27 protein-coding genes (1 of these 27 cut by a window edge) are annotated in these 44,593 nt (G+C 73.6%); 8 read left to right on the plus strand and 19 right to left on the minus strand.

The window, feature by feature from the left end; genetic code table 11:
- Window positions 1–459, minus strand: the 5' portion of a protein-coding gene (locus ACH4D3_RS31195; RefSeq protein ID WP_398329065.1) for a dioxygenase. It extends 303 nt beyond the left edge of the window; 459 of the gene's 762 nt are visible here — the first part of the coding sequence; its start codon is at window positions 457–459; its stop codon lies beyond the left edge, outside the window.
- 119 nt (window positions 460–578) lie between these two features.
- Here ACH4D3_RS31195 and ACH4D3_RS31200 point away from each other — a divergent pair, with 119 nt between their 5' ends.
- The gene (locus tag ACH4D3_RS31200) at window positions 579–1,070 is read left to right on the plus strand and encodes a MarR family winged helix-turn-helix transcriptional regulator (protein WP_109034813.1); all 492 of its coding nucleotides are present in this window, start codon (window positions 579–581) and stop codon (window positions 1,068–1,070) included.
- A gap of 100 nt (window positions 1,071–1,170) precedes the next feature.
- Here ACH4D3_RS31200 and ACH4D3_RS31205 read toward each other — a convergent pair whose 3' ends face one another.
- Together ACH4D3_RS31205 and ACH4D3_RS31210 are read right to left on the minus strand one after the other, a co-directional pair.
- A complete protein-coding gene (locus ACH4D3_RS31205; RefSeq protein WP_398328973.1) occupies window positions 1,171–2,715 on the minus strand; it encodes an MFS transporter in 1,545 nt (514 codons plus the stop codon).
- 150 nt (window positions 2,716–2,865) lie between these two features.
- Window positions 2,866–3,519 carry a TetR/AcrR family transcriptional regulator gene (locus tag ACH4D3_RS31210; protein ID WP_398328976.1) on the minus strand — a complete coding sequence of 218 codons (654 nt, stop codon included), beginning with the start codon at window positions 3,517–3,519 and terminating at the stop codon, window positions 2,866–2,868.
- Window positions 3,520–3,847: 328 nt separating this feature from the next.
- Here ACH4D3_RS31210 and ACH4D3_RS31215 point away from each other — a divergent pair, with 328 nt between their 5' ends.
- A complete protein-coding gene (locus tag ACH4D3_RS31215; protein WP_398328979.1) occupies window positions 3,848–5,146 on the plus strand; it encodes a M6 family metalloprotease domain-containing protein in 1,299 nt (432 codons plus the stop codon).
- Window positions 5,147–5,205: 59 nt separating this feature from the next.
- Window positions 5,206–6,780, plus strand: coding sequence for an IclR family transcriptional regulator C-terminal domain-containing protein (locus tag ACH4D3_RS31220; RefSeq protein WP_398328982.1), 1,575 nt, complete (start codon window positions 5,206–5,208; stop codon window positions 6,778–6,780).
- A 212-nt stretch (window positions 6,781–6,992) separates the two neighbouring features.
- Here ACH4D3_RS31220 and ACH4D3_RS31225 read toward each other — a convergent pair whose 3' ends face one another.
- Genes ACH4D3_RS31225 through ACH4D3_RS31250 form a run of 6 tightly spaced genes read right to left on the minus strand, consistent with a single transcriptional unit; the run spans window position 6,993 to window position 13,391 of the window.
- Window positions 6,993–8,399 carry a class II 3-deoxy-7-phosphoheptulonate synthase gene (locus ACH4D3_RS31225; protein ID WP_398328985.1) on the minus strand — a complete coding sequence of 469 codons (1,407 nt, stop codon included), beginning with the start codon at window positions 8,397–8,399 and terminating at the stop codon, window positions 6,993–6,995.
- Entirely contained in the window at window positions 8,396–9,172 is a 777-nt protein-coding gene (gene trpC / locus ACH4D3_RS31230) for an indole-3-glycerol phosphate synthase TrpC (RefSeq protein ID WP_398328988.1), read from the minus strand. Before trpC ends, ACH4D3_RS31225 begins: the two co-directional genes overlap by 4 nt.
- On the minus strand, window positions 9,169–10,200 hold the full coding sequence (gene trpD, locus ACH4D3_RS31235; protein ID WP_398328990.1) for an anthranilate phosphoribosyltransferase: 1,032 nt from the start codon (window positions 10,198–10,200) through the stop codon (window positions 9,169–9,171). The genes trpC and trpD overlap by 4 nt, the downstream gene beginning before the upstream one ends.
- A complete protein-coding gene (locus tag ACH4D3_RS31240; RefSeq protein WP_398329068.1) occupies window positions 10,193–10,789 on the minus strand; it encodes an anthranilate synthase component II in 597 nt (198 codons plus the stop codon). The genes trpD and ACH4D3_RS31240 overlap by 8 nt, the downstream gene beginning before the upstream one ends.
- A gap of 14 nt (window positions 10,790–10,803) precedes the next feature.
- Entirely contained in the window at window positions 10,804–12,348 is a 1,545-nt protein-coding gene (locus ACH4D3_RS31245; protein WP_398328993.1) for an anthranilate synthase component I family protein, read from the minus strand.
- A complete protein-coding gene (locus ACH4D3_RS31250; protein WP_398328996.1) occupies window positions 12,345–13,391 on the minus strand; it encodes a class I SAM-dependent methyltransferase in 1,047 nt (348 codons plus the stop codon). Before ACH4D3_RS31250 ends, ACH4D3_RS31245 begins: the two co-directional genes overlap by 4 nt.
- 264 nt (window positions 13,392–13,655) lie before the next feature.
- Between ACH4D3_RS31250 and ACH4D3_RS31255 the strand changes: the two genes are divergently transcribed.
- Entirely contained in the window at window positions 13,656–16,046 is a 2,391-nt protein-coding gene (locus ACH4D3_RS31255) for an HAD-IC family P-type ATPase (RefSeq protein WP_398328999.1), read from the plus strand.
- 881 nt (window positions 16,047–16,927) lie between these two features.
- On the plus strand, window positions 16,928–18,706 hold the full coding sequence (locus ACH4D3_RS31260; protein WP_398329002.1) for a BTAD domain-containing putative transcriptional regulator: 1,779 nt from the start codon (window positions 16,928–16,930) through the stop codon (window positions 18,704–18,706).
- A gap of 61 nt (window positions 18,707–18,767) precedes the next feature.
- Here the strand turns inward: ACH4D3_RS31260 and ACH4D3_RS31265 are convergent, their stop codons facing one another.
- The 7 genes from ACH4D3_RS31265 to ACH4D3_RS31295 form a co-directional block, all read right to left on the minus strand.
- Entirely contained in the window at window positions 18,768–18,983 is a 216-nt protein-coding gene (locus ACH4D3_RS31265; protein WP_398329005.1) for an MbtH family protein, read from the minus strand.
- A gap of 122 nt (window positions 18,984–19,105) precedes the next feature.
- Complete coding sequence (locus ACH4D3_RS31270; protein WP_398329008.1) at window positions 19,106–20,281, minus strand: alpha/beta hydrolase family protein; 1,176 nt, start codon at window positions 20,279–20,281, stop codon at window positions 19,106–19,108.
- A 203-nt stretch (window positions 20,282–20,484) separates the two neighbouring features.
- A complete protein-coding gene (locus tag ACH4D3_RS31275; RefSeq protein WP_398329011.1) occupies window positions 20,485–20,922 on the minus strand; it encodes a hypothetical protein in 438 nt (145 codons plus the stop codon).
- Window positions 20,923–21,013: 91 nt separating this feature from the next.
- A complete protein-coding gene (locus tag ACH4D3_RS31280; protein ID WP_398329014.1) occupies window positions 21,014–21,868 on the minus strand; it encodes a prephenate dehydrogenase in 855 nt (284 codons plus the stop codon).
- 59 nt (window positions 21,869–21,927) lie between these two features.
- A complete protein-coding gene (locus ACH4D3_RS31285; protein ID WP_398329017.1) occupies window positions 21,928–22,383 on the minus strand; it encodes a phospholipase in 456 nt (151 codons plus the stop codon).
- Window positions 22,384–22,537: 154 nt separating this feature from the next.
- On the minus strand, window positions 22,538–23,332 hold the full coding sequence (locus tag ACH4D3_RS31290) for an ABC transporter permease subunit (protein WP_398329020.1): 795 nt from the start codon (window positions 23,330–23,332) through the stop codon (window positions 22,538–22,540).
- Between the two features lie 6 nt (window positions 23,333–23,338).
- On the minus strand, window positions 23,339–24,292 hold the full coding sequence (locus tag ACH4D3_RS31295) for an ABC transporter ATP-binding protein (protein ID WP_398329023.1): 954 nt from the start codon (window positions 24,290–24,292) through the stop codon (window positions 23,339–23,341).
- A gap of 136 nt (window positions 24,293–24,428) precedes the next feature.
- Here ACH4D3_RS31295 and ACH4D3_RS31300 point away from each other — a divergent pair, with 136 nt between their 5' ends.
- Both ACH4D3_RS31300 and absA2 read left to right on the plus strand, forming a co-directional pair.
- A complete protein-coding gene (locus ACH4D3_RS31300; protein WP_398329026.1) occupies window positions 24,429–26,171 on the plus strand; it encodes a sensor histidine kinase in 1,743 nt (580 codons plus the stop codon).
- An 18-nt stretch (window positions 26,172–26,189) separates the two neighbouring features.
- Window positions 26,190–26,858: a two component system response regulator gene (gene absA2, locus ACH4D3_RS31305; RefSeq protein ID WP_398329029.1), complete on the plus strand. Its 669-nt coding sequence runs from the start codon at window positions 26,190–26,192 to the stop codon at window positions 26,856–26,858.
- Here the strand turns inward: absA2 and ACH4D3_RS31310 are convergent.
- Genes ACH4D3_RS31310 through hppD form a run of 3 tightly spaced genes read right to left on the minus strand, consistent with a single transcriptional unit; the run spans window position 26,848 to window position 30,454 of the window.
- The gene (locus ACH4D3_RS31310; RefSeq protein WP_398329032.1) at window positions 26,848–28,179 is read right to left on the minus strand and encodes a PLP-dependent aminotransferase family protein; all 1,332 of its coding nucleotides are present in this window, start codon (window positions 28,177–28,179) and stop codon (window positions 26,848–26,850) included. The genes absA2 and ACH4D3_RS31310 overlap by 11 nt on opposite strands.
- The gene (locus tag ACH4D3_RS31315) at window positions 28,176–29,381 is read right to left on the minus strand and encodes an alpha-hydroxy acid oxidase (RefSeq protein ID WP_398329035.1); all 1,206 of its coding nucleotides are present in this window, start codon (window positions 29,379–29,381) and stop codon (window positions 28,176–28,178) included. The genes ACH4D3_RS31310 and ACH4D3_RS31315 overlap by 4 nt, the downstream gene beginning before the upstream one ends.
- Window positions 29,378–30,454, minus strand: a complete 1,077-nt coding sequence (gene hppD, locus ACH4D3_RS31320) for a 4-hydroxyphenylpyruvate dioxygenase (RefSeq protein ID WP_398329038.1) — start codon at window positions 30,452–30,454, stop codon at window positions 29,378–29,380. Before hppD ends, ACH4D3_RS31315 begins: the two co-directional genes overlap by 4 nt.
- Before the next feature lie 310 nt (window positions 30,455–30,764).
- On the opposite strand from hppD, the gene ACH4D3_RS31325 reads away from it, so the two are divergent.
- On the plus strand, window positions 30,765–44,593 hold a 13,829-nt coding region (locus ACH4D3_RS31325), incomplete at its 3' end, for an amino acid adenylation domain-containing protein (protein ID WP_398329041.1).

Consider the following 44,593-nt stretch of genomic DNA (forward strand, 5'->3'; position numbering starts at 1 on the left):
CAGCACGCCCTCGTCGCGCAGCGGCGCGAGCCTGCGGCCGGTCTCCATGAGCCGCGCCGGGTCGAGGGTCGGCATGGAGACCTGGAGGACCGGGATGTCGGCGCCGGGGTACATCTCCACCAGCGGCACGTAGGCGCCGTGGTCGAGGCCGCGGTCGGGGACGTCCTGCACGGGCGTGCCGGGGGCGCGCAGCAGCTTGCGCACGGAGTCGGCGAGCGCGGGCGCGCCGGGCGCTCCGTAGCGCACCTGGTAGTAGTGCTCCGGGAAGCCCCAGAAGTCGTAGACGAGGGGGACGGTCCGGGTGGCGCCGAGGGCCAGCGGGGCCTCCTCCCAGTGGGCCGAGACGACGAGGATCGCCTTCGGGCGCGGCAGGTCCGCGGCCCAGGCGGCCAGCTCGCCGGGCCAGACGGCATCGTCGGCGAGCGGCGGGGCGCCGTGGCTGAGGTAGAGGGCGGGCATGCGCTCCCGGGCGGCGGCGGCCATGATTACTCCAATACTTGAACTCTCAATCTTTATCTGCCGTCAATCTACGCCGATTTTGTTTAATGTTCAAGGAACCGTTCCGTACAGTGGGACACATGAACGACGAACCCCGTTGGCTCACCGCCGAGGAGCAGCTCGTCTGGCGCTCCTACATCGAGGCCGCCACCCTCCTCGAGGACCACCTCGACCGGCAGCTCCAGCGCGACGCGGGCATGCCGCACGTCTACTACGGCCTGCTGGTCAAACTGGCCGAGTCACCGCGCCGGCGGCTGCGGATGACCGAGCTGGCCAAGTACGCGAAGATCACCCGGTCCCGGCTCTCGCACGCGGTGGCGCGCCTGGAGAAGAACGGCTGGGTCCGTCGCGAGGACTGCCCCTCCGACAAGCGCGGCCAGTTCGCCATCCTCACGGACGAGGGGTACGAGGTGCTGCGCCAGACCGCACCGGGCCACGTCGACGCCGTGCGCCAGGCGGTGTTCGACCGGCTCACCCCCGAACAGCAGAAGTCCCTCGGCGAGATCATGCGGATCGTCGCCGAGGGACTTCAGCCGAGCGAAGCGGGTGCGGACCTGCCCTGGCTGCGCTGAGCGCGCGGCCGGGGCAGGTCCGGGGGAACCGTGCGTACGGGGCGTCCCCTCCCCGTACGCACGGGTGGAACAGGGGCCCGAGCGGGTACCGGGGCGGTCGTCAGTGGGCGACGACCGGCACCCGCAGCTCGTCCTCGGCCTCGTCGCCCGCACCGGAACCGGTGACGGCGCCGCTGCCCGGACGCCCGGCGTTGATGAGGGTCAGGGCGATCGCGGCCGCCACGACCAGGATGCCGACGGCGAACCAGATCGCGCTGGTGTAGCCCTGCACCTGGCCCTCCAGCTGCACCAGCTGCTGCTGGGACCGGGAGGCCGCGCCACCCATGTGGTCGGCGATGTACGACGTGGTCGCCGAGGCGGCGATCGTGTTCAGCAGCGCGGTACCGATCGCGCCGCCCACCTGCTGCGAGGTGTTGACCATCGCGGAGGCGACACCGGCGTCCCGGGCCTCCACCCCCATGGTGGCCATGGACATGGCCGGCATGAACGCCGTACCCATGCCGAGGCCGAGCAGCAGCATGCCGGGCAGCAGCACACCGGCGTAGGAGGTGTTGATCTCCAGCTGGGTCAGGAACAGCATGCCGACGGCGGCGACCAGGAAGCCGGGGCCCATCAGCAGCCGCGGCGCGACCCGGGTCATCAGCCGGGCACCGATCTGCGTGGAGCCCGTGATCATGCCCGCGATCATCGGCAGGAAGGCGAAGCCGGTCTTCACCGGCGTGTAGCCCTTCACGATCTGCAGGTAGTAGGTGAGGAAGAGGAACAGGCCGAACATCGCGATGATGGCCAGGCCCAGCGAGAGGTAGATCCCGCCCCGGTTGCGCTCGGTGATCACGCGCAGCGGCAGCAGCGGGGCCTTGACCCGGGACTCGACGATCACGAAGGCCAGCAGCAGCACGGCCGAGCCGACGAACATGCCGATCGTCAGCGCGTCGCTCCAGCCGTTGGACTCGGCGCGGGTGAAGCCGTAGACCAGCGCGACCAGACCCAGGGTGGACAGGATGACGCCGGGGATGTCGAGCGGCGAGCGGTTGCGGCCGCCCTTGGGCTCACGGATCACCAGGTACGCACCGGCCGCGGCGACGATGGCGAACGGGATGTTGACGAAGAACGTCCAGCGCCAGTTCAGGTACTCGGTGAGGAAACCGCCGAGGATCAGACCCACGGCGCCACCGCCACCGGCGATCGCACCGTAGATGCCGAACGCCTTGGCGCGCTCCTTGGCGTCCGTGAACATCACGGCGAGCAGGGAGAGCGCGGCGGGCGCGAGCAGGGCACCGAAGACGCCCTGGAGGGCGCGGGAGCCGAACATCATCGCCTCGTTGGTGGCCGCGCCACCCAGCGCGGAGGCGACGGCGAAGCCGGCCAGACCGAGGACGAAGGTGCGCTTGCGGCCCCACAGGTCGGCTATCCGGCCGCCGAACAGCAGCAGGCCGCCGAAGGCGAGGGCGTAGGCCGTGACGACCCACTGCCGGTTGCCGTCGGAGATGCCGAGGTCCTGCTGTGCGGAGGGAAGGGCGATGTTCACGATGGTGGCGTCGAGGACCACCATCAGCTGGGCGAGCGCGATGAAGACCAGCGCTTTCCAGCGACCGGCGTCCGGGGCGTCGCTGACGCCGGAAGCCTTGACGGCTGTTTGAGACATGGGGATACCCACTTCGGACTTCGTGACGGAAAAAGACGAGAAAAGGGACGAGTGAAACCGCGCCGACGGCCCGCTGTCAGCGGCGGAGCCGAGAACCCGGCGTCGGTGCCGGAACGTGCGGTACGTGAGGTATTGGTGGTACTGGCGGTACTACTGGTCGCAGGGCCTGCGCAGGTCCTCCAGAGTCACGGCCGTACCCGGGAGGGCGGAGCGGGCCGGAGCCCGCAGCCCGTCCAGGAACAGCTGAAGATGGCGATGGACGAACCGGTCGGCACTCACGCACCCCGTACCGGCCGGGGGCCGGCTGAGCTGGGCGGCGGCGATCATCACATCGCCCACGCCCACGTCGCCGCGGAGCTGACCGGCCGCCTTCGCCCGGTCCATGACCTCGGCGACCAGGCGCTCGACCCGTCCGCGGGCCGCCTCCAGGTCGGGGTGGTGCTGGTCGAAGGAGCTGGCCACCATGGGGCACAGGGCGCTGATCCGCTCGTCGACGGAGGCGTGCACGAAGCGCTCCAGCGCCTCGAACGCGTCGCCCGTCTCCGCGAGGGCCAGCTCGGCCGCCCGGGCCGTACGGTCCATGACCGAGCAGACGACCTCGCGGGCGAGGGCGTCACGGTCGGGGAAGTTGCGGTACACCGTGGCGTTGCCGACACCGGCCCGGCGGGCGACGTCGTCGAGCGGCACGTCCGGCCCGTGCTCGACGAACATCTCGCGGGCGGCGGCGACGATCCGCTCCCGATTGCGCAGAGCATCGGCGCGGGGCCGGGTCACCTTGCGCTGATCGGAGATCGCGGTCTGCACGGTGTACTCCTTCGTGTCTGTGGCGTCTGTGGTGTCTGTGAGGGTGTCGGTCACGGGTGTGACGACTGGGTTCACGATCCGGGGAGGGAATCCCCGTTTCGCTCGGACACAGGTCTAAACGGGGAAACGATCCCCGGTTATTTCCCGCATCCGAAGAACTTTCCGGTGACCTGGGTCACAGCACGGTCCCGGCCCGTCCCCCGGTCGGCGGCTACCGGTGAGAAACCCACGATCGGCCTCTCCAGCGCGCGCCCGCCCACCCCTCGGCACAGGGTGAGCGCAAGGGTGCAGCCGGTGTCGGGCGGCTGCCGTGGCCGGGGAGGTCCGCATGCAGCCGCCGCCGCAGGCGCAGCCGCCGAGCCGCCGCATACGCCCGCGCAGAGTGGCCGCCGCCGGGACCGTCGCCGTCCTGACCCTCGCGCTCAGCACCTCGGCCGGCACCGGCCGGCTCGCGCCCGGCACCTCGACCGCGGGCCCCGGCCCCGCCGCCCTCTCCCGCTCCTCCGCGCACGGCCCCTGCATGATCGGCGGCGGCGCCGAGATCCAGATGTCCGAGGGCGTGCCCACCGCCACCGGCTACGCCCGCTCGACCGGCACCGTCCGGGCCCTCAACCTGATGATCGACTTCTCGGACGCGCCCGGCGAGGGCAAGGCGCTCGACCGGTACGCGGAGTTCTTCCCGCAGACCGAGGAGTGGTTCCGCACCAGCAGCTACGGCCGCCTCGACTACCGCCCCGAGACCCCGGTCCGGGACTGGCTGCGGATGCCCGAGTCCTTCGCGGAGTACGGCATAGAGCGCGGCGCCCCCTTCGAACCCGGCTACCGCAAACTGGTCCAGGACCTGGTCGCGGCGGCCGACTCCAAGGTCGACTTCCGCTCGTACGACCTCCTGAACGTCCTGGTCACCCCGAACGCGGGCCCCTCCGCCCTGGACACCGTCCTGTCCGTGACCTTCGCCGGGAACCAGGAGGCCCCGGTCGCCGACGGCGTGCCGGTGGCCAACGCCTCCTTCGTCTACTCCCGCCAGGACGACGGCTCCGGCTCCTACGACGAGACCGGCTACCGCGTGCTCCCGCACGAGAACGGCCACGTCTTCGGCCTCCCGGACCTCTACACCCAGGAGGGCGGAGGTGCCGTCGGCCACTGGGACATCATGAGCGAGGACTGGGGCGCCAACAACGACCTCCTGGGCTGGCACAAGTGGAAGCTGGGCTGGCTCGACCCGTCCCAGGTGCACTGCGCCTCCGCGCCGGGGACCACGGAGTACACGCTGACCCCGCTGGCCCGCAAGGGCGGCGACAAGCTGGTCGTCCTCCCGCTGAGCGGCACCTCCGGCTACGCCGTCGAACTGCGCACCCGCGAGGGCAACGACGAGACGGTGTGCCGGCCCGGCGTACTGATCTACAAGGTCGACGCGGACGTCGACACCGGCATGGGCCCGGTACGGGTGTACGACTCGCGGCGCGACAGCGGCGGCTGCACCCGCAGCCCCAACGTCCACGCCGAACTCTCGGACGCCGCCTTCACCCCGGGCGAGACCTTCGAGGACCCGCGCAAGGGCGTCACGATCAAGGTGTCGGAGAAGGACGGCGAGGGAGACGTCCGGGTGCGGGTGACACGCAGGTGACGGCCGGACGATCGGGGCTACCGTAGGCGACCTGCCGTGATCGCCGTACCGGAGAGCCGATGCCCGCCCACACCACTCACGACGCCGCCCGCGACGAGGCGGTCGCGCCGCTGCTGCGCGGCATCGCCGTACTCGGCCGGCTGACCGGGGCGGACCACGGCACCCTCAGCCTCAGTGCCCTGGAGCGGACCACCGGGCTGGCCCGCTCCACGGTCGACCGCCTCACCGCGACCCTCGCCCGCATGGGATACGTCCGGCTGGACGGCCGCGACGTGACCCTGGCCCCCCGCCTGATGGAGCTCGGCAACGCCTATCTCGCCGCGCTCCGCCTCCCCGCCCTGCTCTCCGCGCGCGCCGACGACCTGGCCGACGCACTGGACGAGTCCGTGTCCCTGGCCGTCGGCGACCGGGACGGCATCCGCTTCATCCACCAGGCCACCCGCCGCCGCGCCATGTCCCTGAGCTTCCGCATCGGCGACCTGCTGCCGGCCGAACGCACCGCCCCGGGGCCGCTGTTCGCCGCGCAATGGACCGCACCGGACTGGCGGCACTGGCGGGAGCGCCGGGCCGCGGACCCGGCAGACCACTCCTTCCCCGCCGTGCCGCCACGCGAACACGACGCCCCCGACGAGGACTTCGCCCGGCGGGCGGCGAGGGCGGCGGCCGACGGCTGGGCGCTGGACGACCAGCTGATCGAACCGGGCCTGGTCGCGGTCTCGGTCCCGGTACGGGACCCCGGCACCGGCCGGGTGGCGTGCGTGGCCAGCGTGGTGAGCCACACCAGCCGCCACACGGCAGCGGACCTGCGGGCCGCCCTGCTCCCCCGGCTGCGCGCGGCGGTCGCGGCGATGGAGGACGACCTGCGCGCCGCACCGGCCCCGCAGCCGGGACCGCCGCGCACCGGCCTGGCCCTGTGGACGGGCGCCTCCAAGCAGGAACTGGGCCGGGAGTTCGTCGAGTCCCTGGCCCGCGGCCTGACCGTACTGACCGCCTTCGGCGAGGGCCGCTCCGCGCTGACCCTGGCCCAGGTCGCCGAGGCGACCGGCCTGGCCCGCGCGACCGCCCGCCGGGCACTGATCACCCACACCCGGGCGGGCCTGGTGGCGCCCGCCGCCGACCACACCTTCACCCTCACTCCCCGGGTGCTGTCCCTCGGCTTCCCGCCGCTGTCCCGCACCTCCCTCCCCGAGATCGCCCAGCCCCACCTGACCGCGCTGGCCGAGCGGGTCCACGAGTCGGCGTCCCTCGCCGTCCTGTCGGACTCGGGCGAGGAGATCCAGTACACGGCCCGCGCGTCCGCGGCCCGCGTGCTGAGCGCCCGGGTCACGGTCGGCACCCGGCTGCCGGCCCGTGCGACGGCGCTGGGCCGGGTCCTGCTGGCCCTGCCCGAGGTCCGGGCGCGGGGCTACGCCCTGGTCGACGAGGAACTGGAGGCCGGGCTGCGCGCCATCGCGGTCCCGGTGCGGGACCGTACGGGGCGGGTGGTGGCGGCCCTGAACATCGCGCTGCACGCGGCCCGCCGGACGGCGGACGACTGCGTGGCGCATCTTCTGCCGGAGCTGCGGCACACGGCGGACCTGGTCGAGGCCGAGCTGCGGGTGGCGGGGCGCTTCTGCCGCGTGTCGGCCGTCTGACCGGGGGCGGGCAGGCAGCGGCCCGGGGGCGGCGGGTCCGGACTCTGCGGACCCGCCGCCCCCGGGCCGGTTGCGCCAGGAGCCTGCGGGGGAATTTCAGGCCCCTGCGCACGAGGGTACGGAGACCGTTCGCGGCGGCGCACCTGGCGTTCGTCAGGTAGGGGTCTTACCTTCGGCAGTACGACGGCCGACCCCCGCCCACGCTCCCGCCCTCACGCCCCGCCGCGCAGTTCGCGCAGGAACCGGGCCACGCGGAAGGCGAGTTCGATCGACTGGGCGGCGTTCAGCCGGGGATCGCAGGCCGTCTCGTACCGGCTGGCCAGGTGGGTGTCCAGCACCTCGTCGAGGTCGCCGCCGAGGCACTCGGTGACGTCGTCGCCGGTGAGTTCGAGATGGATGCCACCCGGGTGCAGGCCCTCCTCGCGGTGCGCCGCGAAGAACTCGGCCACCTCGGTGGTGATGTCCGACAGCCGGCGGGTCTTGTAGCCGCTTTCGGAGACGAAGGTGTTCCCGTGCATGGGGTCGCAGGCCCACACCGGAGCGTGCCCGGCGTCCCGCACCGCCCGCAGCAGCGGCGGCAGCAGCTCCGCGCCCCGCCCGGCACCGAGCCTGCTGATCAGGACCAGCCTGCCCGGCGCCCGGTCCGGGTCCAGCCGCTCGCACAGTTCCCGCAGGTCGGCGGCGCTCATGGTGGGCCCCACCTTGACGCCGACCGGGTTGTCCACCCCGGCGAGCTGTTCCACGTGCGCGCCGTCGGCGCGGCGGGTGCGGTCGCCGATCCACAGCAGGTGCGCACTGGTGTCGAACCAGGCCCGCCGCTTCTCGTCGTACCGGGTCAGCGCCTGCTCGTACTGCGGCAGCAGCGCCTCGTGCGAGGTGTAGAGCTGGACCTGGTGCAGGGCGGCCTGGGAGCGGGTGTCCAGGCCGCAGGCGGACATGAACCTGAGGGCCCAGGTGATGTCGTCGGCGGCCTTCTCGTAACGCTGTCCGGCGGAGCTGCGCCGGACGAACTCCTGGTTCCAGTCGTGGACCTGGCCCAGGTCGGCGTAGCCGCCCAGGGTCAGCGCCCGCAGCACGTTCAGGGCCGCCGAGGCGTGGTGGTAGGCGCTCAGCAGCCGGCCCGGGTCCGGACGGCGGGCCTCGGCGGTGAACTCGGGGCCGTTGACGATGTCCCCGCGGTAGGCGGGCAGTTCGACGCCGTCGACGGTCTCCGTGGGGCGGCTGCGGGGCTTGCCGAACTGACCGGCGATCCGGCCCACCTTCACCACCGGCAGCCCGGAGCCGTAGGTGAGCAGGATGGCCACCTGGAGGATGACCCGCAGCTTGCCGCGCACCCCGGCCTCGGTGCAGGAACCGAACCGCTCCGCGCAGTCGCCCGCCTGGAGCAGGAAGCCCTCCCCCGCGGCGACCTGGGCAAGCGAGCGGCGCAGGTCGAGGATCTCGTCGGGCAGCACCAGGGGCGGCCTGAGCGCGAGGGCGTCCTCCACACCGCGCAGTTCCCCGGGGTCGGGCCACTCCGGCTGCTGCGCGGCCGGCCGGCTCCGCCACGAGCCGGGGCTCCATCCGCCCCGCCCGGCGTCGGCCGGGCGGGGTTGCGTGTACGTGTCGCTCGCCGTCATCCGACCAGTTCCTTGATCGTGGCGCCGGGGTCACCGGCCCGCATGAGCAGTTCTCCGACCAGGACCGCGTCCACCCCGGCCGCTTCCAGCGCGCGGGCGTCGGGTGCGCCGCGGACGCCGCTCTCCCCGACCATGACCCGCCCGGTGCCGACCCGCCCCCGCAGCCGGGCCGAAAGGGTCCGGTCGATCGAGAAGTCCCGCAGGTCGCGGTGGTTGACGCCGATCACGTCGGCGCCCGCGTCGAGGGCCACGTCCACTTCCCGTTCGTCGTGCACCTCGACCAGCGCCTCCATGCCGCAGGCACGGGTGCGGGCCAGGAGCGCGGCGAGCCGTGCGGGACCGAGCGCGGCGACGATCAGCAGCAGGGCGTCGGCGCCGAGCGCCCGGGCCTCCAGGATCTGGTACTCGTCGACGACGAAGTCCTTGCGCAGCACCGGCAGTTCGCAGGCGGCGCGGGCGACGGCCAGGTGGTCCGGGCTGCCGCCGAAGCCCGACTCGTGGGTGAGCACCGACACGGCGTGGGCGCCGCCGTCCTGATAGGCGCGGGCCAGTTCGGCCGGCCGGTAGTCGTCGGTGAGCGGCCCCTTGGAGGGGCTGCGGGGCTTCATCTCGGCGATGACGCCGAGCCCCGGTTCGCGCAGCGCGGCGGCGAAGTCCCGGGCCGGGGGCGCCGCGGCGGCCAGCTCGGTCAGCTTCGCCTCGGTGCGCAGCGCGCGCCGGCGCCCGGTCTGCAGCTCGGCCTCGGCGACGAGGCCGGCGAGGAGGCCGCTCATGCCGGCACCTCCACCAGGTCGGCCCGCTGCCAGGAGGCGTGGGCCCAGCGTTCGAGCAGGTCGGCGGCGGCGCCCCCGTCGACGGCGGACGCGGCCAGCCGCAGCCCGTCGGACCAGGTACCGGCCAGGTCGGCGACCCGCAGCGCCGCGGCGGCGTTGAGCAGGACGACGTCCCGCGCGGGTCCGCGCCCGCCGGCCAGGACACGGCGCAGGACGGCCGCGTTGACGGCGCGGTCGCCGCCGGCCAGGTCGCCGGGGCGGGACCGGTCCAGCCCGTGCTCGGCGGGGTCGAAGCGGTGGGCGGTGCGCCGTCCGTCGCGCAGTTCGACCAGGTGGGCGGGTGCACCGGTGCTCAGTTCGTCCATGCCGTCCGCGCTGTGGAAGACCAGGGCGCGGGTGACGCCGAGCCGTTCGAGGACCTCGGTCATCGGCTCCACCAGCTCGCGGCTCGGCACCCCCAGGGTGCGCAGCCGGGCGCCCGAGGGGTTGCACAGGGGACCCAGCAGGTTGAAGACGGTCCGCGCGCCCACCTCCCGGCGCGGTCCCGCCGTGTGCCGGAAGGCCGGGTGGAAGACCGGGGCGAACAGGAAGGTGATCCCGGTGCGGTCCAGGCAGGCGGCGGCCTCCTCGGCACCGAGGTCGATGCGGACGCCCAGTTCCTCCAGCACGTCGGCGCTGCCGCAGGCGGAGGACGCGCTGCGGTTGCCGTGCTTGGCGACCCGTACCCCGCAGGCGGCGGCGACGATCGCGGCGGCGGTGGAGATGTTGAAGGTGTTCAGCCCGTCGCCGCCGGTCCCGCAGGTGTCGAGCAGATCACCGCCCGCACACCGGACCGGGGTGGCGAACTCCTGGGCGGCGCGGGCCATGCCGACCAGGTCGTCGGCGGAGGCGCCGCGCACCGTGACGGCCAGCGCGAAAGCGGCGATCTGGGCGGCCGTGGCCTCGCCGCGCATGATCACGCGCATCGCGTCGGCCGCCTCGGCCTCGGTGAGGGGCCGCCGTACGAGTGTTCTCAATGACTCAATCATCGGCGCACTCCAGGAAGTTCGCGATCAGCTGCTTGCCCTCGGGGCTGAGCACCGACTCCGGGTGGAACTGCACCCCGTGGACCGGGTGCGTGCGGTGGCGCAGGCCCATGACCGTGCCGTCCGCGGTGCGGGCGGTGACGGTCAGCTCGTCCGGCAGGCCGGCGGGTTCGACGACGAGCGAGTGGTAGCGGGTGGCGGTGAACGGGTCGGGCAGGCCGGCGAAGACTCCGCCGCCGTCGTGGTGCACGGCACTGGCCTTGCCGTGCACCTGCTCGCCGCGCACCACCGAGCCGCCGTAGGCGACGGCGACCGCCTGGTGTCCCAGGCACACGCCGAGGACGGGCAGCCGTGCGCCGAGTTCGCGGACCGCGGCCACGCAGATGCCGGCGCCGTCGGGGGTGCCGGGGCCCGGCGAGAGCAGCAGCAGGTCGAATCCGGCGAGGTCGGCGACGGTGACGGCGTCGTTGCGGAACACCGTGGGGCGGCCGCCCAGTTCGGCGACGTAGTGGACGAGGTTGTAGGTGAACGAGTCGTAGTTGTCGATCACCGCGACGCGCGGGCCCGCGCGGGTGCCGGTGGCGGCGCTCATTCCGGTGGGGGCGCTCATGCCGCCGCCTCCGCCCGCCGTACGGCCGTGAGCATGGCGCGCGACTTGTGCAGGGTCTCGCGGAACTCGGCCGCGGGGTCGGAGTCGGCGACGATCCCGGCGCCCGCCTGCACGTGCACCTGCCCGTCGGCGACGACCATGGTGCGCAGCGCGATCGCGAAGTCGGTCAGCCCGTCCGCGCCGACGAAGCCGAGGGCGCCGCCGTACACCCCGCGCTGCTCGGGCTCCAGCTCGGCGATGATCTCCATGGCCCGGATCTTGGGCGCCCCGGAGAGCGTTCCGGCGGGGAAGGCGGAGCGCAGGGCGTCCAGCGCGTCCCGGCCCTCGGCGAGCCGGCCGCGCACGGTGGACGACAGGTGCATCACGTGGGAGAAGCGCTCGACCCGCATCAGCCGCTCCACCCGGACCGTGCCCGGTTCGGTGACCCGGCCCAGGTCGTTGCGGCCGAGGTCGACCAGCATGACGTGTTCGGCGCGTTCCTTCTCGTCGGCGCGCAACTCCCGTTCCAGCCGCAGGTCCTCGGCGGGGTCGGGGTGGCGGGGCCGGGTGCCCGCGAGGGGCCGGGTGCGCACCGTGCGGCCCTCCGCCTTGACGAGCAGCTCGGGCGAGGCGCCGATCACGTGCCGGCCGCCGCCCAGGCTCAGGTGGTACATGTACGGCGAGGGGTTGGTGGCCCGCAGGTGCCGGTACAGGTCGAGCGGCCGGGCGCGCAGCGGCCTGCTGAGCCGCCGGGAGAGCACGATCTGGAAGGCGTCACCGGCCGCGATGTACTCCCGGGCGCGGGCGACCCGTTCGGTGAAGCCGTCCTCGGTGAGGTTCGCGGTCCAGCCCTGCGTCCCGTCCTCCGCCGGTGTGTCGGCGGTGAGCGGACGCCCGGCGAAGACGGCGGGCGCCGGCGCGCGGCGCAGCGCCCGGTTGAGGCGCACGATGCGGGCGACGGCGTCGTCGTAGGTCTCGCGGGCCGGGCGGTACAGGGTCATCAGCAGGACGCGCCGGGTCGCGTGGTCGAAGACGACGAGGTCGTCGGCGGCGAGGAAGGCGGACTCGGGCAGTCCGGGCGGCGGACCGGCGGCCCGGGGCAGGTCCTCGAAATGGCGGGCCGCCTCGTACCCGAGGTAGCCGACGACCCCGCCGTGGAACGGCGGCAGTCCGGGCACCGGCGCCACGGACCGGGCCAGGCGGGACCGCAGCGCGGTCAGCGGGTCGCCGCCGGGCAGTTCGAGCGGGACCGGGCGGTGGCCGACGTACGAGTACCGTGCCACGCCGCCGGAGACCGGCACGCTCTCCAGCAGGAAGCCCGCCTCGTCCGGTCCGCACAGCTGGGCGAAGGCGGTGACGGGGCTGACCGAGTCGTCCAGGAACTCCTGGTGGAGCGGGACGACGTCGTGCTCGCGGGCGAGTGCCGCGGCGGCGGCGCGGTGCGGGACGGTGGCGCGGGCGGCCTCGTCGGCCTCCGGTGCGCCCTGCCCGTCGCGCGCGTCCTGTGCGTCCTGTGCGTCCGCCGTGGGCGCCGTGGGTGCCTCGGCGGCGTGGGTGGTCATGCCGCCTTCCCGGCGGTGGCCGAGACCCGGCCCACTCCGACGACGGCACGCCGCGGAATGGTGATCCGCCACCCGCCGGTGCCCTCCTCCCGGCGCAGTTCGCTCGAGGCGAGGCCGCCCTCGGCGTCCGGGTAGCGGAAGACGGCCTTGGCGGTCTCGGCCACCCAGCGGTACGCCTCCCGCTCGGTGCGCCCCTCGAAGACCTTGACCAGGCCGTACATGTTCAGCAGGTACCGGCCGATCTCCAGCTCCGCCTCCTCGGGGGTGGCGGCGACCGCGGTGTAGGGGTCGTCGATCTCCACGACCTCGCGGTGGTCGTAGCCGGCCTTCTCCAGGTACCCCTCGATCTCGTCCCGGGTGAAGTGCAGGAACTTGTGGCCGGTCGCCGAGTACACGTCGGTGACCTCCTCGAACCACACGTCCACGGGCGAGCCGACGAGGAAGTCGTGCAGGACGAACGTGCCGCCGGGGCGGAGCATCCGGCGCGCCTCGGTGGCCACCGTCTGCCGGTCCGAGGGCGGCACGTGGTGCGAGCCGTAGGCCAGCAGTACGGCGTCGACGCTGTGGTCGCGCAGCAGCGGCTGCTCGGCCCGCTGGAGCAGGGCGGGCACACCGGCCGCCCACGCCGTGGTCACCATGTGGGGGGACGCGTCGCAGGTGAGGATGGTGAAGTCGCCGATGCCCAGGTCCTCGCAGACCTTGCGCACCAGTCCGTCGCCGCCGAGCAGGTCGACCAGCACCGGCCGGTCCCCGTCCGGGGTGCGCCGGGCGGTCTCGGCGAAGCCGAGGAGCTTCCTGATCCCCGTCTCGCGGGCGCGCCGGTTGAGGGCCTGGGCCTGTACGTACTCCACGCCCCGGCTGCCCTCCCCGTCGGCGCCGAAATCGTCGTGCCGCCCCGGGGCGCTGCCCCTGGCCGCCTCCCAGGCGGCGATCCGCCGCGGGTCGGCGAGGGCGTGCAGCTCGGGGTGGCTCCGCCGCAGTTCCGCCAGCTGCCCCTGCACGTCGTCCCCGGTCACGGTGGGTCCGCTCGTCTGTGCGCGCATGCGTCGGGATCTCCTCGGGTGGGGGTGGACGCGGGCAGGACGCTGCCCGCCGGGCCTGCGGGCACGACGGTAGGAGCGCCAACTTTCTCCTCGATATCGATTGGATTTCGCCCCGCCGGGCCAGGATCCGTCCCTGTCGAAAGTAAGGCCCAAGAGACGTCGTTCGTGCCTGGTGACGTCGGATGACTGGCTCCTACAGTCACTTCGCGGGGGACGCGGCCGAGACGGAACTGAGCGCGGAGTCGAGCCCGGAGGGCGTCAGGGATGAAGAACCAGTTGGACGAGCCGGGGGGCGCGGTCCGCGTCGGCGGGGGTGGCGGCCTGAGCGCGGCGGAGGTCGCCGAACGGGTCGCGGCGGGGCAGGTCAACGACGTACCGGCCCGGTCGAGCCGCACGGTCGGGGAGATCGTCCGCAGCAACCTGTTCACCCGCATCAACGCGATCATCGGGGTGCTGTTCGTCATCGTGATGATCGTCGGGCCGGTGCAGGACGGTCTGTTCGGCGGCGTCATCCTCGCCAACACCGCGATCGGCATCATCCAGGAGGTGCGCGCCAAGCGGACCCTGGACCAGCTGGCGATCGTCGGCGAGAGCCGGCCCCGCGTGTGGCGGGACGGGCAGCGGCTCGAACTCAGCGCCTCCGAGATCGTCATCGACGACTCCATCGACCTCGGTCAGGGCGACAAGATCGTGGTGGACGGCACGGTCACCGCGGGCGACAACCTGGAGGTCGACGAGTCGCTGCTGACCGGCGAGGCCGACCCGGTGGTCAAGCAGCCCGGCGACCCGGTGATGTCCGGCAGCTTCGTGGTGGCCGGCTCGGGGACGTTCACCGCCACCCGGGTGGGCAAGGAGGCGTACGCCTCGCAGCTCGCCGACGAGGCGCGGCGCTTCAGCCTCGTCAACTCGGAGCTGCGCAACGGCATCGACCGGATCCTGAAGTTCGTCACCTACGCGATCGTCCCGGCGGGCATCGCGCTGATCATCACTCAGTTCGTGGTGAACGACGACAACTTCTCGGAGGCGATCCGGCGCATGGTGGGCGGTCTCGTCCCCATGGTGCCCGAGGGCCTGGTGCTGCTGACCTCGCTGGCCTTCGCGGTCGGTGTGGTCCGGCTCGGCAAGAAGCAGTGCCTCGTGCAGGAACTGCCCGCCATCGAGGGGCTGGCGCGGGTGGACACGGTCTGCCTGGACAAGACGGGCACGCTCACCGAGGCGTCGATGGACGTCGACGAGGTCCTTCCGCTGCTGCCGGAGCTGCCGGTCGACGCGGTGCTCGGCGCGCTGGGCGCCGCCGACGAGCGGCCCAACGCCAGCCTCCAGGCGATCATCGAGTCGTACCCCGCTCCCGAGGGCTGGCGGCGCACCGCCACCGCGCCGTTCTCGTCCGCCCGGCGCTGGAGCGGCGCCTCCTTCGTCGAGCCCTCCGGCACCGAGTCGGCGTGGCTGCTGGGGGCGCCGGACACCATGCTGCCGACCGGGCACTCGGTGCTCACCGCCGCCGACTCCTACGGAGCCCGGGGGCTGCGGGTCCTGCTCCTTGCGCGCAGCGACCGGCCGCTGGACGCGCTCATGGACGACCCCGCGGCCGTGCCCGCCGCGGTCACGGCGGCCGCGCTCGTCGTCATCAAGCAGCGGGTGCGGCCCGAGGCGCGGGCCACCCTGGAGTACTTCGCCGACCAGGGCGTCACGGCCAAGGTGATCTCGGGCGACAACGCGGTCTCGGTGGGGGCCGTGGCGTCGAGCCTGTCGCTGCCCGGTGCGGAACGGCCGGTGGACGCCCGGTTCCTGCCGGAGGACCCGGCGGAACTGGCCGACGCGGTCGAGGAGAACACCGTCTTCGGCCGGGTGGGGCCGCAGCAGAAGCGGGACATGGTGGGCGCGCTCCAGTCCCGCGGGCACACCGTGGCGATGACGGGCGACGGCGTCAACGACGTCCTCGCGCTCAAGGACGCGGACATCGGCGTGGGGATGGGCTCGGGCAGTCCGGCCACCCGGGCGGTCGCGCAGATCGTCCTGCTGAACAACAACTTCTCGGCGCTGCCCTCGGTGGTCGCGGAGGGGCGCCGGGTCATCGGCAACATCGAGCGGGTGGCCAACCTCTTCCTCACCAAGACCGTCTACTCGGTGCTGATGGCGCTGGTCGTCGTGATCGCCCAGGTGCCCTACCCGTTCCTGCCGCGCCACATCACCCTGGTCGGGTCGCTGACCATCGGCATCCCCGCGTTCTTCCTCGCCCTCGCGCCCAACAAGGAGCGGGCCCGCTCCAACTTCGTCGGCCGGGTCCTCAGGTTCGCGATCCCGGCCGGCGCGCTGGCGGCCACCGCGACCTCGGTCGCCTATCTGATCGCCCGGTCGGTGTACGACGACAACCTGGACGCCGAGACCTCGGCGGCGACCCTCGCGCTGTTCCTCACCGCCCTGTGGGCGCTGGCCGTCATCGCCCGCCCCTACACCTGGTGGCGCGTGCTGCTGGTGCTGACCATGGCGGTGAGCTTCGCCGTGGTGCTGGTGGTGCCCTACTTCCAGGAGTTCTTCCAGCTGAAGCTGGTCGGGGTCACCGCACCCTGGGCGGCGGTCGCCTGTGCGGCGGTCGCCGGGCTGGCGCTGGAGTTCGTGTGGGCACGGATGCGGCGTCGTCTCGACGCCGAGTGAGCCCACCGGGCGGTCGACCCCCGTACCGCCCGGTGAAGAGGAGGGGACGTCCGGTCCGTGCCGGGCGTCCCCTCCGTCTTTGTGCGCCCGCGCCGACCGGAACGACACGATCCGGCCAAACCTGCGCACCGGCGCGACCGGAGGAGCCGCCTCCGGGCCGCTCGCCGGGCGGCCCGCCGCGGCACCGGAACGAGCCCCGGCATCCGCCGCCACCAGCGGATTTCACATTCCTTACGCAATCACGGCGACAGCAACCGGCAGGTAACCTCGGGGCTGAATCCAGGCCACCGGGGAATAGCAAACCGCGCACTGACGAAAGCCAGGGCAGAGACCTGTCGAAAGTTGAGTGTTGGATTCAAAGAAGATCCGTATTATTCCGACTGCAGGCAGGGGGGAGCCGGCTACGAAGGAAAAATCCGCAGGTCACATTGGACCGGGTCGCAGGCAGCGCCGCACCGGCAACCACGACCGCGACTTTCGCGACGCTCCCCCCCTCGCACGGCCGCCCGGACACCGGTCCGGGCGCACGGACCCGAAGGGAAGTGAGGCTCACGCACAGACCGGCAGCACCTGACGCAGCGACCCGGACCCGGAGGTGAGTGACATGACGACGAGGCCCCGACCAGCGGTGAACCCGGCTGACCCGGCCGTAACGGAGTCTTCATGCCCGTGGCACCCGACGGCTTCGGAGAGTTTCGGCACGCAGACATCAGCACAACTTGACGCGGGGGTATCAAGAGGTCATGGATCTTCGGCTGATAGAACCGATATACCAGAGAATCGGCAATGCGGAAGTCTCCCAAAAGGAAACCCCGGTCACCGGTCTCGAATTCGGAGTGCTCGGGCCACTCGAAGTGCATATGAATGGCCGAGGTCTTACGGTGGGCGGTCCCCGGCAACGGGCCGTGCTCTCCGCACTGCTTCTCTCCGCTAATCAGGTCGTTTCTTTCGACTCCCTGATCGAGGAGGTCTGGAACGGCCGTCCGCCCAGTACCGCGCGCACCCAGGTGGCCATTTGCATTGCCACACTGCGCAAAATCTTCCGTACCGCGGGCTGGGAACAGGAAACCATCATCACGGCCACACCCGGCTACATGCTCAGCCTCGCCGGCCACTCACTCGACTCGCTCCGTTTCGAGCAACTGGTCGCCAGGGCCACCGAGCTGACGGCGGAGGACCGTCCGGCCCCGGCGGCCGAGGCGCTGCGCCGGGCTCTGGCCCTGTGGCGCGGCCCCGCCCTGGGCGGCGTCCACGCGCCCTTCGCCGAGACCGAGGCGGCCCGGCTGGACGAACAGCGCATGCTGGCCGTCGAACAGCACATGGCGCTGCGCCTCCAACTCGGCGAACACCAGTCGGTCCTGGGAGAACTCCAGGCACTGGTGGGTGCCTGCCCGCTGCGCGACCGGCTGCGCTACTACCTGATGCTCGCTCAGTACCGTTCGGGACGGCGGGCGGAGGCGCTCACGACATTCCGCGACGGAATGCGGCATTCCATCGAAGAGATCGGTCTTGAACTGGGCACCGACCTCCAGTCTCTGCACGACTCGATCCTGCGCGACGAATTCCCGCAGCTCGGCGTCCTGGGCATCGCGGCGGCGCGAAAGGACCGGCCGCAGACCGTTCCGACTCAGCTTCCGGAAAGCGACGCCTACTTCATCGGGCGTAGCCGGGAGCAGTGGTTGATGGATGATGTGCTGCTCGACGGATCGGCGCAGAATCCGCCCGCCATCGCCTACCTCACCGGAAGTCCCGGAATCGGAAAGACGAGCCTGGCGATCAACTGGGCGCACCGTGCGGCGCGCAGATTTCCCGACGGGCAGCTCTTCGCCGACCTGCGCGAGGGCGGCCCGCTGGAGGTGCTCCACCGGTTCCTGCGCCAGCTGGGGGACGAGGGTCCGCTGCCCGCCGAGCCCGCGGAGGCGGCGGAGCGGTACCGCGGACTGCTGGAGGGCAGGCGGGTCCTGATCGTGCTCGACCACGCCTCGTCCTACGCCCAGGTACGTCATCTGCTGCCCACGAGCGGCGGATGCTGCGTACTCATCACCGGCCGGGCCAACCTGGACGAGCTGATGCAGAAGTACCGCACCTTCCGGCTGCGGGTCGCGCCCCTGTCGGACGACGAGGCGCGGGAGACGCTGGCCGGCGTGCTGCGGGACTCACGGGCGCAGGACGTCCCCGAGGCGACCAGCAGGCTCGCCGCGCTGTGCGGGCACTCGCCGCTGGCGCTGCGGGCCGCCGCGGCCAGGCTGCTCACCAAGACGCACTGGCGCGTGCTCGACCTGGTCTCCCGGCTGGAACGCTCGGGCGACCGGCTGGCGGCCCTCAGCATCGGGGAGGACTCGCTGCGCGCCCGGCTGGACCGCAGCATGCGGGAGCTGGACCCCAGGGTGGCCTTCGCCTACCGGGAGCTGAGCCGCCTGGGCGACGCGGACTTCGACGCGGAGCAGGCGGCCCAGGTGCTCGGCACGGACCTGCTGGAGGCCGAGGACCTGATCGAGACCCTGGTCGACGCGCAGCTGCTGGAGGCGGTCGGGCGCAGCCGCTGGGGCGGGATGCGCTTCCAGTGGCAGGAGCTGGTGCGGCTGCACGCGTCCCACTGGCTGACGGCCACGGGGTCCCTGGAGACCGCGGCCCCGGTCGCCGTGGCCCTCACCGACTGAGCCCGGAGACGGCGACGGCCCGTACGCCCCCTTGCGGGGACGTACGGGCCGTCGGGTCCGGTCAGTTGCCGGTGCTCATCGCCTCCACGAGGCTCCTGGGCCGCATGTCGGTCCAGTTCTTCTCCACGTACTCCAGGCACGCCTCCCGGTCGGACTCGCCGAGGGCGACCGTCCACCCGGCGGGCACGTCCACGAAGGACGGCCACAGCGAGTGCTGCCCCTCCTCATTGACCAGCACGAGATAGCGGCCGTCTGCGTCTTCGAACGGATTGGTCACGTCGCATTCCTTCCGGGAGCGTCGGGCTGGAGACTCTGCGCGGGTCGCGGACCCTGCCGACCCCGGTCAAGGTACTGAGGCCGTCTTTCCTTCCGATATCGATCCGTTTTCCCGCCGTCCGCTCAGCGTCCGTGGGTGCGGACCTCCGGGTCCTGCCGGGCGGCGGTGCCGAGGCGGGGGCCGTAGCGCCGCAGTCGTTCGTCGAGGAAGGCCACCACCAGTTCCCTGGTGATGCGCGCGGCGTCGGCCGCGCCCAGCGTGACCTCCTCGCCCGCCGTGCCGGTGCGTTCGAGGAGCCGGGCGTAGTCGGTGAAGGACAGGTGCCCGGCGCCCCGGACCGACAGCCAGCGGCGCGGTCCCGACAGGTCCCGCCAGGCCCGCCGCCAGCTGGGGTCGGCGCCGGGCCGGCCGTGCTCACCCGCGCCGAGCAGCAGGAACGGCCGGTCCACCCGGCTCCGGCCGCCGGTGTGGACGGTGCCGTCGAGGTTGGCCGCGGCGGCGAAGCCGGCGTCGGTGCGCAGTGCCTCGAAGGCGGCGGCGCCGCCCATCGAGTGGCCCACCACCGCGACCCTCGACGGGTCGAGCCGCGGCAGCCCCACAGCGCCCGGCGCCCGCAGCAGCCGCTCGCGTACGAAGCGGAGGTCCGCGGCGCGGGTGGCCGCGACCCGGGCGCCCTGCGGGTGCCGCCGGCAGGCCAGGCAGCCGGTCACCCGGCCGTCGGGGTGGCTGACGGCCGGGGCCTCGTAGGCGTGGTCGACCGCGGCGACGGCGTACCCGCGGCTCGCCAGTTCCTCGGCGAGCCCGGTCAGCGAGGAGCGGGGCAGCGCGAAGCCCGGTGAGAGCAGCACGAGGGGCAGCCCGCGGGCGGGCGCGGGCAGCGGCGGCGGGGCCGTGCGCGCGTGGACGCGGATACGGGCGAGCAGGTCGGCGGGCACGCCCTCGACCCGGTGGAAGCGCAGGATCAGCGCCGACTCCCGGGCCGTGACGTACGAGGCGCGCGGCGCCCGCGAGGGCAGCGCCGGATACCAGAGCGAGAGGGCCAGCTCGCGGTACCGGCCGGGGTTCCAGGGGTCGCGCCGGGAGGTGTCGCGCAGGTGCGCGGTGCGCACGCCGACCGGCAGGGCGCCGGTCGGCTCGGGCAGGGCGGACGCGGTCCAGGCGGTGTCGGCGGCCGGCACGGCCCGCGCGGCGGCCGTGCCGGGGGCGCCCGCGCCGAAGGGCACGAGGGCCAGCAGCAGGGCCGCCACCAGGGCGGCACACAGGCGGGCCGGACGACCGGCTCCCCTCGGGTTCGGCATCAGCGCTCACTTCGTCGGAAGCAGGAACACCGATCACGCTAGGAGCGCGAAACACGAGGTGGAAGCGGCAACGGCGGTTTCATCACCTTGGTCGTCACAAGTGGATGCGATCGCCGTGGGCCGGCCGGTGAAGCGCCTGGACCTCCGTCGTCCGCCGGGCACGCCGACCCGGTCCTTTCGACAGGGCCGGGCGTGCGGGACCGTCACATGAAGACCATCGTGAGGTGGGTGTCCGCGACGCCGGTGACGTCCTTGGGGCCGTACTCCGAGTCGGTCGGGTCGTAGTCGAACTCGACGTAGGGCTCGTCGGTGAAGTGCGGGCAGGCCAGGGTGCTGGTGCTGGAGTCGGGTCCGGACGCCGTCTCCCAGTCGATCCACCAGCCCACGCAGCCGGAGTCCCCTCCGTTGAAGGGGCCGCCGGGCTTGAGGTCCTCGACATGGCCGGTCACCCGTACCTCGCCGTCCTCGACGCAGACGGTGATCTCGCCGCGGCCGAAGTCCTCGGTCTCGCTGTCCGTGACACAGCCGGAGGCCGCGGGCCCGGCGGCCCCGGCGGGCGCGGCGGAGGCGGCCGTCGTCGGGAGCAGGGCGAGCGCGCCGATCGCGGCGGTGAGCGCCGTGGCGCGCAGGATTCCACGCATGGTCGTGTCCTTTCCATAGGTGGGGCGGGATGACGGTGGGGCGGGACGGTGGTGCCGGATGACGCTGGTGGCGCGGGTCCTGTGGGGCGGCTCAGGACGAGGGCGGGTGCGGCTCCCGGATGCGGGCGCGTCCGGCCACGCCGAAGCGCAGGGTCTCCCGCAGCCGGACCGGGCCGTCGGTGTCCCCGGACCGGGCGGCGTCCCTCAGTTCGCGGGCCATCGCCTGTGCCTCGGCCGCCCAGCCGTCCAACTGGTCGGCGACCGGACCGGCGTTGGCGGTCAGGATGCGGGCCCAGCGTTCCGGGTTGGCGTCCGCGGTCCTGGTGACGTCCCGCAGGTCCTGGCCGGCGAGCCGTACGGCCGACTCGTCGCCGCCGAGCAGCCGCGCGGCGACCAGGCTCGCGACCAGGTGCGGGGCGTGCGAGACGAGGGCCACGGCGCGGTCGTGGGTCTCGGGGTCCAGCAGCACCGAGACCGCCCCGCACAGCGCGACCAGTTCCAGCGCGCAGTTCAGGGCGAGGTTCCCGGTGGCCTCGGTGGGCGTGAGGGCCCAGGGCCGGCCGTCGAAGAGGTCGGCGCGGGCCTGGACCGGGCCGCTGCCGGCGACCACCGGGGCGCCGCCGACCAGGGAGGTCAGGTCGCAGCCGTGCGCCCTGACCTCCCGGTGCAGACGCACCTTGACGCCGGAGACGTCGGTGTAGCAGCGGGCCGTGCCGAGCTTCTGGTGCTCGGCGAGCACCGGCGCGACCCGGTCGGGCGGCACCGCGAGCACCGCGAGGTCGGCCTGCCGCGGCGGCGCCGCCGCGAAACCGGCCCCGCAGCGCTCGCCCGCCAGCGCCGCCTCGGGGTCGGCGTCGGTCAGGTACGTGGTCACGCCGTGGCGCCGCAGCGCGAGCCCGACGGAGCGGCCGATCACACCGGCGCCCACGATGACGACGCTGCGCATGCGTCTTCCCCTCCTCGGCCCGGGGCCCGCGCTGCTCTGCCCGGCTCGGCAGGCTCGGCTCAGCCGAAGATCTTGACGGCCTGGTAGTAGGTCCAGGCGGTGCTGTTGCAGGCCGTGTTCTTCTCGCCGGTGTAGGCGGTGCAGACGCGCTTCATGTCCTCGTAGAAGGCGCTGTCGATGCGGCTCTTGTTGGCGTCGAAGCTGCCCGCCGCCTTGTAGTTGCGGTAGCCGAAGTCGTGGCGCGCGCAGGCCGTGTCGAACGGGAAGCCGAACGGGTTGTCGGGCGCCTGGGTGCACAGGTCCGTGGACCAGTCGAACTCGTAGGCGGCCCAGGCGGACTGGTTCCGGTTGGCCGCGAGCCAGGCGTTCTGGCTGGTCGCGCTGGTCTGGGTGAAGGAGGCGAGTACCTCGGGCTTGTCCGCGGGGGCCGCCTGGGCGGGAGCGGCGGCCACGCCGAAGGCGAGCGCCGCACCGACGGCGGCGAGCGTGGTCCGGTTCCTGGTCGTGGTGCGCACGAGCGTCCTCCAAGGTGGGGGGCGGATATGGCTCCACCACCTTGGCGGGACCCGCTATGGGCCCCTTATCGCACCGGTATCGACGAAGGGGCCGCGCTCCGGCAGCCGGAGCACGGCCCCTTGCTCCCCCTGGGGAGCGCGGACGAGTGGTGGGTCAGGCGTCGCGGCGGCGCAGCACCGCGGTGCCGGCGGCATAGGCGGCCAGCGCCCACAGCAGCAGGACCAGCAGTGCGGTGCCGGCGCCGTAGGGGTCGCTGTCCTGGGTCATCAGGACGCTGCCGGCGACGCTCGGCATGTAGTCCGCGGCGGTCTCCAGCCACTTGGCGCCGACGACGCCCATCAGCTGGGGCAGTGCGAGCAGGATCATGATGAGGGTCGTGATGGTGCCCGCGGCGCTGCGCAGGACGGTGCCGAGCCCGATGGCCATGACGGCGAGGAGGGCGAGGTAGGCCCCGGCGCCGAGCGCGGTGCCGAGCAGCTGGCCGCTGCTGTAGTCGCCGTAGTCGCCCATCAGGGGCGCGGCCACCAGGGTGCCCAGCAGGCTGAAGACGAAGCCCGCGGCGACCACGACGGCGGCGACGACCAGGGTCTTGGAGCGCAGCATCCGGCCGCGCCTGGGCACGCTCTGCAGCGTGGTGCGGATCGAGCCGCTGGAGTACTCGCTGGTGAGGACGAGGGTGGCGAGCACCACGATGGTCAGCTGGGAGATGAGGAAGGCCTGCGAGGCGTGGTGCGGGGCGGGCATCGTGACGTCGACGCCCTTCTTCGCGCTGGCGTCGGCGGAGGCGCCGACCATGGCGGCGAAGCCAACGGTGAGCAGCAGGCCGACGGCCAGGTTCCACCAGGTGGCCCGCACACTCCAGAACTTGGTCCACTCGAACGCGACGGCGCCCTTGAAGCCGCCGCCCTTCGCGGGACCCACGAGCTTGGGGACGGTTGTAGTAGTCATATCCAGTTACGCCTTCTGGTGGTCCGGGACTTCGGTGACCTGGGAGAGCGCGGGAGAGCCGTACTCCACGCTGGCGGCGGTGAGTTCCATGTACGCCTGTTCCAGGCTGGCCTTGCGCATGCTGAGTTCGTGGATCGGAACGCGGTGGTGGAAGGCGAGGTCGCCGATCTCCTCCAGGGTTCCGCCGACGACGAGGAGTTCGTCGGGCGCGGAGTCCACGTTCGGCTCGATGCGCAGCCCGAACTCCAGCAGCTCCCGCCTGAGCACGTCGGGCTGCGGGGTCCGCACCCGTACCGCGGTCAGCGAGCTGCCCGCGATGACCTCCTCGATCGGCGCGTCGGCGATGATCTTTCCGCGGCCGATGACCAGGAGGTGGTCGGCGGTCTCCTGCATCTCGCTCATCAGGTGACTGGAGACGAAGATCGTCCTGCCCTCCGCCGCGAGGGAACGCATCAGCTCGCGGACCCAGCGCACACCGTCCGGGTCCAGTCCGTTGACCGGCTCGTCGAAGAGCAGCACCTTGGGGTCGCCCAGCAGGGCGGCGGCGATCCCCAGCCGCTGGCCCATGCCGAGGGAGAAGGAGCCGATGCGCTTGTTCGCCACCTCGGACAGGCCCACGGTCTGAAGGACCTCGCCGACCCGGGACGCCGGGATTCCGTTGCTGCGGGCCAGGCCGAGCAGGTGGTGGCGGGCCGAACGGCCGGGGTGGCCCGCGCGGGCGTCGAGCAGCGCACCGACCTCCCGCAACGGGTGCCGCAGCTCCTCGTAACGCTTGCCGCCCACCAGGGCCCGCCCCGAGGTGGGCGCGTCCAGACCGACGATCATGCGCATCGTCGTCGACTTTCCCGCGCCGTTCGGGCCCAGGAATCCGGTGACCTTTCCCGGATTGATCTCGAACGAGAGGTCCGAGACGGCCGTCTTGTCGCCGTACCGCTTGGTCAGTCGGTCCAAAGTGATCATCGCCTGGTGGCTCCTTCCAAAGTCACGTCCTCAACGCTAGGGAGGGGCAGGGGCCCGAAACATCTGGCGATCGGCAACGACCACAGTCGACTTTCGGCAGATCCGGCGGCCGGGGCCGCTCTTGTAGCGTGCTGGAATGCACCGATGGCAGGCCGTGCGCCGACGAATCGAATCGCTTGTCCGGGTCCTCGGCTCCGAGCGCCCGTTCACCCGGCGCGCCGATCTCGTGCTGCTGCTCGCGCTGCTCGTGCCCTCCGCGTTCGCCACCGGGACGCTCGGGACCGCGCCGGTCGCCTGGCTGACCGCCTGTCTGCTCATCGCGGCCGCGGTCGTGGTGCAGCGCACCGCGCCGCTGCTGTCCCTGCTGCTCGCGGCGCTGCTCACGCTGTTCTATCCGTGGTTCGGGGCGAACCTGTGGCCGGCGATGGCGACGGTGGTGCTGAGCTGCCTGGCGGGCCGCAGACTGACCCGGCTGTGGCCCGCGCACCTGGTGTTCCTCTGTGTCGCCGTGGCCGGGCTCCTGCTGGTGGGCACCGTCGGCCAGGGCAAGGACTGGCTGAGCCTGCTGATGACCGAGTTCGTCGCCTGTGTGCTGCCCTGGTGGGCGGGCAACTGGTGGAGCCAGCGCACCGCGCTGACCCACGCCGGCTGGGAGCACGCCGAGCAACTGGAGTGGCGCCAGCGCTACGTCGCCGACCAGGCCAGGATGAAGGAGCGGGCCAGGATCGCGCAGGACATCCACGACTCCCTGGGCCACGAGCTGAGCGTGATGGCCCTGCTCGCCGGCGGCCTGGAGCTGGCCCCCGGGCTGTCGGAGCAGCACCGGGAGTCGGTGGGCCAGTTGCGGGAGCGGTGCACGATGGCCACCGAGCGGCTGCACGAGGTGATCGGGCTGCTGCGGGAGGACCCCGATCCGTCGCTGGTCCCCGCCGACGAGTCCGTCGCCCAGCTCGTGCGCCGTTTCCAGCGCTCCGGCACGCCGGTCCAGTTCCAGGAGGACGGGGCCCGGGACCGGCCCGGCACGCCGCTGCTGTCCGACCTCGCGGCCTACCGGGTGGTGCAGGAGGCGCTGACGAACGCGGCCAAGCACGCGCCGGGCGCGCCCATCGACGTACGGGTGACGCACACCGCGGACGAGACGGTGGTGTCGGTCGTCAACGAGCGGCCGGAGCACGGCGGAAGCGTTCCGGCGGCCGGGAGCGGGTCGGGGCTGATCGGCCTCGACGAGCGCGTCCGGCTCGCGGGCGGCACGCTGCGCACGGGCCCGCGGGCGGGCGGTTTCGAGGTGTACGCGCGACTGCCGCGCGGCGCCTCCTCGCCGTCGCGGTCCACCGAACCGCCGGGGCCGGGCGCTCCGGGGGCGGCCGGCGGGGGCGGCGCGGCCGGTGGCCCCGGCGACGGCACGGACGACGGCACGGTGCCCGGGGCCGCGACGGCCGGGCAGGAGGGGCGGGCCGTGGCCGACGCGGCGGACCTGCCCGCCCCCTCCGGGCCGTGGCGCAGCGCCTCCCGGGCCGCGCTGCTGCGCACCCGGGCCCGGATCAGGCGGGACGCCCGGCGGGCCGCGCTGATCCCGGCGGTGCTCGGCGCCGCCATCGTGGCGTTCCTCGGCGGGCTCTACGTCTTCACCTCGGCGACCACGTCCCTCGCCCCCGAGGACTACGCCCGGATCCGGGTGGGCGAGACCCGCGCCGATCTGGCGCCCGCGCTGCCGGAGCGCCGGATCAAGAAGCCGCCGCCGGTCACCTCCGAGCCGTCCGTCCCGGCCGGCACGACCTGCGAGTACTACCGGGCGAGCAGCGGCCTGCTCGACTTCGGCGGCGCCATGTACCGGCTGTGCTTCAAGGATGATGTCCTCATGGCCAAGGACACGCTCTGACCACCAGGGAAGGATCGGATGATTCGCGTACTGCTCGCCGACGACGAGACCATCATCAGGGCCGGGGTTCGCTCCATCCTGACGACCGAACCGGGCATCGAGGTGGTCGCCGAGGCGTCCGACGGGCGGGAGGCGGTCGAACTGGCCCGCAGGCACCGGCCCGACGTGGCCCTGCTCGACATCCGGATGCCGGAGATGGACGGCCTGACGGCCGCGGGTGAGATGCGCACCACCAACCCCGACACCGCGGTCGTCGTCCTCACCACCTTCGGCGAGGACCGGTACATCGAACGGGCCCTGGACCAGGGCGTGGCCGGGTTCCTGCTCAAGGCGTCCGACCCGCGGGACCTGATCTCCGGCGTACGGGCCGTGGCGTCCGGCGGCTCCTGCCTCTCCCCGCTGGTGGCGCGGCGGCTGATGACCGAGCTGCGCCGGGCCCCCTCCCCGCGCTCGGAGGTGTCGGGGGAGCGCACGACGCTGCTGACCAAGCGGGAGCAGGAGGTCCTCGGCATGCTGGGGGCCGGGCTGTCGAACGCGGAGATCGCGCAGCGGCTGCATCTGGTCGAGGGCACGATCAAGACGTATGTCAGCGCCATCTTCACCCAGTTGGAGGTCCGCAACCGGGTGCAGGCGGCGATCATCGCGTACGAGGCGGGACTGGTGAAGGACAGCGACCTCAACCGTTAGACAGCGCCCGGTCCTTGACGAAGCGGGCCAGCCGCGTCGCCCCCTCGGCGGCGCGGTCGGTGGTGAGGTAGCTGCACGAGAGGCGGATCTGCCGGTCGCCCGCGTCGTCCAGGTGGAAGTGGCGCATCGGCGTCCAGATGACGCCGTACTTCTCGGCGGAGACGTCCAGCGCGGCCTCGTCCGCCTCGAAGGGCACGTCGAGGGTCAGGAAGAACCCGCCGTCCGGGTCGTTCCACCGCACACCGTCCGACTCCGGGGAGCCGGGCGGCAGTTCGGCGGCGAGGGTCTCGCGCAGGCACCGCATCGTGGACTGGTAGTGGCGGGCGGAGGCCTCGTTGGCCGCCCGCAGTCCCCCGCCGTTCCGCAGCAGCAGTCCGGCGACCGCGGCCTGGCTCAGGGTGGGGGTGTTGACGGTGACCATGCTCTTGACCTTGGCCAGTTCGTGGGCGAGCAGGCCGGGCGGCCGCCCGTCCGCCCCGGCCACGAGCTGGTCGGCGACGACGAAGCCGACGCGGGCGCCCGGGAAGGCGGTCTTGGCGAAGGAACCGAGGTAGACGACGCGCCGTTCGGTGTCGAGGGACTTGAGGGTGGGGCGGCGCACCCGGCTGAACACCCCGTAAGGGTTGTCCTCCAGGAGGAGCAGGTCCAGCCGCGCGGCGGCGTCGAGCAGGGCGGTGCGGGCCTCGCGGCGCATGCTGACGCCGGTCGGGTTGGAGCAGTCGGGCACGACGTACAGGCACCTGGCGCGCCGGCCGCTCGCCTCGATCTCCCGGACGGTGCGTTCCAGCCCTTCCAGGCTCGGCCCGTCGGGGGTGCCGGGCACCGGCACGACGGGGATGTCCAGCAGGCCGGCCGCTCCGGTGATGCCGACGTAGGCGGGGCTGTCGACGAGGAGCACATCGTCCGGTCCGGTGAACAGGGCGCGCAGGGTGAGCAGGACGGCCTCCTGGCAGCCGACGGTCACCACCACGGAGGCGGGGTCGACCGTCACGTCCTCGTCCACCTCCAGCATGCGGGCGACGATGTCCCTGATCTGGCCGGCGGTCTCGCCGTACTGGTAGAGCGCGGTGCGCACGCGTTCCTCGGAGTGGCCGCGCTCGCGCAGGTGGTCGAGGTAGGTCTCGATGTACCCGGGGACGCGTGCGACGTCGAAGTCTCCCTCGTAGGGGCGTCCCGGGGCGAAGGAGATCGCCTGCGGGTAGCGGAGGGTCACCTCGTTGAGGAAGTTCATCGTGTCCAGCAGCGGGGCGGACAGGCTGGGGTGCAGGGCGGACCGCGCCAGGACGCCGTCCCGGTCCGTGCGCGCTGGGGTGGTGGTCATCCGTGGCTCCTGTCTCGGTGCGGCGCCGGGCGGGGCGCGGTGGGCGGGCCGTGGTGCGGCGGGGCCAGGGTGTCCGGACCGATCGTGCCGGTCGCGGCGTGGCCGGTGAGCACCATCGTGTCGGCGAAGTCCTCGGTCAGCAGGCCGAGCATCCGGCGCACGCCCGCGGCGCCGCCGACCGCCAGCGCGTACAGCGCGGGGCGCCCGACCAGGACGGCACGGGCGCCGAGGGCCAGGGCGGCCAGGACGTCGGCGCCGGTGCGGACGCCGCCGTCGAGGAGGACCGGGCAGCGGCCGCGCACGGCGGACACCACCTCGGGCAGCGCCTCCAGGGTGGCCGGTGCGCCGTCGAGTTGGCGGCCCCCGTGGTTGGAGACGACGACGCCCGCGACGCCCGCCGCGACCGCGGCCTCCGCGTCCGCCCCGGTCAGCACGCCCTTGGCCAGCACCGGGAGGCCGCTGGCCGCGCCCAGGCGGGCCACGAAGGACCAGTCCAGGCGGCGGTCGAAGGCGAGCCTGCTGTGCGCGCCGGGGCTCGCGCTGCCGGCCGCCGCCGTGCCGGTCAGGTTGGCCGGGGCGATGTGGGCGGGGACCGCGAAGCCGTTGCGCAGGTCGCGCAGCCGGCGGCCGGTGAACGGGGTGTCGACGGTGAGCACCAGCGCCTGGTAGCCGCTGTCGCGGGCCCTGCGGGCCAGGCCCAGGGTGGTCTCGTGGTCGCGGAAGCAGTACAGCTGGAGCCACAGCGGCGCGCTCGCGGCGCGGGCCACCTCTTCGAGGCTCCGGCTCGCGAAGGTGCTGACGACGAGCGGCAGTCCGAGCGCGCCCGCCGCCGCGGCGGTCGCCGGTTCGCCGTCGGGGTGGGCGAGTTCGTGGTAGGCCACCGGCGCGATGCCCACGGGCGCGGGCCACCGGGCGCCGAGCACCTCCACGGAGGTGTCCGGCTCCTCGATGCCGGGCAGTGCCCTGGGCCGCAGCCGTACGGCCCCGAAGACGGCCTCGTTGGCGGCCAGGGTCCGCTCCCGCCCCGCGCCGCCCGCGATGAAGTCCCAGGTCGCGGTCGGCAGTCGCCCCCGCGCGAGCCGCGCGAAGTCGTCGAGCGCGAGCGGCTCCCGCACCCGGCCGCCGTCGCCGCCCGCCGGGCTCCCGGCCGCCACCGGTGCCGGGCCTTCGGGGTCCGCCGGATGCCGGACGGCGGAGGTCATCGGCCGGCCACTTCCCGCTCCCGCTCGACGGCCTCGTACAGCGCCTTGATGTTGGAACTGCCGAAGCCGCGGGCGCCGTTGCGCTGGATGTACTCGTAGAAGAGGGTGCCGCGCGGGTAGGGCGAGCGGGTGAAGATCTGCAGCAGGTAGCCCCACTCGTCGCGGTCCGCGAGGACGTTGGTCTCGCGCAGGTCCTCGATGGCGTCGGCCATCGCGCCGACCCGCTCGGTGAGCAGGTCGTAGTAGGCGCCCGGGGTGCGCAGGAAGGCCACGCCGCGGTCGCCGAGCGAGCGGACCGAGCCGACGATGTCGTCCACCAGGAAGGCCAGGTGCTGGACGCCCGGCCCGTCGTGGGCGCTCAGGAACTGGTCGATCTGGCCCGGCACCCGGGTGTCGTCCGGCTCGATGAGCGTGAAGGTGATGCCGCCGCCGGCGTTGCGCACCACGATGGAGTCCATCGCCTGCTCGCCCACCTCGATGTACTCGGAGGAGTAGTAGGGCATGTCGAAGGCCGCCTCGTAGAACTCGGCGGTGCTCCGCAGCGTGCCGGACTCCAGGCAGACGGCCACGTGGTCGAGGAGGGGCCGCGGCCCCGTACGGCCCGTGGCGGCCGGGAGCAGCGCCCAGTCCCGGTCGGGCGGCAGCGGTCCCGCGCCGTTCCCGCCCGCCGCCGGGACCAGGGTGTGCCGGATGTCCCCGAAGCCGGAGACGGTGGCGAACCACGCGTCCTGGCCCGCCCGGTGGGAGGGCGTCGGGGCCTGCAGCGCCTCGGCACCGGCGAGGACCGCGCGGTCGAAGCAGGAGCGCACGTCCTCGCAGCCGAAGGCGAGGTCGGCGATGGAGTCGCCGTGCCGCTCCACGTACCGGGCGACCCGGGTGTCCGGCGCCAGCGCCTGGGTGACCACGAGCGTGACCTCACCGCTGCGCAGCACCGTGGACCGGCGGTCGTGGGTACCGGTGGCGGGGCCCGCCACCGCCAGGGGGACGAAGCCGAGGCTGTCGACGAGGAAGCCGGATGCCTCCCGGTCGTCCGCGACGTACAGCTCGGCGTACGCGATGTCACTGGGCGGCATGGCGGCTCTCCAATGAAGGAAGGGGAAATGAAGGGAGCACTGAGGGAGCGCCCGCCGGGAAGAGGAAAGGGGACCCCTCTCCTTCTCCGGCAGCGATTAGAAATGCGCGTTGCCACACTCTACAAATGACCCGTATAACCTCGCTATCGAGTGGTTATCAAGGCTCCTACCTGCGGTTATCTACTCGAATAAGCATATTGACCAGCTCGTCGCAGCCTTGCTAGCGTCCCAGTTCGCTCTCAATTGAATGCCGTCCGGTAAACAGCCGTACGGGCACACATCTTGTTTGTTTTGCATGGTGAGGAGACAGGTGTCTGAGAACTCTTCGGTTCGGCACGGTCTGACGAGCGCGCAGCACGAGGTGTGGCTCGCCCAGCAGCTGGATCCGCGCGGCGCGCACTACCGGACGGGATCCTGCCTGGAGATCGACGGACCACTGGACCACGCGGTGCTGAGCGCGGCCCTGCGGCACACCGTGGCCGATACGGAGACGCTCTGCTCGCGCTTCCTCACCGACGGGGAGGGCCGGCCGTACCGCGCGTACTGCCCGCCCGCGCCGGAGGGTTCGGCCGCCGTCGAGGACCCGGACGGGGTGCCCTACACACCCGTGCTGCTGCGCCACATCGACCTCTCCGGTCATGAGGACCCCGAGGGCGAGGCCCAGCGGTGGATGGAGCGGGACCGCGCGACGCCGCTGCCCCTGGACCGGCCCGGCCTGAGCAGCCACGCGCTGTTCACGCTCGGCGGGGGCCGCCACCTGTACTACCTGGGCGTCCACCACATCGTGATCGACGGCACCAGCATGGCCCTGTTCTACGAGCGGCTGGCCGAGGTGTACCGCGCGCTGCGGGACGGGCGTGCGGTACCCGCGGCCGCCTTCGGGGACACGGACCGGATGGTCGCGGGCGAGGAGGCCTACCGCGCGTCGGCGCGGTACGAGCGTGACCGGGCCTACTGGACCGGCCTGTTCGCCGACCGTCCCGAGCCCGTCTCGCTCACCGGGCGCGGCGGCGGCCGGGTCCTCGCGCCGACCGTGACGAGCCTGGGCCTGCCCCCGGAGCGCACGGAGGTGCTCGGCCGGGCCGCCGAGGCAACCGGTGCCCACTGGGCCCGCGTGGTCATCGCCGGTGTGGCCGCCTTCCTGCACCGGACGACGGGCGCCCGGGACATCGTGGTGTCGGTGCCGGTCACCGGGCGCTACGGCGCGAACGCCCGGATCACCCCCGGCATGGTCTCCAACCGGCTGCCGCTGCGGCTGGCGGTGCGCCCCGGCGAGAGTTTCGCGCGGGTGGTCGAGACCGTGTCCGAGGCGATGAGCGGCCTCCTGGCGCACAGCCGCTTCCGCGGCGAGGACCTCGACCGCGAGCTGGGCGGCGCGGGGGTGTCGGGGCCCACCGTCAACGTCATGCCGTACATCAGGCCGGTGGACTTCGGCGGTCCGGTCGGCCTGATGCGCAGCATCAGTTCGGGTCCCACCACCGATCTGAACATCGTGCTGACCGGCACCCCCGAGTCCGGCCTGCGCGTCGACTTCGAGGGCAACCCGCAGGTGTACGGCACCCAGGACCTGACGGTGCTGCAGGAACGCTTCGTCCGGTTCCTGGCGGAGCTGGCGGCCGACCCCGCCGCCACGGTCGACGAGGTCGCGCTGCTGACGCCGGACGAGCGGCAGCGGGTCCTCGACGGGTGGAACGACACCGCCCACGAGGTGCCGGAGACCACGCTGCCCGAGCTGTTCGCCGCGCGGGCCGCCCGCACTCCCGGGCACGAGGCCCTGGTGTACGGGGGCACTTCGCTGACGTACGCCGAACTGGACGCCCGCGCCGAGCGGCTGGCCGGTGCGCTGGCGGCGCGGGGCGCGGGCCCGGAGCGGTTCGTCGCGGTCGCCGTGGAGCGGTCGGCGGAGCTGGTGGTGGCGCTGCTCGCGGTGCTCAAGTCGGGTGCGGCGTACGTCCCCGTGGACCCCGGCTATCCGGCCGACCGCATCGCGCACATCCTGCGGGACGCGGGCGCGATGCTCGTGCTGACCACCCGGGACACGGCGGAGCGACTGCCCGCAGACGGCACGCCCCGGCTGCTGCTCGACGAGCCGGCCGCGCCGGGACCCGCCACGGAGGGGCCCGTTACGGCGGGATCCGCCACGGAGGGGTCCGTTACGGCTGGGGCGACCGTCCCGCCCGTCGCCGTCCCGCGGGCGGTGCCCGGCCCCGGCCACCCCGCCTACGTCATCTACACCTCGGGGTCCACCGGCCGTCCCAAGGGCGTGGTGATCTCCCACCGGGCGATCGTCAACCGGCTGGCCTGGATGCAGGACACCTACGGCCTGGAGCCCTCCGACCGGGTGCTGCAGAAGACGCCGTCCGGCTTCGACGTGTCCGTGTGGGAGTTCTTCTGGCCGCTCGTCCAGGGCGCCACCCTGGTCGTGGCCCGGCCCGGGGGCCACACGGACCCGGCCTACCTGGCCGACACCGTCCGGCGCGAGGGCGTGACCACCCTGCACTTCGTGCCGTCGATGCTCGACGTGTTCCTGCGGGAGCCCGCCGCGGCCGCGCTGGGCGCCGCGACGCCGGTGCGGCGGGTGTTCTGCAGCGGCGAGGCGCTCCCGGCGGAGCTGCGGGCCCGTTTCCGGGCCGTGTCGGACGTGCCGCTGCACAACCTGTACGGGCCCACCGAGGCCGCCGTCGACGTGACGTACTGGCCGTGCGCCGAGGACACCGGCGACGGACCGGTGCCGATCGGACGGCCGGTGTGGAACACCCGGATGTACGTGCTCGACGCCGCGCTGCGGCCGGTCCCGGCCGGTGTGCCCGGCGAGCTGTACATCGCCGGTGCGCAGCTGGCCCGCGGCTACCTGGGCCGCCCCGCGCTGAGCGCCGAACGCTTCACCGCCGACCCGCACGGCGCGCCCGGCAGCCGGATGTACCGCACCGGCGACCTGGCGCGCTGGAACCACGACGGCAGCCTCGACTACCTCGGCCGCGCCGACCACCAGGTCAAGCTGCGCGGCTTCCGCATCGAACTCGGCGAGATCGAGGCCGCGCTCGTACGGCAGCCGGAGATCGCCCAGGCCGCCGTCGTCCTGCGCGAGGACCGCCCCGGCGACCAGCGCCTGGTCGCGTACACCGTGCCGACCCGGGCCCCGGACCCCCGCACGGGCACACCCGCGGACACGGGGACACGCCCCGGGCCGGACGGCACGACCGCGAAGACCGACGCCGGACCGAACGCGGACGCGGACGCCCGAACCGGTACCGGCGGACCGGGCGCCGCACCGGACACGGACGGGGCCGTGCTGGCCGCGCGGCTGCGGGAGTCGCTGCCCGGCTACATGGTGCCCTCGGCCTTCGTCACTCTCCCCCGGCTGCCCGTCACGCCGAACGGCAAGCTCGACCGGCGGGCCCTGCCCGCCCCCGCGGAGTCCGGGCGCTCCGCCGGGCGGGCGCCGCGCACGCCGGGCGAGGAGCTGCTGTGCACGCTCTTCGCCGAGGTGCTCGGCGTGGCCGAGGTCGGTGTCGACGACGACTTCTTCGACCTGGGCGGCCACTCGCTGCTCGCCACCCGGCTGATCAGCCGCATCCGCGCCACCGCCGGCGCGGAGGTGCCGATCCGGCGTGTCTTCGAGGCGCCGACCGCGGCGGAGCTGGCCCCCGCGCTGACGGACGGCGGGCGGGCCCGTGCCGCGGTCACCGCCCGGCCGCGCCCCGGCCGCCTGCCGCTCTCCTTCGCCCAGCGGCGCCTGTGGTTCATCCACCAGTACGAGGGGCCCTCGCCGCTCTACAACATCCCGGCCGCGCTGCGGCTGGCGGGCCCGGTGGACGGCGCCGCGCTGTCCGCGGCCCTCGGCGACGTGGTGGCCCGGCACGAGAGCCTGCGCACCGTCTTCGCCGAGGACGCGCACGGCCCCCACCAGGTGATCCTGTCCGCCGAGCGGGCCGCGCCCCGGCTGGAGACGCTGGACAGCGCCCCGGAGCGGCTGGCCGCCGACCTCGCGCGCACCGCCCGGCACACCTTCGACCTGACCCGGGACGTACCGCTGCGGGCCACCCTGCTGCGGGTGGCGCCCGAGGAGCACGTGCTGCTCCTCGTCCTGCACCACATCGCGGGCGACGGCTGGTCGCTGGCGCCCCTCGCCCGTGACCTGGGCACCGCCTACGCCGCCCGGACCGCCGGCACGGCCCCCGACTGGGCGCCGCTGCCGGTGCAGTACGCCGACTACACGCTGTGGCAGCGTGAACTGCTCGGCGCCGACGGGGACGGCGTCGAGGAGGGCGGTGCGGGCACCGGGGACGGCGGTGAGGGTGCCCGGCAGCTCGCCCACTGGCGCGAGGCGCTGGCCGGACTGCCGGAGCGGCTGGAGCTGCCCAGCGACCGGCCGCGCCCGGTGCGCCGCGACAACTCCGGCGCGCGCCTGGACGTGTCCGTGCCCGCCGAGCTGCACCGCTCGCTGGCCGCGCTCGCCGCGGAGACCCGGACCAGCGTCTTCATGGTGCTCCAGGCCGCGCTGGCGGGGCTGCTGACCCGGCTCGGCGCGGGCGAGGACGTGCCGATCGGCTCGACCATCGCCGGCCGCACCGACGCCGCCGTCGAGAACCTGGTCGGCTTCTTCGTCAACACGCTGGTGCTGCGCACCGACACCGGCGGCGACCCGGCCTTCCGCGAGCTGCTCTCCCGCGTCCGCGAGCGCGACCTGGCCGCCTACGCCCACCAGGACGTGCCCTTCGAGCGGCTCGTCGAGGCGGTCAACCCGGACCGGGCCACCTCCCACCACCCGCTGTTCCAGGTGATGCTGACCTTCGACACCACCCAGCAGGACGCCCTCGGCGAGCTGGGCCGGCTGCCCGGGATCACGACGTCGCTGCTGCCCGTGCACACCGGACTGTCCCGGTTCGACCTCGTGTTCGCCTTCGACGAGCGGCGGGACTCCGCGGGCGGGCGGGCCGGTCTCGACCTCGCGGTGGAGTTCAGCACCGAGCTGTTCGACACCGGCACCGTGCGCACCCTCACCGAGCGGCTGCTGCGGCTGCTCACCCAGGTCGCCGCCGATCCCGGCGTGCGCCTGGGCGACCTCGACGTCCTCGTCCCCGGCGAGCACCACGACCTGCTGGTGACCGCCAACCGGCCCGGCACCGCGCCCGCTTCCCCCGCGCCCGTTCCGCCCGCACCGGTGACGGCCACGCTCCCCGAGCTGTTCGAGCGGCAGGCCGCCCGGCACCCGGACCGCACCGCGCTGACCTTCGAGGACACCTCGCTGTCCTACGCCGAGCTGAACGCGCGCGCCAACCGCCTGGCCCGGCTGCTGACCGCCCGCGGGATCGGCCCCGACGCGCTGGTCGCCCTGGCCCTGCCGCGCTCCGTCGAACTGGTCGTGGCCCTGCTCGCGGTGGTCAAGTCGGGCGCCGCCTACGTGCCGCTCGACCCCGGATACCCCGCCGACCGGCTCGCCCACGCGCTGTCCGACTCCGCGCCCGCGGCCCTGCTCACCGACCGCGCCACCGCCGGCCGGCTGCCCGCCCACGAGGTGCCCCGCATCGTCCTCGACGCCCCCGCCCCGGCGGACGGCGGCGCCACGGGCGGCGACCCGGCGGACGCGTACCCCGCCACCGACCTGGCGCAGGGCGAGCGGGTCAGGCCGCTGGACCCGAGGGGCACGGCGTACGTCATCTACACCTCCGGCTCGACGGGCCGCCCCAAGGGCGTGGCCGTGCCGCACGGCAACGTCGTACGGCTCTTCTCCGCCACCGCGCCCTGGTTCGGCTTCGACGAGCACGACGTGTGGACGCTCTTCCACTCGTACGCCTTCGACTTCTCGGTGTGGGAGCTGTGGGGTCCGCTGCTGCACGGCGGGCGGCTCGTCGTCGTCCCGCACGACGTCACCCGGGACCCCGCCGCCTTCCTCGCCCTCCTCGCGCGCGAACGCGTCACCGTCCTCAACCAGACGCCGTCCGCCTTCCACCAGCTGGCCGCCGCCGACCGCGAGAGCCGCGCCGAACTCGCGCTGCGCACCGTGGTGTTCGGCGGTGAGGCCCTGGACCTGTCCCGGCTGGCCGACTGGTACGAGCGGCACGCCGAGGACGCGCCCGCCCTGGTCAACATGTACGGCATCACCGAGACCACCGTGCACGTCTCGCACTTCGCCCTGGACCGGGCCACCGCGGCCGCCTCGTCCGCCAGCACCATCGGCGTCAACATCCCCGACCTGCGGGTCTACGTCCTCGACGACCGGCTGCGCCCCACCGCTCCCGGCGTCACCGGCGAGATGTACGTGGCCGGTGCGGGCCTCGCCCGCGGCTACCTGGGCCGCCCGGCGCTGACCGCGGACCGCTTCCCCGCCGACCCATACGCCGCCCTCTTCGGCGAGCGCGGCACCCGCATGTACCGCACCGGCGACCTGGCCAGGCGCCGCACCGACGGCGGACTGGACTACCTGGGCCGCGCCGACCAGCAGGTCAAGATCCGCGGCTTCCGCATCGAGCCCGGCGAGATCGAGGCCGTGCTCGCCGCCCACCCCGCCGTCGACGACGTGGCCGTGGTGGCGCGCGAGGACGTCCAGGGCGACCCGCGGCTCGTCGCGTACGTGGTGACCGGCTCCGGCGCGACGGCCCGCGCGCTGCACGACCACGCGGCCGGGCACCTGCCGGACCACATGCTGCCGTCGGCGTTCGTCACCCTGGACGTGCTGCCGCTGACGCCCAACGGCAAGCTCGACACCAAGGCGCTGCCCGCCCCCGCCCACGCGGGGCAGGTGACCGGACGCGCGCCGCGCGGGCCGCGCGAGGAGATCCTGTGCTCCCTGTTCGCCGAGGTGCTCGGGGTGCCCCGGCTGACCGTCGACGACAGCTTCTTCGACCTCGGCGGGCACTCCCTGCTCGCCACCCGGCTGGCCGCCCGCATCCGCAGCACCCTCGGTGTGCAGCTGTCCGTACGGCGGCTGTTCGAGACCCCCACGGTCGCCGGGCTGTCCGCCGCCCTCGACGGTGCCGAGCGGTCCGGCACCGGCCCGACGGCCGGTGCGCGCCCGGAGCGGCTGCCGCTGTCGTACGCCCAGCAGCGGCTGTGGTTCCTGCACCAGTTGGAGGGCCCCTCCCCCACCTACAACATCACCGGCGCGCTGCGGCTGACCGGTGACCTCGACCCCGGGGCGCTGCGCGCGGCCTTCCAGGACGTCGTCACGCGCCACGAGAGCCTGCGGACCGTCTTCTCGGAGGACGGGCACGGCGCCCGGCAGACCGTGCTCGACGCCGCCGGTGTGCGCTTCGAACTGCCGGTCGCCGACGTGACCGAGGACCGGCTGGACGCGCGCCTCGCGCAGGCCGCCCGGCACTGCTTCGACCTGACGGCCGACATCCCGGTGCGGGCGGAGCTGTTCCGGCTCGGCGCGCGGGAGCACGTCCTGCTGCTGATGGTCCACCACATCGCCGGTGACGGCTGGTCCCTCGGCCCGCTGATCCGCGACCTGGCCGCCGCCTACACGGCCCGCGCGGCCGGTCGCGCCCCCGACTGGGCACCGCTGCCCGTGCAGTACGCGGACTTCGCCCTGTGGCAGCGCGCCGCGCTCGGGGACGCCGCCGACGCCACCAGCCCGGCGGGCCGGCAGCTCGCGCACTGGAAGGAGGCCCTGGCCGGGCTGCCCGACCGGCTCGAACTGCCCGCGGACCGGCCGCTGCCCGCCGTCGCCTCGCACCGCGGCGGCCAGGTGCCGCTCACCGTCCCCGCACCCCTGCACAGCGGTGTCGCGGAGCTGGCCAAGGAGTCCCGCACCAGCGTCTTCATGGTGCTCCAGGCGGCGCTCGCGGCCCTGCTGACCCGGATGGGCGCGGGCGAGGACGTCCCGCTCGGCACCCCGGTGGCGGGCCGCGGCGACGACGCCGTCGACCAGGTCGTCGGCTTCTTCGTCAACACCCTGGTCCTGCGCACCGACACCGGCGGCAACCCCACCTTCCGCGAACTCCTCGACCGGGTCCGCGACACCGACCTGACCGCCTACGACCACCAGGACCTGCCGTTCGAGCACCTGGTGGACGTCCTCTCGCCCACCAGGTCGCTCTCCCACAACCCGCTGTTCCAGGTGCTGCTGAGCCTGGACACCACCCAGCAGGACGCCCTGGCCGCGCTCTCCGCAACCGGCCTCGGCGTACGCCTGCTGAACGTCGCCACCGGCGTCGCCAAGCTGGACCTCGCCCTGGAGATCGCCGAGCACCGCGACACCGACGGCACCCCGGCCGGGCTGGTGGGCGCGGCCGAGTACAGCGCGGACCTCTTCGACGAGGGCACCGTCACGCTGCTGGTGGAGCGGTTCCTGCGGCTGCTGGACGCGCTGGTCGCGGACCCGTCCCGGCGCATCGGCGACGTCGACGTGCTCGGCCCCCGGGAGCGGGAGCGGGTCCTGACCGAGTGGAACGACACCGCCCGCAGGCCGGTGGAGGGCACCTTCGCCGACCACGTCGCCCGGCACGCCGCCGACCGCCCCGGCCACCTCGCGGTCGAAACGGCCGCCGCCGCGGCGCCCGACGCCGCGCTGACCTACGGCGAACTCAACGAGCGTGCCAACCGCTTGGCCCGCGCCCTCCTCGACCTGGGCGCGGGTCCGGAGCGGTTCGTGGCGGTCGCCCTGCCCCGCTCCGCCGAACTGGTCCTCTCGGCGCTCGCCGCCTTCAAGGCGGGCGCGGCCTACCTGCCCGTGGACCCCGCGCACCCCGCCGAACGGATCGCCCACCTCGTCCGGGACGCGGCCCCCACCCTGGTCGTCACCACCTCCGCCCTGGCCGCGAGCCTCCCGGACACCGGCACGCCGGTCCTGCTGCTCGACACCCCCGAGACCGCCGCGACCCTCGCCGCACTCCCCGGCCACGACGTCACCGACGCCGACCGGCCGGTACCGCTGCGCCCCGAGCACCCCGCGTACATGATCTACACCTCGGGAACGACCGGCCGCCCCAAGGGCGTCGTCGTCACCCACACCGGGCTGCCCGGCCTCCTGGACATCTTCACCCGCGACTGCGCGGCCGGCCCGGACAGCAGGATCCTGCAACACCTCTCCCCGAGCTTCGACGCCTCGTTCTGGGAGCTGGCGATGGGCCTGCTCACCGGGGCCACCCTGGTCGTGGCGCCGCCGGAGACCACGCCGGGACCGGAGCTGGCCGAGCTGGCGACCCGGCACGCGGCGACCCACCTGAGCCTGACCACGTCGGTCCTCGGCCTCCTGCCGCCGGGCTCGCTGCCCGACGGGCTGACCCTCGTCGTGGGCGCCGAGGCCATCCCGCCCGAGCTGGTGGAGCGCTGGTCGCCGGGCCGTACGATGCTGAACTCCTACGGTCCCACCGAGACCACCGTCTGCTCCACCATGAGCGGCCCGCTGTCCGGCCCCGCCGTCCCGCCCATCGGCTCGCCCGTCGCCAACAGCGCCGTGTACGTGCTGGACGCGACGCTGCGTCCGGTCCCGCCCGGTGTGCCCGGCGAGCTGTACGCGGCCGGAGCGCATCTGGCCCGCGGCTACCACGCCCGCCCCGCGCTGACCGCCGAACGGTTCGTGGCCAACCCCTTCGGCGAGCCCGGCAGCCGGCTCTACCGCACCGGCGACCTGGTCCGCTGGCGGGCCGACGGCCAGTTGGAGTACCTGGGGCGCGCCGACACCCAGGTCAAGATCCGCGGCCTGCGGATCGAGCCGACCGAGATCGAGGCGGTCGTCACCGAACGCCCGCACCTGGCGCGGGCCGCCGTGATCGTCCGCGAGGACCGGCCCGGCGACCGACGGCTCGTCGCCTACGTCGTGCCCGAGCCCGGCACCACCGTGGACACCGCCGAACTCCGCGCCGCACTGCGCGAGACCCTGCCCGACCACATGATCCCGACCACGTTCGTCGTACTGGACGCGCTGCCGCTGACCCTCAACGGCAAGCTGGACCGCAAGGCGCTGCCCGCCCCCGACTACTCCGCCCGCACCTCGGGCCGGGCCGCCCGCGACCCGCGCGAGCGGCTGCTGACCGGGCTGTTCGGCGAGATCCTCGGCGTGGAACCGGCCGGTGTCGACGACGGCTTCTTCGACCTGGGCGGGGACAGCATCCTGTCCATCCAGCTCGTCGCCCGCGCCCGCGCGGCGGGCCTGGTCCTGTCGGTGCGGGACGTCTTCGAGCACCAGACGCCCGCGCTGCTCGCCCGGTCGGCCGCCGCCGCACCCGCCGGGGACCGCCCGGCGCGGGACTCCGGCCTGCCCGCCGACGGCCCGGCGCCGCGCACCCCGATGATGGGCTGGTTCGCCGCTCTCGGCTCCGACCTGGCCGCGTTCAACCAGTCGCTGGTCCTGCGCGTACCCGCCGCCCTCGACCCCGGCGCGCTCGACACCGCCCTGCGGGCCGTGCTCGACCGGCACGACGCGCTGCGCATGCGGGTGGCCGACGACTGGACCATCGAGATCCCGCCGCCGGGCTCGGTGACACCGGCCGACTGCCTGGTCCGCTTCGACGCCGTACCCCTCGACGAGTCCGCCGTGCGCTCGGCGGTCACCGAGCAGGCACGGGCGGCCCGCGACCGCCTGGCCCCGGCCGACGGCCGCATGCTCCAGGCCGTCTGGCTCGACCGCGGCGCCGACCGGAACGGGCTGCTCGTCCTGGTCGCCAACCACCTGGTCGTGGACGGCGTCACCTGGCGCATCCTGGTCCCCGACCTGGCGGCCGCCTACGCGGGCGAGACCCTCGCCCCGGTGGGCACCCCGTGGCGGCACTGGGCCCTGTCCCTCTCCGACCTCGCCGGGCAGCCGCGGACCGAGGAGGAGCTGGACCACTGGCACTCGGTCCTCGGCGACACCCCGCCCACGCTCCGCCTGGACCCGGCGCGGGACACCCACGCGACCGCGGGCGAGATCACCGCCGAACTCGACGCGGACACCACCGAGGCCCTGCTCACCTGGGTCCCCGGCGTCTGCCACGCCACGGTCAACGACGTCTTCCTGAGCACCTTCGCCCTGGCCGTCGCCGCCTGGCGGCGCGGGCGCGGCGAGGACCCCGACGCACCCGTCGTGCTCGACCTGGAGAGCCACGGCCGCCACGAGGAGGCGGTCCCGGGCACCGAACTCAGCCGTACGGCGGGCTGGTTCACGTCGATGTACCCGGTCCGCCTCGCACCCCCCGCCGCCTCCGGGGACGGCTCGGCGCTCCGCGCGCTGAAGGCCGTCAAGGAACAGCTGCGCACCGTCCCGGGCGACGGCCTCGGCTACGGCCTGCTGCGCCACCTCAACCCCCGCACCCGGGACACCCTCGGCGCCCTGCCCCTCCCCGAGTTCGGCTTCAACTACCTCGGCCGGCTCGGCCGGGAGGGCACCGACGAGGCCCCCTGGACCATCGAGGGCGGCGACGTCGCCGGTATCGACGGTGCCATGCCGCTGGCCCACCCCGTGGACGTGAACGCCGTCGCCCGGGAGACCGCCGACGGCACCCGGCTGCGCGCCCGTTGGACGTACTCCCGCACCGCGCTGGAGCCCGAGGACACCCAGCGGCTGGCCGACACCTGGTTCCGGCTGCTGCGCCGCCTCGTCGAGGAGGCCCGGCAGCCCGGCGCGGGCGGCCTCACCCCCTCCGACATCGCCCACCCCGCTCTCGCCCAGGACGAGATCGAGGACCTGGAGCACACCGTCCCCGGCCTCCAGGACATCCTGCCCCTCGCCCCCCTCCAGGAGGGTTTCCTCTTCCTCAACCTGTACGACGAGAGCGCCCGCGACGTCTACGTCGGCCAGCTCGCCTTCGACCTGGAGGGCTCCTTCGACGCCACCCGCATGCGCGCGGCGGCCGGGGCCCTGCTGCGCCGGCACGCCAACCTGCGCGCCGGGTTCCGGCAGACGACGTCCGGCGCATGGGTACAGGTGGTGCCCGCCGAGCTGGGACCCGACTGGCGGGAGTACGACCTGACCGACCTCGCCGACGAGGCGGAACGGGACGCGGAGGCCGGACGGCTGGCGGCCGGGGACCGCGAACGCCGCTTCGACCTCACCCGCCCGCCACTGATGCGCTTCACGGCGATCCGGCTGTCCGCCGACCGCGTCCGGCTGGTGATGACCAACCACCACATCCTGCTCGACGGCTGGTCCATGCCCCTGCTCTGGCAGGAACTGACCGAGCTGTACGTCTCCGGCGGCGACCCCGTGAGCCTGCCCCCGGTCCGTCCCTACCGCGACCACCTGGCCTGGCTCGGCGCCCGCGACCGGGACGCCGCCCGCGACGCCTGGCAGCGGTCCCTGTCCGGGCTCGACGAGGCCACCCTCCTCGCCCCGGACGCCGGCCCCGCCGAGGCGGCCCCGCTGAGCGTCCCGTTCGGCCTGGACCGTGCCGCCACGGCGGCCCTGTCCGCGTGGGCGCGGGGTCAGGGCGTGACCATGAACACGGTGGTCCAGGGCGCCTGGGCCCTCGCGCTGGCCCAGGCCACCGGACGCGACGACGTCGTCTTCGGCGCCACCGTCTCCGGCCGCCCGCCCGAGCTGCCCGGCGTCGAGTCCATGATCGGCCTGTTCATCAACACCCTGCCCGTCCGCACCCGCCTCGACCAGGCCGAACCCCTCGGCGACCTCTTCCGCCGCCTCCAGACCGAACAGGCCCGCCTCCTGGACCACCAGTGGCCCGGCCTCGCCGACATCCAGCACTGGGCCGGACACGGCGAACTCTTCGACACCGCCATGGTCTTCCAGAACTACCCGGTGAGCGCCGACACGACGAGCCGCCAGCTCGACGGGCTGCGGGTGGCCGGTTTCGACGCGGTCGAGAGCACGGACTTCGCCGTCAACCTCGTCGCCCACACCCGCGACGACGACCTGCGGCTGCGCCTCGACTACCGCCCGGACGCCTGCGCCGACGACCTGGTCCGCTCACTGGCGGACCGGATGCTGCGGGTACTGGAAGCACTGCTCACCGACTCGGACCGTCCCGTGGCCCACCTGGACACCCTCGACCCGGCCGCGCGGGAGCGGGTCCTGGTGGAGTGGAACGGGGCAACGACTGAACTTCCGGGGACGCCGCTGCACGAGTTGATCAGCGAGCAGGCCCGCTTGACGCCGGACGCTGTAGCGGTGGTGTGCGGGGAGAACTCCCTGACCTACGCCGAGCTGGACAGGCGCGCCAACCAACTCGCCCGGCACCTGCTGGGAGAGGGGCTGGGTGCGGAGCAGTTCGTGGCGATCGCGCTGGCCAAGTCGCTGGACGCGGTGACCAGCATGCTGGCCGTGCTGAAGACCGGCGCGGCCTACCTGCCGATCGACCCCGACTACCCCGCCGAGCGCATCGCCTACATGCTCGACGACGCCCGGCCCGCCCTGATCCTCACGGAGCCGGTGGACGCCGCTGCGTATGCGAGCCGTCCCAACGGTCCACTCACGGACGCGGAGCGCCGTAGCCCGTGGTCGGCGCGGCACGCGGCCTACATGATCTACACCTCGGGCTCCACCGGCCGCCCCAAGGGCGTCGTCATCGAACACCACGCCCTGGCCACCTACCTCCACCGCGCCCGCAACACCTACACCGCCATGACCGGCGTGACCGTCCTGCACTCCCCGCTGGCCTTCGACCTCACCATCACCGCCCTGTGGACACCCCTCACCGCCGGCGGAACCGTCCACCTCACCAGCCTCGAAGAGTCGGACACTCAACCGAGTCTGATCAAGGCCACCCCCAGCCACCTCCCCCTGCTCACCACACTCCCCGAGACGGCCTCCCCGTCCCACACCCTCATCCTCGGCGGCGAAGCCCTCCACACCGACCACCTCGCCACCTGGCGGGCCCAGCACCCCGGTGTCCAGATCATCAACGCCTACGGCCCCACCGAATCCACCGTCAACATCACCGACCACCACCTCGACGGCACGGAGGAAGGCGCCGTCCCCATCGGACGCCCCTTCGCCAACACCCAGGCCTACGTCCTCGACTCAGCCCTGCGCCCCGTCGCCCCCGGCGTCACCGGAGAGCTCTACCTCGCGGGCGAACAGCTCGCCCGCGGCTACCTCGGCCGCCCCGCCCTCACCGCCGAACGCTTCACCGCCAACCCCCACAGCACCACCCCCGGCACCCGCATGTACCGCACCGGCGACCTCGCCCACTGGAACCACCACGGCCACCTCACCTACGACGGACGCGCCGACCACCAGATCAAACTCCGCGGCCACCG

Origin of the sequence: Streptomyces sp. NPDC018026, assembly GCF_044327745.1 — a bacterium.
Lineage (GTDB): Bacteria > Actinomycetota > Actinomycetes > Streptomycetales > Streptomycetaceae > Streptomyces > Streptomyces rubrogriseus.

What these genes read in the sequence shown, in the direction of transcription:
- ACH4D3_RS31200 (WP_109034813.1), top strand. Translation starts at nt 579, where the DNA reads ATGAACGACGAACCCCGTTGGCTCACCGCCGAGGAGCAGCTCGTCTGG.
- ACH4D3_RS31205 (WP_398328973.1), bottom strand. Translation starts at nt 2,715, where the DNA reads ATGTCTCAAACAGCCGTCAAGGCTTCCGGCGTCAGCGACGCCCCGGAC.
- ACH4D3_RS31215 (WP_398328979.1), top strand. Translation starts at nt 3,848, where the DNA reads ATGCAGCCGCCGCCGCAGGCGCAGCCGCCGAGCCGCCGCATACGCCCG.
- ACH4D3_RS31220 (WP_398328982.1), top strand. Translation starts at nt 5,206, where the DNA reads ATGCCCGCCCACACCACTCACGACGCCGCCCGCGACGAGGCGGTCGCG.
- ACH4D3_RS31225 (WP_398328985.1), bottom strand. Translation starts at nt 8,399, where the DNA reads ATGACGGCGAGCGACACGTACACGCAACCCCGCCCGGCCGACGCCGGG.
- trpC (WP_398328988.1), bottom strand. Translation starts at nt 9,172, where the DNA reads ATGAGCGGCCTCCTCGCCGGCCTCGTCGCCGAGGCCGAGCTGCAGACC.
- trpD (WP_398328990.1), bottom strand. Translation starts at nt 10,200, where the DNA reads ATGATTGAGTCATTGAGAACACTCGTACGGCGGCCCCTCACCGAGGCC.
- ACH4D3_RS31240 (WP_398329068.1), bottom strand. Translation starts at nt 10,789, where the DNA reads ATGAGCGCCGCCACCGGCACCCGCGCGGGCCCGCGCGTCGCGGTGATC.
- ACH4D3_RS31245 (WP_398328993.1), bottom strand. Translation starts at nt 12,348, where the DNA reads ATGACCACCCACGCCGCCGAGGCACCCACGGCGCCCACGGCGGACGCA.
- ACH4D3_RS31250 (WP_398328996.1), bottom strand. Translation starts at nt 13,391, where the DNA reads ATGCGCGCACAGACGAGCGGACCCACCGTGACCGGGGACGACGTGCAG.
- ACH4D3_RS31255 (WP_398328999.1), top strand. Translation starts at nt 13,656, where the DNA reads ATGAAGAACCAGTTGGACGAGCCGGGGGGCGCGGTCCGCGTCGGCGGG.
- ACH4D3_RS31270 (WP_398329008.1), bottom strand. Translation starts at nt 20,281, where the DNA reads ATGCCGAACCCGAGGGGAGCCGGTCGTCCGGCCCGCCTGTGTGCCGCC.
- ACH4D3_RS31275 (WP_398329011.1), bottom strand. Translation starts at nt 20,922, where the DNA reads ATGCGTGGAATCCTGCGCGCCACGGCGCTCACCGCCGCGATCGGCGCG.
- ACH4D3_RS31280 (WP_398329014.1), bottom strand. Translation starts at nt 21,868, where the DNA reads ATGCGCAGCGTCGTCATCGTGGGCGCCGGTGTGATCGGCCGCTCCGTC.
- ACH4D3_RS31290 (WP_398329020.1), bottom strand. Translation starts at nt 23,332, where the DNA reads ATGACTACTACAACCGTCCCCAAGCTCGTGGGTCCCGCGAAGGGCGGC.
- ACH4D3_RS31295 (WP_398329023.1), bottom strand. Translation starts at nt 24,292, where the DNA reads ATGATCACTTTGGACCGACTGACCAAGCGGTACGGCGACAAGACGGCC.
- ACH4D3_RS31300 (WP_398329026.1), top strand. Translation starts at nt 24,429, where the DNA reads ATGCACCGATGGCAGGCCGTGCGCCGACGAATCGAATCGCTTGTCCGG.
- absA2 (WP_398329029.1), top strand. Translation starts at nt 26,190, where the DNA reads ATGATTCGCGTACTGCTCGCCGACGACGAGACCATCATCAGGGCCGGG.
- ACH4D3_RS31310 (WP_398329032.1), bottom strand. Translation starts at nt 28,179, where the DNA reads ATGACCACCACCCCAGCGCGCACGGACCGGGACGGCGTCCTGGCGCGG.
- ACH4D3_RS31315 (WP_398329035.1), bottom strand. Translation starts at nt 29,381, where the DNA reads ATGACCTCCGCCGTCCGGCATCCGGCGGACCCCGAAGGCCCGGCACCG.
- hppD (WP_398329038.1), bottom strand. Translation starts at nt 30,454, where the DNA reads ATGCCGCCCAGTGACATCGCGTACGCCGAGCTGTACGTCGCGGACGAC.